General features: G+C 70.9%; 53 protein-coding genes and 2 tRNA genes (1 of these 55 cut by a window edge). 47 read left to right on the forward strand and 8 right to left on the reverse strand.

The genetic code is table 11. The features are described from left to right. Window positions 1-727, forward strand: partial view of a GNAT family N-acetyltransferase gene (locus ACZ62B_RS25840; RefSeq protein WP_344560594.1) — the 3' portion only. 98 nt of this gene lie to the left of the window's left edge; 727 of the gene's 825 nt are visible here — the last part of the coding sequence; its start codon lies off the left edge, out of view; it ends in the stop codon at window positions 725-727. A 133-nt stretch (window positions 728-860) separates the two neighbouring features. Here ACZ62B_RS25840 and ACZ62B_RS25845 read toward each other — a convergent pair whose 3' ends face one another. Beyond that, entirely contained in the window at window positions 861-1,385 is a 525-nt protein-coding gene (locus tag ACZ62B_RS25845; protein ID WP_344560595.1) for a DsbA family protein, read from the reverse strand. Between the two features lie 371 nt (window positions 1,386-1,756). Here ACZ62B_RS25845 and ACZ62B_RS25850 point away from each other — a divergent pair, with 371 nt between their 5' ends. Together ACZ62B_RS25850 and ACZ62B_RS25855 are read left to right on the forward strand one after the other, a co-directional pair. Continuing rightward, window positions 1,757-2,194 carry a hypothetical protein gene (locus ACZ62B_RS25850; RefSeq protein WP_344560723.1) on the forward strand — a complete coding sequence of 146 codons (438 nt, stop codon included), beginning with the start codon at window positions 1,757-1,759 and terminating at the stop codon, window positions 2,192-2,194. 171 nt (window positions 2,195-2,365) lie between these two features. Next, window positions 2,366-2,518 carry a hypothetical protein gene (locus ACZ62B_RS25855; RefSeq protein WP_344560596.1) on the forward strand — a complete coding sequence of 51 codons (153 nt, stop codon included), beginning with the start codon at window positions 2,366-2,368 and terminating at the stop codon, window positions 2,516-2,518. A 76-nt stretch (window positions 2,519-2,594) separates the two neighbouring features. Here ACZ62B_RS25855 and ACZ62B_RS25860 read toward each other — a convergent pair whose 3' ends face one another. Further along, window positions 2,595-3,155, reverse strand: coding sequence for a CGNR zinc finger domain-containing protein (locus ACZ62B_RS25860; RefSeq protein WP_073933740.1), 561 nt, complete (start codon window positions 3,153-3,155; stop codon window positions 2,595-2,597). A gap of 310 nt (window positions 3,156-3,465) precedes the next feature. Beyond that, window positions 3,466-3,879: an SsgA family sporulation/cell division regulator gene (locus ACZ62B_RS25865; RefSeq protein ID WP_004002642.1), complete on the reverse strand. Its 414-nt coding sequence runs from the start codon at window positions 3,877-3,879 to the stop codon at window positions 3,466-3,468. A gap of 191 nt (window positions 3,880-4,070) precedes the next feature. On the opposite strand from ACZ62B_RS25865, the gene ACZ62B_RS25870 reads away from it, so the two are divergent. From ACZ62B_RS25870 to ACZ62B_RS25910, 9 genes are all read left to right on the forward strand, one after another. Beyond that, on the forward strand, window positions 4,071-4,529 hold the full coding sequence (locus ACZ62B_RS25870) for a TIGR02611 family protein (protein WP_468720412.1): 459 nt from the start codon (window positions 4,071-4,073) through the stop codon (window positions 4,527-4,529). A 79-nt stretch (window positions 4,530-4,608) separates the two neighbouring features. After that, a tRNA-Val gene (locus ACZ62B_RS25875) sits at window positions 4,609-4,680 on the forward strand. Between the two features lie 400 nt (window positions 4,681-5,080). Further along, window positions 5,081-6,370 carry an ABC transporter substrate-binding protein gene (locus ACZ62B_RS25880; protein WP_344560598.1) on the forward strand — a complete coding sequence of 430 codons (1,290 nt, stop codon included), beginning with the start codon at window positions 5,081-5,083 and terminating at the stop codon, window positions 6,368-6,370. A gap of 14 nt (window positions 6,371-6,384) precedes the next feature. Then, window positions 6,385-7,341, forward strand: coding sequence for a carbohydrate ABC transporter permease (locus tag ACZ62B_RS25885; protein WP_468720416.1), 957 nt, complete (start codon window positions 6,385-6,387; stop codon window positions 7,339-7,341). Beyond that, entirely contained in the window at window positions 7,338-8,213 is an 876-nt protein-coding gene (locus ACZ62B_RS25890) for a carbohydrate ABC transporter permease (RefSeq protein WP_468883685.1), read from the forward strand. Before ACZ62B_RS25885 ends, ACZ62B_RS25890 begins: the two co-directional genes overlap by 4 nt. Before the next feature lie 10 nt (window positions 8,214-8,223). Further along, window positions 8,224-8,823, forward strand: a complete 600-nt coding sequence (locus ACZ62B_RS25895) for a hypothetical protein (RefSeq protein WP_344560601.1) — start codon at window positions 8,224-8,226, stop codon at window positions 8,821-8,823. Window positions 8,824-8,923: 100 nt separating this feature from the next. Beyond that, window positions 8,924-11,659, forward strand: a complete 2,736-nt coding sequence (locus ACZ62B_RS25900) for an exo-rhamnogalacturonan lyase family protein (protein WP_468720422.1) — start codon at window positions 8,924-8,926, stop codon at window positions 11,657-11,659. 36 nt (window positions 11,660-11,695) lie between these two features. Continuing rightward, entirely contained in the window at window positions 11,696-12,145 is a 450-nt protein-coding gene (locus ACZ62B_RS25905; protein WP_344560603.1) for an SRPBCC family protein, read from the forward strand. Between the two features lie 39 nt (window positions 12,146-12,184). Further along, window positions 12,185-12,256 (forward strand) — tRNA-Val (locus ACZ62B_RS25910). Window positions 12,257-12,331: 75 nt separating this feature from the next. On the opposite strand, the gene ACZ62B_RS25915 is transcribed toward ACZ62B_RS25910, so the two are convergent. After that, a complete protein-coding gene (locus ACZ62B_RS25915; protein ID WP_073933748.1) occupies window positions 12,332-13,057 on the reverse strand; it encodes a 3'-5' exonuclease in 726 nt (241 codons plus the stop codon). A 168-nt stretch (window positions 13,058-13,225) separates the two neighbouring features. On the opposite strand from ACZ62B_RS25915, the gene ACZ62B_RS25920 reads away from it, so the two are divergent. The 4 genes from ACZ62B_RS25920 (at window position 13,226) to ACZ62B_RS25935 (ending at window position 17,809) form a co-directional block, all read left to right on the forward strand. After that, on the forward strand, window positions 13,226-13,792 hold the full coding sequence (locus ACZ62B_RS25920) for a DUF4365 domain-containing protein (RefSeq protein ID WP_344560605.1): 567 nt from the start codon (window positions 13,226-13,228) through the stop codon (window positions 13,790-13,792). Beyond that, window positions 13,789-15,024 (forward strand): hypothetical protein, encoded by a 1,236-nt coding sequence (locus tag ACZ62B_RS25925; protein ID WP_344560606.1) that lies wholly within the window; start codon window positions 13,789-13,791, stop codon window positions 15,022-15,024. The genes ACZ62B_RS25920 and ACZ62B_RS25925 overlap by 4 nt, the downstream gene beginning before the upstream one ends. Before the next feature lie 174 nt (window positions 15,025-15,198). Continuing rightward, window positions 15,199-17,175, forward strand: coding sequence for a threonine--tRNA ligase (gene thrS / locus ACZ62B_RS25930; protein WP_469692240.1), 1,977 nt, complete (start codon window positions 15,199-15,201; stop codon window positions 17,173-17,175). 88 nt (window positions 17,176-17,263) lie between these two features. Further along, window positions 17,264-17,809 carry an HIT family protein gene (locus ACZ62B_RS25935; RefSeq protein ID WP_344560608.1) on the forward strand — a complete coding sequence of 182 codons (546 nt, stop codon included), beginning with the start codon at window positions 17,264-17,266 and terminating at the stop codon, window positions 17,807-17,809. Window positions 17,810-17,964: 155 nt separating this feature from the next. On the opposite strand, the gene ACZ62B_RS25940 is transcribed toward ACZ62B_RS25935, so the two are convergent. Both ACZ62B_RS25940 and ACZ62B_RS25945 read right to left on the reverse strand, forming a co-directional pair. Then, window positions 17,965-19,620, reverse strand: a complete 1,656-nt coding sequence (locus ACZ62B_RS25940) for a hypothetical protein (RefSeq protein ID WP_344560609.1) — start codon at window positions 19,618-19,620, stop codon at window positions 17,965-17,967. Between the two features lie 218 nt (window positions 19,621-19,838). Continuing rightward, entirely contained in the window at window positions 19,839-22,037 is a 2,199-nt protein-coding gene (locus tag ACZ62B_RS25945; RefSeq protein ID WP_469692242.1) for an elongation factor G-like protein EF-G2, read from the reverse strand. 835 nt (window positions 22,038-22,872) lie between these two features. On the opposite strand from ACZ62B_RS25945, the gene pgsA reads away from it, so the two are divergent. The 15 genes from pgsA to relA all read left to right on the forward strand — a co-directional run bounded on the left by pgsA (window position 22,873) and on the right by relA (window position 38,522). Continuing rightward, window positions 22,873-23,544 (forward strand): phosphatidylinositol phosphate synthase, encoded by a 672-nt coding sequence (pgsA, locus tag ACZ62B_RS25950; protein ID WP_344560724.1) that lies wholly within the window; start codon window positions 22,873-22,875, stop codon window positions 23,542-23,544. Next, complete coding sequence (locus ACZ62B_RS25955) at window positions 23,541-24,482, forward strand: phosphatidylinositol mannoside acyltransferase (RefSeq protein WP_469692244.1); 942 nt, start codon at window positions 23,541-23,543, stop codon at window positions 24,480-24,482. The genes pgsA and ACZ62B_RS25955 overlap by 4 nt, the downstream gene beginning before the upstream one ends. Further along, on the forward strand, window positions 24,479-25,642 hold the full coding sequence (locus ACZ62B_RS25960; protein ID WP_344560612.1) for a glycosyltransferase family 4 protein: 1,164 nt from the start codon (window positions 24,479-24,481) through the stop codon (window positions 25,640-25,642). Before ACZ62B_RS25955 ends, ACZ62B_RS25960 begins: the two co-directional genes overlap by 4 nt. Window positions 25,643-26,076: 434 nt before the next feature. Then, entirely contained in the window at window positions 26,077-26,619 is a 543-nt protein-coding gene (locus ACZ62B_RS25965; RefSeq protein WP_030867667.1) for a LemA family protein, read from the forward strand. Between the two features lie 141 nt (window positions 26,620-26,760). Further along, window positions 26,761-27,672, forward strand: a complete 912-nt coding sequence (gene pdxS / locus ACZ62B_RS25970) for a pyridoxal 5'-phosphate synthase lyase subunit PdxS (protein ID WP_073933758.1) — start codon at window positions 26,761-26,763, stop codon at window positions 27,670-27,672. Continuing rightward, complete coding sequence (gene pdxT, locus ACZ62B_RS25975) at window positions 27,666-28,271, forward strand: pyridoxal 5'-phosphate synthase glutaminase subunit PdxT (RefSeq protein ID WP_344560725.1); 606 nt, start codon at window positions 27,666-27,668, stop codon at window positions 28,269-28,271. The genes pdxS and pdxT overlap by 7 nt, the downstream gene beginning before the upstream one ends. 48 nt (window positions 28,272-28,319) lie before the next feature. Then, entirely contained in the window at window positions 28,320-29,072 is a 753-nt protein-coding gene (locus ACZ62B_RS25980) for a YebC/PmpR family DNA-binding transcriptional regulator (protein ID WP_217130012.1), read from the forward strand. A 108-nt stretch (window positions 29,073-29,180) separates the two neighbouring features. Then, a complete protein-coding gene (ruvC, locus tag ACZ62B_RS25985; RefSeq protein WP_383456577.1) occupies window positions 29,181-29,747 on the forward strand; it encodes a crossover junction endodeoxyribonuclease RuvC in 567 nt (188 codons plus the stop codon). Next, complete coding sequence (ruvA, locus tag ACZ62B_RS25990) at window positions 29,744-30,349, forward strand: Holliday junction branch migration protein RuvA (RefSeq protein ID WP_469692247.1); 606 nt, start codon at window positions 29,744-29,746, stop codon at window positions 30,347-30,349. Before ruvC ends, ruvA begins: the two co-directional genes overlap by 4 nt. 28 nt (window positions 30,350-30,377) lie before the next feature. After that, on the forward strand, window positions 30,378-31,451 hold the full coding sequence (ruvB, locus tag ACZ62B_RS25995; RefSeq protein WP_344560615.1) for a Holliday junction branch migration DNA helicase RuvB: 1,074 nt from the start codon (window positions 30,378-30,380) through the stop codon (window positions 31,449-31,451). 165 nt (window positions 31,452-31,616) lie between these two features. Continuing rightward, entirely contained in the window at window positions 31,617-32,108 is a 492-nt protein-coding gene (gene yajC / locus ACZ62B_RS26000) for a preprotein translocase subunit YajC (RefSeq protein WP_469692249.1), read from the forward strand. Between the two features lie 132 nt (window positions 32,109-32,240). Then, entirely contained in the window at window positions 32,241-34,025 is a 1,785-nt protein-coding gene (gene secD, locus ACZ62B_RS26005) for a protein translocase subunit SecD (protein ID WP_344560616.1), read from the forward strand. Window positions 34,026-34,028: 3 nt separating this feature from the next. Further along, window positions 34,029-35,147, forward strand: coding sequence for a protein translocase subunit SecF (gene secF, locus ACZ62B_RS26010; protein WP_344560617.1), 1,119 nt, complete (start codon window positions 34,029-34,031; stop codon window positions 35,145-35,147). Then, window positions 35,144-35,683 carry an adenine phosphoribosyltransferase gene (locus ACZ62B_RS26015; RefSeq protein WP_073933767.1) on the forward strand — a complete coding sequence of 180 codons (540 nt, stop codon included), beginning with the start codon at window positions 35,144-35,146 and terminating at the stop codon, window positions 35,681-35,683. The genes secF and ACZ62B_RS26015 overlap by 4 nt, the downstream gene beginning before the upstream one ends. A gap of 316 nt (window positions 35,684-35,999) precedes the next feature. Further along, entirely contained in the window at window positions 36,000-38,522 is a 2,523-nt protein-coding gene (gene relA, locus ACZ62B_RS26020; protein ID WP_344560619.1) for a GTP pyrophosphokinase, read from the forward strand. Between the two features lie 84 nt (window positions 38,523-38,606). On the opposite strand, the gene ACZ62B_RS26025 is transcribed toward relA, so the two are convergent. Both ACZ62B_RS26025 and ACZ62B_RS26030 read right to left on the reverse strand, forming a co-directional pair. Further along, window positions 38,607-39,836 carry a DUF349 domain-containing protein gene (locus ACZ62B_RS26025; RefSeq protein WP_469692252.1) on the reverse strand — a complete coding sequence of 410 codons (1,230 nt, stop codon included), beginning with the start codon at window positions 39,834-39,836 and terminating at the stop codon, window positions 38,607-38,609. Window positions 39,837-39,974: 138 nt separating this feature from the next. Continuing rightward, a complete protein-coding gene (locus tag ACZ62B_RS26030; RefSeq protein WP_344560621.1) occupies window positions 39,975-40,796 on the reverse strand; it encodes a peptidylprolyl isomerase in 822 nt (273 codons plus the stop codon). Window positions 40,797-40,979: 183 nt separating this feature from the next. Here ACZ62B_RS26030 and ACZ62B_RS26035 point away from each other — a divergent pair, with 183 nt between their 5' ends. The 16 genes from ACZ62B_RS26035 (at window position 40,980) to ACZ62B_RS26110 (ending at window position 57,523) form a co-directional block, all read left to right on the forward strand. Next, window positions 40,980-41,690, forward strand: coding sequence for an MBL fold metallo-hydrolase (locus ACZ62B_RS26035; protein WP_469692254.1), 711 nt, complete (start codon window positions 40,980-40,982; stop codon window positions 41,688-41,690). A gap of 12 nt (window positions 41,691-41,702) precedes the next feature. Then, a complete protein-coding gene (hisS, locus tag ACZ62B_RS26040) occupies window positions 41,703-42,965 on the forward strand; it encodes a histidine--tRNA ligase (protein ID WP_469692256.1) in 1,263 nt (420 codons plus the stop codon). Between the two features lie 265 nt (window positions 42,966-43,230). After that, complete coding sequence (locus ACZ62B_RS26045) at window positions 43,231-43,899, forward strand: vitamin K epoxide reductase family protein (protein ID WP_344560624.1); 669 nt, start codon at window positions 43,231-43,233, stop codon at window positions 43,897-43,899. A 43-nt stretch (window positions 43,900-43,942) separates the two neighbouring features. Further along, window positions 43,943-45,298, forward strand: coding sequence for a replication-associated recombination protein A (locus ACZ62B_RS26050; protein ID WP_468883670.1), 1,356 nt, complete (start codon window positions 43,943-43,945; stop codon window positions 45,296-45,298). Between the two features lie 303 nt (window positions 45,299-45,601). Next, on the forward strand, window positions 45,602-46,216 hold the full coding sequence (rpsD, locus tag ACZ62B_RS26055) for a 30S ribosomal protein S4 (RefSeq protein WP_344560626.1): 615 nt from the start codon (window positions 45,602-45,604) through the stop codon (window positions 46,214-46,216). A gap of 190 nt (window positions 46,217-46,406) precedes the next feature. After that, the gene (locus tag ACZ62B_RS26060) at window positions 46,407-46,859 is read left to right on the forward strand and encodes a DUF948 domain-containing protein (RefSeq protein WP_107425133.1); all 453 of its coding nucleotides are present in this window, start codon (window positions 46,407-46,409) and stop codon (window positions 46,857-46,859) included. Between the two features lie 7 nt (window positions 46,860-46,866). After that, window positions 46,867-47,256 carry a hypothetical protein gene (locus tag ACZ62B_RS26065; RefSeq protein WP_344560627.1) on the forward strand — a complete coding sequence of 130 codons (390 nt, stop codon included), beginning with the start codon at window positions 46,867-46,869 and terminating at the stop codon, window positions 47,254-47,256. Next, window positions 47,256-49,928: an alanine--tRNA ligase gene (alaS, locus tag ACZ62B_RS26070; protein WP_344560628.1), complete on the forward strand. Its 2,673-nt coding sequence runs from the start codon at window positions 47,256-47,258 to the stop codon at window positions 49,926-49,928. Before ACZ62B_RS26065 ends, alaS begins: the two co-directional genes overlap by 1 nt. 26 nt (window positions 49,929-49,954) lie before the next feature. After that, complete coding sequence (gene ruvX / locus ACZ62B_RS26075) at window positions 49,955-50,419, forward strand: Holliday junction resolvase RuvX (protein ID WP_344560726.1); 465 nt, start codon at window positions 49,955-49,957, stop codon at window positions 50,417-50,419. Between the two features lie 127 nt (window positions 50,420-50,546). Beyond that, window positions 50,547-52,268 (forward strand): endolytic transglycosylase MltG, encoded by a 1,722-nt coding sequence (gene mltG, locus ACZ62B_RS26080; RefSeq protein ID WP_469692258.1) that lies wholly within the window; start codon window positions 50,547-50,549, stop codon window positions 52,266-52,268. Next, window positions 52,258-53,094 carry a shikimate dehydrogenase gene (locus tag ACZ62B_RS26085; protein ID WP_344560630.1) on the forward strand — a complete coding sequence of 279 codons (837 nt, stop codon included), beginning with the start codon at window positions 52,258-52,260 and terminating at the stop codon, window positions 53,092-53,094. Before mltG ends, ACZ62B_RS26085 begins: the two co-directional genes overlap by 11 nt. A gap of 51 nt (window positions 53,095-53,145) precedes the next feature. Further along, window positions 53,146-53,559, forward strand: coding sequence for a hypothetical protein (locus ACZ62B_RS26090; RefSeq protein ID WP_344560631.1), 414 nt, complete (start codon window positions 53,146-53,148; stop codon window positions 53,557-53,559). A 183-nt stretch (window positions 53,560-53,742) separates the two neighbouring features. Then, window positions 53,743-54,927, forward strand: a complete 1,185-nt coding sequence (gene aroC, locus ACZ62B_RS26095) for a chorismate synthase (protein WP_344560632.1) — start codon at window positions 53,743-53,745, stop codon at window positions 54,925-54,927. Continuing rightward, a complete protein-coding gene (locus tag ACZ62B_RS26100; protein WP_344560633.1) occupies window positions 54,924-55,439 on the forward strand; it encodes a shikimate kinase in 516 nt (171 codons plus the stop codon). The genes aroC and ACZ62B_RS26100 overlap by 4 nt, the downstream gene beginning before the upstream one ends. Next, a complete protein-coding gene (gene aroB, locus ACZ62B_RS26105; RefSeq protein WP_344560634.1) occupies window positions 55,436-56,530 on the forward strand; it encodes a 3-dehydroquinate synthase in 1,095 nt (364 codons plus the stop codon). Before ACZ62B_RS26100 ends, aroB begins: the two co-directional genes overlap by 4 nt. 126 nt (window positions 56,531-56,656) lie before the next feature. Continuing rightward, the gene (locus tag ACZ62B_RS26110) at window positions 56,657-57,523 is read left to right on the forward strand and encodes a Pro-rich N-terminal domain-containing protein (RefSeq protein ID WP_468883661.1); all 867 of its coding nucleotides are present in this window, start codon (window positions 56,657-56,659) and stop codon (window positions 57,521-57,523) included. The last annotated feature ends 148 nt before the right edge of the window (window positions 57,524-57,671 follow it).

Consider the following 57,671-nt stretch of genomic DNA (forward strand, 5'->3'; position numbering starts at 1 on the left):
GACGGTCCATCTCGGCACGCATCCCGTCTTCGGCGATGCCGTCGCCCGGATCGCGAGCCTGCACGTCGAGGAGCCGGACCGCCGGCGCGGCCGGGGCACGGTGGCCGCGCTCGCCGCGGAGGAGGTGGCGCGCGGCTGGGGGTGCCGCCGTATCGAGGCGACGGTCCCCGCCGACGCCCGGGCCGCCCTCGGGCTCGCCACCGCGCTCGGCTACGTCGTGCGCAACCGGACCATGGAGAAGGCCCTCGCGGAGATTCCGCCCGCGCTTCCGGAGGGCAGCGTGGCCCGGCCCATGACCGAGGACGAGTTCGGGCCCTGGTCGGCCAAGGGCCAGGAGGACTACGCGGGGGACTGGATCCGGCGCGGGGTGCCGGAGGCCGAGGCGCGGGCGAAGGCGGCGAACGACCACGCCGCGCTGCTGCCCGACGGCCACGCCACCGAGGACATGCTCTTCAGCGTCCTCGAACACGAGGGCACGCCCGTGGGCACCCTGTGGCTGTCGGTGCGCGGGGAACGGGCCTACGTCTTCGACGTCGAGGCCGACGCCGCCCACCGCGGCCGGGGGCACGGACGCGCGCTCATGCTGCTCGCCGAGGCCCAGGCGGCCGCCGCGGGCAACCGGACCATCGGCCTCAACGTGTTCGCCGGCAACACCCCGGCCGAGCGGCTCTACGACTCGCTCGGCTACGGCACCACGCAGTACACGATGTACAAGCCGCTCCTGTGACGGTGGGCGGCATCCCCGGGGGCGGGGAGTGCCGCTCGGATCTTCCCGGGGGAGGGGCCCGGCACGCACTTCCCCGGAGGGGGCCGGTCCCTAGCCCCCTCGGGGCGGCTACGGCCCGGCCCGAACGGCGCCCCTAGCCCTCCTGCCCGGCCAGCAGCCGGTCCGCGATCTCCTCGACGCGCTCACGCAGACCCTCCTGGCTCTTGCCGCCGTCCAGGCGCTCACCGCCGATGACGTACGTCGGGGTGCCCGTCACCCCGATCGCCTTGCCCTCGGCCTGGTCCGCGTCCACGATCAGGATGTGCCGTCCGTCGATCAGCGCGGTGTCGAACTCATCGGCGTCCAGGCCGAGTTCCCGGGCGATCTCGACGAGGAAGTCCTCTCCTCGGCGGTCCAGCTCCTCGACCCGTCCCAGCACGGCCTCGACGTACGGCCATCCCCGCCCCTGCTCCAGCGCCTCCTCGGCGGCCTGGGCGGCGGCGAAGGAGTGCTTGTGCTTCTCCAGCGGGAAGTGCCGCAGCCGCAGCTCCAGGCGGTCGCCGTAGCGGGCCCGCAGGGCACGGAGGTCGTCGAGGGCGCTTCGGCAGTCCGGACACTGCAGCTCGCACCAGACGTCGAGGACGGGGGCGGCGGGGCGGGCGGGGGAGGAGTCACTCATGGTCACAGTCTCCCAGCCGGCCCCCGGACCACCCAATCGGACGTCCGAAGAGCCGTCCTTCGTCCGTCCGGTGCGTCTCTCCAGCCCGTTCGGCGGCCGCGTCCCAGCCCGTCCGGCGTTTGAGGACGAGGTCCGTTCAGGGCCGAAGCGGGGGTCCGGGGGCAGCAGCCCCTGGCGGGGGAGCGCCGACGCCGGGTGCCAGGAACACGCCGGTCACCGCACCCCCGGTCATACCGGTGCTCGCACCTACGGAGGATCACCGACCCGGAGATGTCCCTGATGTCCGGCCGGGGCATGGCCCGGCCGGGCCCCACAGGTGCAGGATGGAAGGGACGAAGCGCCACAGCGAGCCCACCTGCCTGGAGGACCGGATGATTGCCGAGACCGTCTGTTCCGCCGTCTCCGCGGCAGGCCTGGGCATCGCGGCGGTCACGGCCTACCGCAAACGCTTCCTCGCGGCCGCCCGCATCGCCGCCTACTCGCTCGTGCCCCTCGGCCTGGTGATGGCGGGTGTCGTCGACTGGCTGGCCGACACCGCCTTCAGCCCGACGGCCTGGGCCGGCTTCGGGGTGCTCGGCCTGTCCTGGGCGCTGTTCGCGACCACCCGCACCGTGGAGCGCCGACGCGGCGGCACCCGTAAGGAGCGCAAGGCCGCGCGGGCCGCGGCACAGCCCGAGGCGGTGGCACCCGAGGCCTCCGCGCCCTCCCTGGGGCGGGGATCCCGCCCGGCGGCCCGTCCCGCTCCCGCCTCCCGCGGCGAGGACGACTTCAGCGACATCGAGGCCATCCTCAAGAAGCACGGCATATGACCGTGGCGCGCCACAGGCGAACGCGCGCGACCGGCAGAAACGTCACAGTGGGTCCGCGAGCGCCCGGAAGTGATCACAACCCGAACCGTAGATCGCGGAATCGGCGATCAACACTCACTCCATGAGTGTTGATCGCGTCGGGCGCTCCCGATGCGTCATCATCGCCGCGAGATGCTGGACACGACACAGAGCGATGCCGCGCAGCAGCAGGACGAGCCGCGCGGATGCCTCTTCGCCCTTTCCCAGCCACCGCTGATGATCTTCCTGGCGGTGATCGGGTGTCTGCTGCTCATGGCCGCCCTGCACGACCTGCTGTGGCTGTGAGCCGTACCCGCGGTACCCGGCGTCACCCGTCGGGACCGCGTCGGCACGGCATCGAGCCGCTCCACCCGCGTGGGCGTCAGCCCGCCGCCTCCTTGCGCCGCGCCCGGTAGGCGGCGACGTGCAGACGGTTGCCGCAGGTGCGGCTGTCGCAGTAGCGGCGCGAACGGTTGCGGGAGAGATCGACGAAGGCGTGCCGGCAGTCCGGGGCCTCGCAGCGCCGCAGCCGCTCCTGCTCCCCGGCGACCACGAAGAACGCCAGCGCCATCCCGCAGTCGGCGGCCAGGTGGTCGGCCACGGAGGCGCCGGGCGCGAAGTAGTGCACGTGCCAGTCGTAGCCGTCGTGGTCGGTGAGCCGGGGCGTGGTGCCCGCGGCCGCGATCAGCTCGTTGATCAGCGTGGCGGCCGCGCGGGCGTCCGGAGCGGCGAAGACCGCCGCGAACCGGCCGCGGATCTTGCGCACCGCGGCCAGGTCGAACTCCGTGAGCACCCCGACCTCGCTGACCTCGTGCTGCCGTACGAACTCCTCGAGAGCCGCGACGTCGGGCAGCCCCTCCGGTGTCGTGTCGTCCTCCGGCGCGGAGTTCACCAGGTCCACCACGGTGTCGAGCGCGCACCGGGTGTCGTGGGTGATCAGCACAGTTCGCTCCCTGGCCTGGGGGTCGGGCGGGCGCCCGCCGATGCTGGCCGATGGTAGTGGCTCCGGCGCGCCCCGTACCTCCCCGCTCCGCACGTGGCTTCGAATGCAACGCGCGGAGACCGGCCGTCGTTCCCGATCACCCGTTCGGCCGGCACCGGCCCGGCGTGCGCACAGCACGACGGCGCCGCCCGCGGAACCCCGCGGTGTCGGCGCCGTCGTGCGTGAGCCGTGTCCGGCTGCCCGTATGCGGCTGTCCGGGCCCGAGCCGTCTCCCCGAGTCGACGGCGCCGGGCGGCTTCGCGAGCCTCGCCTAGCTTTCCGCCAGGATGTGCGAGAGCTCCTGGTCGAGATCGAAGTGCCGGTGTTCCGTGCCGGGCGGCACGGCGGCGTCGGTGCGCTTCAGGAAGGACTCCAGAGCCCTTGCCGGGGCCTCGAGCAGGGCCTCCCCCTCCGGCGAGCTCAGGGCGATGCAGACGACGCCCTGACCGTGACTGCGCGACGGCCAGACACGGACGTCGCCGGTGCCCGTGGGGCGGTGAAGTCCCTCGGCCAGGAGGTCGCGGGCGAACACCCACTCGACGGTTTCCTCGGCTCCGGTGTGGAAGGTGGCGTGCACGGCGTAGGGGTCGGCCGTGTCGTACCGCAGGCCTGCGGGGACAGGCAGGGAGGACTCGCTCGACACAACGAGGCGCAGGTGCAGCTCGCAGCTGACCGTGGTGTTCATAAGCGCCAGGGCCTTTCGCTCAGTGTGCGCTCGGGGATTCGCACGTCGGCCAAATCGACATGCCACCTACGGTGCCGTTGTAAACCCCTCTGAGTGTTTTGCGTGGGATTAGGTAACTCTTCCGGCCGAGAGATCGTTCGCGCCCTGCGGCCATTCCGGTGATGTGTTCGGCTCGGGTAGTGTTTGGATGTATGAACACGGGGAGTAACAAGTCTGGCGAGGCCGCGGTGGCGGCCCACGGGGTGACGGTGGACGAGAGCGAGAACCGGGACGAGCGAGCGCTCGGATCGCGCGCACCGGAGTTCGTCAAGGCGCGCCGGGCGCTGCACTTCAGCTGGCAGGTCGGCGTCTTCGTGGTCGGCCTCGCGGTCGTGGCGGCCGGCGCCGCGATGCTGGTCCTGCCGGGACCGGGCTGGGTCGTGATCTTCGGCGGCATGGCGATCTGGGCGACCGAGTTCGTCTGGGCCCAGCTGGTGCTGCGCTGGACCAAGCGCAAGGTCACCGAGGCGGCCCAGCGGGCCCTGGACCCCAAGGTGCGGCGCAGGAACATCATCCTGACCTCGGTCGGCCTGGTGCTCGTGGCCGCGCTGGCCGGTGTCTACCTGTGGAAGTTCGGTCTCGTGATGCCCTGGAAGATCGAGGAGCAGTGATGCGCGGCGGGGGGCGGGCGTATCGCTCCCCGCTGGTCACGGGCACCCCCTGACATGGGGTAATGTTCTTCCTGCGTCCGGGCGATTAGCTCAGTGGGAGAGCGCTTCGTTCACACCGAAGAGGTCACTGGTTCGAACCCAGTATCGCCCACCGGATCATCAGGCGGCCCGGCTCACGAATCGTGAGCCGGGCCGCCTCGTCGTGTGCGGCCGGCACGGTGCGCCCGTGGCGGGGTGCCGCCGGATGGGATCCCTTCCGGTGTCTCCGCGGCGTTCCGCTTCCGGTCGTCTTCATCCAACCGTGACCTTCCGCCGCGCCCGTCCAGGTAGGCTCCGACATGTTCGGCCGGTCGGCCGCAGGGCTGCCACCTGCGCGTTTGTGGCCGGATTGGGCCCTGCGGGCGAAGCGGCCGCCGCCGATGCCGGGTCGCGTCGCACATGAATTCCTGTCCGAATCATTGACGTGCCCGTAGGCCCTCCGTAACTTGTGCCAGCAAGCGCTTACTTGAAACGATTCATGAGGCGGACGCGAACGTCGCGGGGAGGCTCATATGCAGCAGAGTGGGAACGTGGAGAGGCGGACGATCCTCAAAGCGGCGGGGGCCTCGCTGGCCGTCGCGGGGATCGGCGCGACGGCCACCGCCTGTGGTGGCGGCAGTGGCTCGGGAGACGGAACGGTCACGATCCGTTACGCGTGGTGGGGCGGCGAGCCGCGCACCATCGCCATCAAGAAGACGATCGCGCTCTTCGAGAAGAAGTTCCCGAAGATCAAGATCAAGCCTGAATTCACCGACTACGAAGCGTTCTGGGAGAAGTTCCAGACCCAGGCCTCCGGCGGGAATCCGCCGGACGTTTTCCAGAATGCGGTCGGCTTCCTGCGCAAGTACGACAAGCGCGGCGTTCTGCTGGACCTCAAGTCGCAGGCGGACGCCGGAAACCTGAGCCTGGAGAACTTCCGCAACGGCGTCCTGGCGAACGGTCAGGTCGACGGCAAGCAGATCGCCGTCCCCGTCGGCGCCAACACCATGTCGCTCGTCATCGACCTCAAGGCCTTCGAGAAGGCCGGCGTGGAGGCGAAGTTCGGCTGGACCTGGGACGAGTACTTCGACGCGCTGCAGACGATCCAGGACAAGCTGAAGATCGCCGGCGACACCGGCTACTTCAGCATCATGTACCTCTACGACCTCTACCTGCGCCAGAACGGCAAGGCCTTCTTCACGGACACCGACCTCGGCTTCACCGAGGACGACCTGACGCAGTGGTGGGAGGACGGCTACAAGCGCGTGCGGTCCGGGCTCGTCGCCGACCCGAAGAAGGTCGAGCAGGTCAAGCCCAAGTCCGCGCTCTCGGCGGGCCTCGCGGCGTCCGAGTTCACCTGGGACAACTTCTCCATCCGCTACGAGGGCGAGGGCGAGTCGGACTACGGGCTCGCGCCGATCCCCACCACGGACGGCAAGGAGACCGGCCAGTACCTCGGCTCGCTGATGCTGAGCGCCTTCTCCGGGACCGAGCACCCCAAGGAGGTCGCCCAGTTCATCGACTTCATGGTCCACGACCCCGAGGTCGGCAAGATCATGGGCTACGACCGCGGCATCCTCGCCACCACCGAGCAGTACGAGGCGTTCACGCCCACCGACGCCAACAACAAGGGTGTCAAGGCGTACGAGGAAGAGGTGGCCGCGGCCGGCGTCCTCGGCAAGATCACCCCGCACCCGTCCGGCGCCGACGTCATCGAGGCCGCGTTCCTGCGCATCGGCGGCGAGGTCGCCCAGGGCAAGACCAAGCCGGCCGACGCCGCCAAGGCACTGTTCGGCGAGGCCAAGGCCGCGTTCGCCGGCTGAGGGGACGTACCACCATGACGCTCGTCAAGGAAGCGCCCGCGCGCCCGGCCGGGAAGCGGCCCGCCGCCCCCGCCGCCGGGCGGCGCGGGCGGCGCCGCGAGACTCTCGCCGGCTATCTGTTCATGTCGCCGTGGATCGCGGGGTTCCTGCTGCTCACGGCGGGGCCGATGATCGCGTCGCTGTACTACGCGTTCACCAGCTACAACCTGTTCGCGCCGCCCAAGTGGATCGGCCTGGACAACTTCACGACGATGTTCCAGGACCCGCGCTGGCAGAAGTCGGTCGAGGTCACGCTCAAGTACGTCGTCGTGGCGACCCCCCTGAAACTGCTGCTCGCGCTCGGCGTCGCGCTGCTGCTCGCGCAGAAGCGGCGTGGCCAGGGCCTGTACCGGGCCGCGTTCTACATGCCCTCGCTCGTCGGCGCCAGCGTCTCCGTCGGCTTCGTGTGGCGGGCGCTGTTCTCGGACGACGCGATCGTGGACCGCGGGCAGAAGATCTTCGGTTTCGACGTGGGCGGCTGGATCGGCAACCCCGACTACGTCATCTACGCCCTGGTGGCCCTGAGCATCTGGCAGTTCGGCGCGCCCATGGTCATCTTCCTGGCCGGCCTCAAGCAGGTCCCGCAGGAGCTGTACGAGGCCGCCGAGATGGACGGTGCCGGACCGCTGCGCAGGTTCTGGAACGTCACGCTGCCGATGATCTCCCCGGTGCTGTTCTTCAACGTGCTGCTGGAGTCCATCCACGCGTTCCAGGTGTTCGGCTCCGCCTACGTCGTCTCCGACACCCGGTGCGGTCCCGCCGACGCCACGCTCGTCTACACCTGTTACCTCTACCAGAAGGGCTTCAAGGAGGCCCAGATGGGCTTCGCCTCCGCGATGGCCTGGACGCTGGTGATCGCGGTGGCGCTCGTGACGGCGGTCCTGTTCTGGTCGCAGAAGAAGTGGGTGCACTACGAGGAGGCCGCCAAGTGACCAGTGCCACCAGCCCCGCCCTGTCCACCGCGAACGAGCGGCGGCGCTTCGGATCGATCGCCTGGCACGTGGGCGCGCTCGCCGTCCTCGCGGTCGTCCTCTACCCCGTGATCTGGGTGGTCGGCGCCTCGTTCAAGCCGAGCAAGGACATCATCGCCAGCCTCGACCTGCTGCCCACCGAGCCGGTCTGGGAGAACTTCTCCGGGCTCGCCGACGGCATCTCGGGCATTCCGATCAGCAGCTTCTTCTGGAACTCGCTGCTGTACGCGGTCCTCGCCGTGGCCGGTGTCGTCCTGTCCAGCTCGCTGACCGCGTACGCCTTCGCCAAGATCCGGTTCGCCGGCCGGAACCTGCTCTTCACGCTGATGATCGGCACGCTGTTGCTGCCGTACCACGTGCTGCTCATCCCGCAGTACGTGCTCTTCCGCAACCTGGAGCTCACCGACACCCTGGTGCCGCTCGTCGCGGGCAAGTTCCTGGCCACGGAAGCCTTCTTCGTGTTCCTGATGGTGCAGTTCATGCGCGGACTGCCCAGGGAACTGGACGAGGCCGCCAAGCTCGACGGCTGCGGGCACCTGCGCACCTACTGGTCGATCGTGCTGCCGCTGAGCCGGCCCGCGATCATCACCAGCGCGATCTTCACCTTCATCAACGCCTGGAACGACTTCATGGGACCGTTGATCTACCTCAACACCCCCGAGAAGTACACCGTCTCGCTCGGCCTGATGATGTTCCGCGACCAGGAGGGCATCTCCAACTACGGCAGCATGATCGCGATGTCGCTGGTGGCGCTGGTGCCGGTCATCGCCTTCTTCATGGCCTTCCAGCGCTACCTCATCGACGGTATGGCGACCTCCGGACTGAAGGGCTGAGGCGGTCACCATGGCGCAAGCACGCGTGAAGGCCCGTACCGCGCGCAAGGAGTCCGTGTTCGGCGAGCGCTTCGGGGTCTTCGCCGAGTGCATGCTCACCGGCGTGTGGATCGCCGTGGCCTGTCTCGGGATCGTCACCTACCCCGCGGCCTTCGCCGCCGGCGCGCGGCACCTGCGGCGCCGTACCACCCACCAGGGCGGCGGCCTGCGGGAGTTCGTCACGGACTTCCGTACGGCCGTGCGCGGCGGGTGGGTCGTCGGGCTCGCCGGGTGGGCGGTGGCCGCCGCGGTCTGGGTGGACGTCCTGGCGGCGCGGGCCGGACTCCCCGGCGGGCCGCTCGTCGGGGCCGTCGGCGTCCTCGCGCTGATCGGGGCCGCCGTGGCCCTGCTGCGGGCGACCGCCCTCTGGTCACCCGGCACCACCTGGCGGGCGCTGCTCGCGGACGCCGGGCGGCACACCGTGCTCGACCCCGCCGGATCCTTCCTGGTCGTCTGCGGACTGGCCGTCGTGGCCCTGTCCGCGGGGTTCGTCCCGCCGCTGGCGGTCCCCGTCCTGGGGGCCGTCGCGGCGGCGGCCGTCGCCGTGGAGACGCGGTACCGGCACCGCTGAGAGGCGTTGCCCCTCTTTCGAGGTCGGCGCTCCGGCGCCGCACCTCTGTCTGTCATGCCCTTGACACCACCTTGCACCGCCGCAATGGAAAGGAAAGGCCATGTCCCCCATCCCCCGCAGATCCCTGTTCAAGGCGGCCGCCGTCGCCGGAGCCGCCGCCCAGTTCAGCTGGGCCCTGGGAACGCAGAACGCCTCCGCCGCGCCCCGCGCGGAAGCCGCCGACGCCGACCCGGTGACCCTCGACTGGCTGGAGGACGGCGGCCTCGGCGCGGCACCCGGCTCCACCGTCGGCGTGCCCTGGCCCAAGGGCGCCCACCAGGAGGACCAGACCTTCGCGCTGACCGACGCCGACGGGAAGTCCGTCCCCGTCCAGTCCTGGCCGCTCGCCTACTGGCCCGACGGCTCCCTCAAGTGGACTGCCCACGCCGTGAGTTCGGGCTCCGGCAAGCTCACCCTGACCACCGGGGCGCCCGCGGCACCCGAGAAGAAGGTCACCGTCGACAAGCGCGGCGGCACCATCGACGTCTCCACCGGCGTCATCACCGCCAGGATCGGCAAGTCCGGCTCCACGATCGTCAGATCGGTCCGACGCGGCTCGACCGAGATCGCCCGCGACGGCCGCCTCGTCGTCCTGCGCCAGCCCGAGTACGAGGACGGCGACCAGACCACCGTCAGGACCGAACGCTTCGACGGCGCCATCTCCGACGTCACCGTCGAACAGGAGGGCCCCGTCCGCGCGGTCGTCCGCGTCGACGGCAAGCACCGCAAGGGCCACCGCGACCTGCTGCCCTTCTCCATCCGCCTCTACTTCTACGCCGGCGCCGACTCCTTCCGCATGGTGCACACCATCACCTACGACGGACAGCAGGAGCCCGGCAAGGCGAGCGGCGACTTCATCCGCGGCCTCGGCGTCCGCTTCACCGTCCCCATGCGCGACGAGTCCTACGACCGCCACATCCGCCTCGGCGGCGAGGGCACCGGCCTGCTCCGCGAGGCCGTCAAGGGCATCACCGGACTGCGCCGCGACCCCGGAGCCGCCGTCCAGGCCGCCCAGTTCGCCGGCGAGAAGCTCCCCGACCCCGCCACCTGGGACCAGCGGGTCACCACCCGCCTCCAGTACATCCCCGAATGGGGCGACTACACCCTCTCCCAGCTCTCCGCCGACGGCTTCACCCTGCGCAAGCGCACCAAGAAGGGCCACGGCTGGATCGGCGCGGGCGGCGGCCGGCGCGCCTCCGGCTTCGGCTACGTCGGCGGCGTCACCGGCGGCCTCTCCTTCGGACTGCGCGACTTCTGGGAGAAGCACCCCGCCCAGCTCGACATCCGCGACGCCCAGACCGACGAGGCCGAGGTCACCCTCTGGCTCTGGTCACCCGAGGCCCAGCCCATGGACCTGCGCTTCTACCACGACGGCATGGGCCAGGACACCTTCCCCGAACAGCTCGAGGGCCTCAACATCACCTACGAGGACTACGAGCCCGGGTTCGGCACCCCGTACGGCATCGCCCGCACCTCCGAACTCCTCTTCTGGGCCAACGAATCCACCCCGAGCGCCGAAAAGCTCGCCGAACAGGTCGAGGCGGTCCGCGTCCTCCCGCAGCTCGCCGCCCCGCCCAGGCAGCTCATCGCCGCGGGCGTCTTCGGCAAGGGCCTGTTCGCCGAACCGGACCGCTCCACCCCCGCCAAGGCCAAGATCGAGGACCACCTCGACTTCCTCTTCACCTACTACAAGGACCAGGTGGAGCAGCGCCGCTGGTACGGCTTCTGGGACTACGGCGACATCATGCACACCTACGACACCGTCCGGCACCAGTGGCGGTACGACGTCGGCGGCTACGCCTGGGACAACTCCGAGCTCTCACCCGACCTGTGGCTCTGGTACGCCTACCTGCGCTCCGGCCGCGCCGACATCTTCCGCTTCGCCGAGGCGATGACCCGCCACACCGGCGAGGTCGACGTCTACCACATCGGCAAGTGGGCCGGCCTCGGCACCCGCCACGGCGTCCAGCACTTCGCCGACAGCGCCAAGCAGCAGCGCATCGCCAACACCACCTACCGGCGCTACTACTACTTCCTCACCGCCGACGAACGCGTCGGCGACCTCATGCACGCCAACGTCGACTCCGACGAGACCTTCCTCGCCCTCGACCCCCTGCGCAAGATCCGCACCGAGCCGTACACACCCGACCGCAACGCCCTGTCCGTCGGCTTCGGCACCGACTGGAGCGGACTGGTCTCCGCCTGGCTCACCGAGTGGGAACGCAAGGGCCCCAAGTGGGAGAAGGCCAAGGCCCGCGTCCTGTCCACCATGGAGACCATCGCCGCCCAGCCCAACGGCTTCGTCCAGGGCAGCGGCCTGTACGACCTCGACACCGGCGAGTTCGCCGTCGCCGACACCCCGAAGGTCGAGGTCTCCCACCTGTCGGCCGTCTTCGGCCTGAACGAACTCTGCGCCGAACTCATCGACCTCGTCGACATGCCGAAGTTCAACGAGGCGTACTACGACTACTGCCGCTACTTCAACGCGAGCAAGACGGAACAGGCCGCCCGCTACGGCTCCCACTTCGGCAGCCTGATCCTCTTCCAGGGCCACTCCCGCCTCGACGCCTACGCCGCCGTACGGACCGGCGACCGCAAGCTGGCCGACAGGGCCTGGCAGAAGTTCTACAACTCCGACGGCTACAAGGAGTCGGCACCCTGGAAGACCGAGAAGGTCAGCGGCCCGACGGCCCTGGTCGCCGGCAGTGAGGCCACCTGGGTGTCCACCAACGACACCGCGCTCTACGGCCTCGCCGCCATCGAGCTGCTGTCGCTGCTCGGGGACCGGATGCCGTAGACGCACACAACGGGCGCGGACGGGAACACTGCGTCCATGGACTGGAACCATCACCGCTTCCGCAGTCTGTGGACCCTGTCCGCGCCCGCCCCGGTGGTCTACCGCGTCCTGGAACGGATCGAGGACTACCCCCTGTGGTGGCCCCAGGTACGGGACGTCACCCGGCTCGACGACACCAGCGGGATCATCACGATCCGCTCCCTCCTGCCGTACGACCTCACCTCGACCGTGCGGGCCGGCCGGCGCGACCCGGAGACCGGGATCCTGGAGGCCGGCCTCTCCGGCGACATCGACGGATGGGCCCGCTGGACCGTCACCCGCCTGGGACCCCACGGCTGCCTCGCCCACTACGAGCAGGAGGTCGACGTCCGCAAACCACTGCTGCGCCTGCTCGCCGTGCCCGGACGGCCCGTCTTCCGCGCCAACCACGCGCTGATGATGCGGGCCGGCCGGCGCGGCCTGGCCGCCCACCTGGAAGCGGTTTGAAGGAACCGTCCCCGGACCTGTATTGTTCAGTGCGTTCCCGGGCGATTAGCTCAGTGGGAGAGCGCTTCGTTCACACCGAAGAGGTCACTGGTTCGAACCCAGTATCGCCCACCGGGAAAGCCGGTCCGTCCCCGACGGACCGGCTTTTTGTGTGCCCACGGGCTCTTCGCGCGCCCACGTGACGCCTCACGCCGCCGCCGACAGATCCGGACGCAGCGGCCACGCCGGGTCCACCACCTCGTCCGTGCCCGTGCGCGCGAACCACGCCTGCAGCCCCCGCGCCTGCGCCGCGTGCCACACCGCCTGCAAGGGGTGCAGCTCGGCGGGGGACAGCCGCTCCAGCCGGGACGCGAAACGCCGCCCCACCGCCCGGGTCACCTCCAGCGCCGCCGCCGCGTCCGCCGCCGCGTCGTGCGCCCCCTCCAGCTCGACCCCGTAGTGCGCGCACAGATCGGTCAGCGTGCGTCGGCCCTTGCGATAGCGGTCCAGATGCTTGTCCAGCACCCACGGGTCCAGCACCAGCAGCGGCGTCCGCTCGAACCAGCGGCCCAGCGACGACGCGCGGTGCCGGCGCAACTCCCGGTCCAGCAGCGTCAGATCGAACGGCGCGTTCATCACCACCAGCGGCCGGCCCACCCTGGCCTGCTCGGCCAGCGCCTGAGCCATCTCGTACATCACCGGCGCCGGCCAGCGGCCGTTGCGCTGCAGGTGATCGTCCGTCAGTCCGTGCACCTCCGTCGCCGCGGCCGGCACCGGCACCCCCGGATTCACCAGCCAACGGGTCACCCGCGGCCGGGCGCCCGGCGCGTCCTGCACGACGAGGGCGGCCGACACGATCCGGTCGGTCTCGACGTCCACACCCGTCGTCTCCGTGTCGAAAGCGGCCAACGGCCCTTCGTACCAGCACGCCATACCCAACAACCCCTCGTTCACCGTCGGCAGTCGACGCACCGTCCGCTGCCCGATCCGGTGATACCCGGCCTGTTTGCGCCGTACGCCGGAAGGAGACAACAGGAGTACGGGTCTTTGCAGTTCAACAACCCGCAGCGGGGAAACACTTGTTCTGGAAGGCTGTTGGTCATGGCCATCGCGCAGCCCGAACGGGGCGGGCTGCTGCCCGAGCGCACGCCACCCACTCGCGGCACTCTCGCCACCACCGCCTGCATGGAGACACTGCAGGTCGGCTATCTGCACGCCGTCGCCGCCGCCGCGGGCTGCTCACTGTCCCAGCCGTTCCCGGACAACGGCATCGACTGGCACGTCAGCCACAGCGCCGCCGGGCACGTCGTCGACGACGAGGTCACCATCAAGGTGCAGCTCAAGGCGACCTACCAGCTCCGCCCCCACCCGCCCGGCCGCTCCTTCTCCTTCACGCTGGACAACGCGCACCTGGAGAAGCTCGCCCGCACCCCGGTCTCGGTGCACAAGATCCTGGTCGTGATGATCGTGCCGCGCTCCCAGGACGACTGGCTGCGCGCCGGCCACGACCGGCTCGACCTGAGGCACTGCTGCTACTGGACCAACCTCGCCGGACACCCGGTCACCGGCCGGCGCCGCACCACCGTACGGATCCCCACCTCACGCATCTTCGACGACCGGGCGCTGTGCGAGATCATGACGCGGGTCGGGACGGGAGGAAAACCGTGACGCACCGCCCGACCGGGGAACCCTTGAGGCCCGTACGCCCGCATCCCGCCGACACCGCCCACGACGGCCGGCCGCCCGAGCCCGCCGACATCGACCCCGCCGTGCTCACCGCCCTCCTGCACCGGCACGGCTGGCAGCGCCGCGGCGGCGCCCCCGGACGCTACGGCCGCTGGACCCCGCCCGGACCCGGCACCGGCACCAGCCTGCTGGTACCGGCCGGCCGCGCCTTCCCCGACAGCGAGGACCTGCTCGCCGAGGCACTGCAGGCACTGTCCCGCAGCGCCGCCCCCTCCGCCCGCGAGATCCTGCTCGCCCTCGCCGTACCCGGCGACGAGATCCACTGGTGGCGCGACATACCGGCGGGACCCGGCGGCGCCACCGCCTGGACCGCGGAGGAACAGCTGCGCTCCGCCGCCCGCCGGACCCTCCTCGCCGCCGCACTCGCCACCCGCGCGCGAGCCGGCTTCCACGGCGCCCGGCACCGCCGCCAGGCCGCCGCCGCACTGGACACCGTCCTCGTCGGACCCGCAGCCGGCGGACGCCGGCTGACCGCGTTCGCCCCCGTCACCGCCGGCCGCTCCCTCGCCGTACGCCTCCACCACGCCCTGTACGCCACCCGCGAGGCCATCGACTACCGCCGCGCCACCGGCGGCATGGACGCCTTCGACACGGCCGTCACGGCCGGCGTCAGCCATGAGCTCACCGAGGCCCTCGTCGCCCTGGTCCGGGGCACGGAGGGCGCCCGGATCGCCGTGGCCTGGGCACCGGCGGCCGGTGTGCCCGAGGGCTGCGCCGCCGCCGCGGAACCCGTCGAGTTCTCACCCGGCGACCTGCCCGTGCTGCTCGAGGCCGGCCTGCGCTACCGGCGCGCGGAACCGTCGATGACGGTGCGGATCACTGGCACGGTGGTCCGGATGCACAGGTCGGGGCACCGCGGCGAGGGCACGGTCCGGCTGCGCGTGCTCGCCGGGGCCGAGGTCGGCCACGTCCGGATCGTGCTCGGCGAGGAGGACTACCGCGTCGCCGGACACGCCCACCTCGTCGGACTGCCGGTGCGGGTGCGCGGGCGGCTGGAGAGCCGGGGCGGCTTCCGGCGGCTCACCGACGTCGGCGAGCTGGCACCGGTGCAGGTCGACGAAGCCGAACGGGACCGGCTGATGAAGGCGCTCCAGGCGAACGCCGAGACCGCCGCCTTCTTCGGCGAGGCCTGCGGACCGGACTGCGAGGACTGACACCGGACCGTGGGGACTGACACCGGACGGCGGGAACCGGTACCGGACCGCGGGAACCGGTACCGGACCGCGGGGGACTGATTTCGCGGTCGGCGGGCCCGGGTCGGTACGATCGCACCCATGCGTGCGCTCCGGTATGGCGCCGCGACCACAGCCTTCAGTCAGGAGAGACCGGTGTCAGACGTCCGTGTGATCATCCAACGCGATTCCGAGCGGGAAGAACGCGTGGTGACGACGGGCACTACGGCCGCCGAGCTCTTCGCCGGCGAGCGCTCGGTCATCGCCGCGCGCGTGGCCGGTGAGCTCAAGGACCTCTCCTACGAGGTCGAGGACGGCGAGACCGTCGAGGGAGTGGAGATCTCCTCCGAGGACGGTCTGAACATCCTGCGCCACTCCACCGCGCACGTCATGGCCCAGGCCGTGCAGGAGCTGTTCCCCGAGGCCAAGCTGGGCATCGGCCCGCCGGTCAAGGACGGCTTCTACTACGACTTCGACGTCGAGAAGCCCTTCCACCCCGATGACCTCAAGGCCATCGAGAAGAAGATGCAGGAGATCCAGAAGCGGGGGCAGAGGTTCTCCCGCCGTGTGGTCACCGACGAGGCCGCCCGTGAGGAGCTCGCCGACGAGCCGTACAAGCTGGAGCTGATCGGCCTCAAGGGCTCCGCCTCGCACGACGACGGCGCGGACGTCGAGGTCGGCGCCGGCGAGCTGACGATCTACGACAACCTGGACGCCAAGACCGGCGAACTGTGCTGGCGGGATCTTTGCCGAGGCCCGCACCTGCCGACGACCCGGAACATCCCGGCCTTCAAGCTCATGCGCAACGCCTCGGCGTACTGGCGCGGCAGCGAGAAGAACAAGCAGCTCCAGCGCATCTACGGCACCGCCTGGCCCACCAAGGACGAGCTGAAGGCGCACCTGGAGTTCCTCGCCGAGGCCGAGAAGCGCGACCACCGCAAGCTCGGCTCCGAGCTCGACCTGTTCTCCATCCCGGAGCAGATCGGCTCCGGTCTCGCCGTCTTCCACCCCAAGGGCGGCATCATCCGCCGGGTCATGGAGGACTACTCGCGGCGCCGCCACGAGGAGGAGGGCTACGAGTTCGTCTACACCCCGCACGCGACGAAGGGGCGGCTTTTCGAGACCTCGGGCCACCTGGACTGGTACGCCGACGGCATGTACCCGCCCATGCAGCTCGACGAGGGCGTGGACTACTACCTCAAGCCCATGAACTGCCCGATGCACAACCTGATCTTCGACGCGCGCGGGCGGTCCTACCGTGAACTGCCGCTGCGCCTGTTCGAGTTCGGCACCGTGTACCGGTACGAGAAGTCGGGCGTGGTGCACGGTCTGACCCGGGCCCGTGGCTTCACCCAGGACGACGCGCACATCTACTGCACCCGCGAGCAGATGTCGGAGGAGCTCGACAAGACGCTCACCTTCGTCCTCAACCTGCTGCGCGACTACGGTCTGACCGACTTCTACCTGGAGCTGTCCACCAAGGACGAGACGAAGTTCGTCGGAACCGACGAGGCGTGGGAAGAGGCCACCGAGACGCTGCGCCAAGTCGCCGAGAAGCAGAACCTGGAGCTCGTGGCGGACCCGGGTGGCGCCGCCTTCTACGGTCCGAAGATCTCCGTCCAGGCCAAGGACGCCATCGGCCGCACCTGGCAGATGTCGACCATCCAGCTCGACTTCAACCTGCCGGAGCGCTTCGACCTGGAGTACACCGGCGCGGACGGCTCCAAGACCCGCCCGGTCATGATCCACCGCGCGCTCTTCGGCTCCATCGAGCGCTTCTTCGCGGTGCTCCTGGAGCACTACGCGGGCGCGTTCCCGGCGTGGCTGGCGCCGGTCCAGGCGGTGGGCATCCCGGTGGGTGACGCCCACGTGCAGTACCTGGAGGAGTTCGCGGGCGAGGCCCGGCGGAAGGGGCTGCGCGTCGAGGTGGATTCCTCCTCGGACCGGATGCAGAAGAAGATCCGCACGCAGCAGAAGCAGAAGGTCCCGTTCATGATCATCGTCGGTGACGAGGACATGCACGCGGGCACGGTGTCGTTCCGCTACCGCGACGGTTCGCAGGAGAACGGCATTCCGCGTGACCAGGCGCTGGCGAAGCTCGTCGATGTGGTGGAGCGCCGGATCCAGGTGTGACCTGCCCCCCGCGTGAGCGGGGTTCGGCCCCCGGGAGCGATCCCGGGGGCCTTTTCGTGGTCCTCCGGTGACGCCATATGCTGCACGCATGACGAGTGAGCCGGAGCAGCAGTTGGGAGTGGGCACGCAGGACGCGTTCCAGCGTCTGTGGACGCCCCACCGGATGGCGTACATCCAGGGCGAGAACAAGCCCAGCGGCCCGGGCGCCGACGACGGCTGCCCCTTCTGCTCCCTCCCGGCCAAGTCCGACGAGGACGGGCTGATCCTGCGGCGCGGCGAGCGGGTCTACGCGGTGCTCAACCTCTACCCGTACACGGGCGGTCATCTGATGACCGTGCCGTACCGGCATGTCGCCGACTACACGGACCTCACCGTGGAGGAGACGGCGGAGCTCGCCGAGCTGACCAAGCAGGCGATGACGGCACTGCGTACGGCGTCGGGCGCCCACGGCTTCAACATCGGCATGAACCAGGGCACGGTCGCGGGCGCGGGCATCGCCGCCCACCTCCACCAGCACGTCGTGCCCCGCTGGGGCGGCGACACGAACTTCATGCCCGTGATCGGCCACACGAAGGTCCTGCCGCAGCTCCTGGCCGACACGAGGAAGATGCTCGCGGAGGCCTGGCCGGCCTAGCTGCGGGCAGTCGTGCCTCCCCCAGTGCCTGAAGGGTCTGGGAGGTGCCCCCAGCGGCACGGGTGGGCGGTGGGGGCACCTCCCGCGCGAGCGGAGCCGAGCGTGGGGGAGGCACCCCGCAAGCGCGGGTGAGCAGACCCACCCCCGCCCAGCCCCTACGCGTCGTACACGTCCGCCTTCCGAGGCGAAGCATCCTGCACAGCCGTGCTGAGGAACGACGACCGCGACCCGAACTTCTCCGTGTCCACCCCGTTCTCCTCCAGCACCTTGATCGCAGCGGAGTGCACCACCCGCAGCACCGGCGCGGCCGCCCGCAACGCGTCGTCCGCCATGAACCGGTGCCGCCACGGCTTGTCCGCCCACGCGTGCCGCAGACCGAACGGCTCCGGCAGGCTCAGCTTGCCGCCCAGCCAGTACAGCAGCGGCGGGTACCAGGTCAGCGGCGCCCGGGCGGCCAGGCGCACCACCTCGTCCGAGTCGACCAGCGGGAGCTTCACCTTCCGGGTCTCCCAGAACCTGATCGACTTCTGGACCTCCTTCTCCTTGGCCGCCGGCTTGCTGGTGAACAGCGAGTGCACCGGTCCCAGCGCGTGCCCGGTGACCTCGATGCGCAGCGTCTCGTGCAGCACGGTCACGGTGATCAGCATGGTGATCACCAGCTGGCCGTCCCACAGCGTCCACTGCACGCCCAGATAGTGCCGGTCGCCCGCGCCGAACTGCTGCTTGTTGCAGATGTCCTGTATGGCGTGCGGCTTGACCTGGTACGCCTCGACGTCCGTGCCCTCGGGCCGGGAGACCGAGTCGGCGTTCTCGCCGATGGGTGTGACGATCCAGTGCCGTACCGACGGCTTGGGGAAGCCGCCGGTGTGCAGCGGCCCGCGCTCCAGCATCCGCAGCCGGTCGTAGATGGACCTGATGACGTCCCAGCTGCGGAACGGGTTGATCTCCCGGTCCGGGTCGACGGGCACCAGGTCCTCGGCGAGCTGCCAGCTGCCCCAGCGCGTGCCCATGCCGAGTATGCCCTTGGGCCCGGCGTAGAAGACGGAGTTGGACTGCTGTTCGGCGCTGAGCCGGGCCAGGGACTGGCGCAGTTGCTCGGCGGCCGTCTCGCCGGGGCTGCTCGGCACCGCCTCGGGCACCTTGGCGCCGACGCTGCTGCCGGAGAGCAGGCCGGCCCAGCGCTCGCGCAGGTCCCTCGCCGTGCGCTCGCAGATCTGCTTGGCCCAGAACCAGCCCAGCACCGGGGCGACGACCGCCGCGCGGGCGTACCAGCCCCAGAAGCCGTCGAAGGGCATGCGGATCAGGAACAGCACGGCGAGGGCGCCCACCGCGACCAGCAGGGTGGTGGCCAGCGCGCCCGCCCGTTTGTCCTCGCGCCTGGACATCGTCGTACGGATCTGGAAGACCAGCAGCCACACCAGCAGGCCCGGCAGGAAGAGCAGTCCGCACAGGACCATGACGGCGCTCAACCAGTTGTCCCGCTCGCGGCGGATGCGGTGCGCCGCCAGCGAGTGCTCGACCACCACCTGCGGCTGGGTGCCGAAGGACTGGATGAGCGGCGCGCGGCCGGAGCCGAGCATCCGGTCGATGATCGCCCTGGAGTACGCCTCGCCCAGGTTGGGCCGGAACAGCTTCAGCCTGGGTGCGCTCACGGCTGACTTGTGCCACTCGTTGTTGGCTTTGAGTATCTCCTCGGCCTCGTTGTCCCGGTAGGCCGCCGAGGCCAGCGCGAACGTCGGGGTCTGCCCCTCGTCGCCCGTGCGCGGCACCTGCGGACCGAAGAACTCCGCGTAACCGCTCTCAACGGTCATTCCCGCCCCCGATCGCCGCGACTGTCGTCTTGCGGCCTTCCCGACTTCCTTGTTGCGCACACCTGTTGATCAGGTCTTCAGCGTATCCGTACCCACTGTCGTCCGTCGGCGGACGGCCGAAGCCGTCCGTCGCCACGGAGTGAAGCATTCCGAAGTCGTCCTGGCGAGAGGGGCGTACGCGGGCGCCCGCCGGGTCTCCCGGGGGCGCCCGTCGCCGGTTACGAGGCGGTACGCGCCTCTTCCTTGACCCGTTCCGCCACGTTCGACGGCATGGGTTCGTGCCGCGCGTACCGGCGGCTGAACCGGGCGGTGCCGTGCGAGAGGGAGCGCAGGTCGACGGCGTACCGGCCGATCTCGATCTCCGGGACCTCGGCCTTGATGAGGGTGCGCCCGCCGGGTGACTGCTCGGTGCCGAGCACCCGGCCGCGCCGGCCGGACAGGTCGCTCATCACGGGGCCGACGTAGTCGTCGCCGACCAGGACGCTCACCTCGGCCACCGGCTCCAGCAGATGGATCTTCGCGTCCGCGGCCGCCTCCCGCAGGGCCAGCGCGCCGGCCGTCTGGAACGCCGCGTCGGAGGAGTCCACGGAGTGCGCCTTGCCGTCGAGGAGTGTCACACGGACGTCGATCAGCGGGTGTCCCGCGGCGACTCCCTTGAGGGCCTGGGCCCGTACGCCCTTCTCGACGGAGGGGATGAACTGGCGCGGCACCGCGCCGCCGACCACCTTGTCGACGAACTCGATGCCCGAGCCGTTCGGCAGCGGTTCCACCTCGATCTCGCAGATGGCGAACTGCCCGTGTCCGCCGGACTGTTTGACGTGCCGGCCACGTCCGGCCGCCTTGCCGCCGAAGGTCTCCCTGAGCGACACCCGGTGCGGTACGACGTCGACCTGGACGCCGTAGCGGCTGCGCAGCCGTTCCAGGGCCACGTCCGCGTGCGCCTCGCCCAGGCACCACAGCACCACCTGGTGGGTGTCCTGGTTCTGTTCCAGCCGCATCGTCGGGTCCTCGGCCACCAGCCGGGACAGCCCCTGCGAGAGCTTGTCCTCGTCGGGTTTGCTGTGCGCCTGGATGGCCAGCGGCAGCAGCGGATCCGGCATCTCCCACGGCTCCATGAGCAGCGGGTCGTCCTTGGCGGACAGGGTGTCGCCGGTCTCCGCGCGGCTGAGTTTCGCCACGCACGCGAGGTCGCCCGCGATGACGTGGGAGACGGGCCGCTGCTGTTTGCCGAACGGTGTGGACAGGGCGCCGATCCGCTCGTCGACGTCGTGGTCCTCGTGGCCGCGGTCGGCGAGCCCGTGCCCGGAGACGTGCACGGTCTGGTCGGCGCGCAGGGTGCCGGAGAAGAGCCGGATCAGGGAGAGCCGGCCGACGTACGGGTCGGAGGAGGTCTTCACGACCTCCGCGACCAGCGGGGCGTCGGGGTCGCACGGTTTCAGCTCGCGCGGCCTGCCGTCGAGGGTGGTCACGCTCGGGGTGCCGTGCTCCAGCGGGGTCGGGAAGCCGCCGGTGACCAGCTCGAGGAGTTCGACCGTGCCGAGTCCCTGGCGGGCGCCGTCGGCGGCGGGCGCGGCGGCCAGGACGGGGAAGAACACCCCGCGCGCGACCGCCCGTTCCAGGTCCTCGATCAGCGTCTTGACGTCGACCTGCTCGCCGCCGAGGTAGCGGTCCATGAGGGTCTCGTCCTCGCTCTCGGCGATGATCCCCTCGATGAGCCGGCCGCGGGCCTCCTCGATCAGCGGGAGCTGGTCCTCGCCGGGCTCGGACTCCTTGCGCTCGCCGGTGGAGTAGTCGAACAGCTTCTGCGACAGCAGTCCGGTCAGGCCCGTCACGGGCGCGTGCCCGTCGGGTCCCTCCGGGCCGTGCAGCGGCAGATACAGCGGCAGTACGGCGTCGGGGTCGTCGCCGCCGAACGTCTCCGCGCAGACGCGGGTCATCTCCTCGAAGTCCGCGCGGGCCGCCTCCAGGTGCGTGACGACGATGGCGCGCGGCATGCCGACCGCCGCGCACTCGTCCCACACCATGCGGGTCGAGCCGTCCACGCCGTCCGAGGCCGAGACGACGAAGAGGGCCGCGTCCGCCGCCCGCAGACCGGCCCTGAGTTCCCCGACGAAGTCGGCGTATCCGGGGGTGTCCAGAAGGTTGACCTTGATGCCGTCCCATTCGAGGGGCACCAGGGAGAGCTGTACGGAGCGCTGCTGCCGGTGCTCGATGTCGTCGTAGTCGGAGACGGTGCCGCCGTCCTCCACGCGGCCCGCCCGGTTCACCGCCCCCGCGGTCAGCGCGAGGGCCTCCACCAGGGTCGTCTTGCCCGATCCGGAGTGGCCGACCAGCACCACATTCCGTACGGACGTGGGGTGGTCGGCCGCCTGTGCCCTGCCGGCGGCTCCGGGGTGTGTGTGCGCCTTGTCGCCCATGATCCTGCCTCCCGTGCACGGTGAGGTCACTGTGGGCGCGGACCCGCGGAATCCGCGTGCGGTGCGGCTCCGGCGACGCCCGCGGTCCTTCGAGCTTTCCACTCCCGTCACGGCGCGTCCATACGAACGACGCGATCCCGACGTCCGTCCCTGCTCAGGACGGTGCGAACCGCGCCGCCGGCCGGGGCCTGTCCGGCGGTCGGGGCGGGGGAAACCGGCGGTGCCCCGTGGCCCGGATGCGCGGGGGCGACGGGAGTGCCCCCGCGCGAAGCCGGGAGCGGGGGAGCGCGCAACCGCAAGGCGGCGGAGGGAGCCGACGGGGCGGGGATCCCTCCCGCGCGGCGGAGATCTCCCCGCTCGAGCGAAACCGGGCGTGGGGGAGCCGGCGAGGGCGACGACAACGCGGCTCGGGGTGTCCCACACCCTTCGGACAGTGAGGGAGCGCGTACCGGGGCCCGCGTCCGCGGAGTGGTCCGCCGGGCAGTCCCTGTCCCGCCCCCTGCGCGGGCGTAGGGGTGGCCATCGACACCGACTCCAGCGAGTCCCGCTCCCGCGCGGGGGCGTAGCGGGCGGTGCGCGCAGGCCGGAGGGCATCGCGGCCCTGCTCCCGCGCGGGTGTACGAGTGGACGGCGGCACCGGCCGGCGCCGACTCCAGCGAGTCCCGCTCCCGCGCGGGACGTACGGGCGGTGCGCGCCGGAGTGAAGGGCGTCGGGGCCCCGCCCCCGCGTGGGTGTACGGGTGCCCCGCCGTCGCCCGCGCGTGTGCGTGGCTACGATTGGGCCCGCCGGGTGGCCAGCAAGGGCCACGCGGCCCCACCGACCGTCGGGAAGGCCATGCTGAACAAGTACGCGCGTGCATTCTTCACGCGTGTCCTCACACCGTTCGCCGCGTTTCTCATCCGACGGGGGGTCAGCCCCGACACGGTCACGCTCATCGGCACCGCGGGAGTGGTCGCGGGCGCGCTGGTCTTCTACCCCATGGGGGAGTTCTTCTGGGGCACGGTCGTGATCACGCTGTTCGTGTTCTCCGACCTCGTCGACGGCAACATGGCCCGCCAGCTGGGCCGCTCCAGCCGCTGGGGAGCCTTCCTGGACTCCACCCTGGACCGGGTCGCCGACGGCGCGATCTTCGGCGGCTTCGCCCTCTGGTACGCCGGGGGCGGCGACGACATCGCCCTGTGCGCGGTGTCGATCTTCTGTCTGGCCAGCGGCCAGGTGGTGTCGTACACCAAGGCGCGCGGCGAGTCGATCGGTCTGCCGGTCGCCGTCAACGGGCTGGTCGAGCGGGCCGAACGGCTGGTGGTCTCGCTGGTCGCGGCCGGTTTCGCGGGCCTGCACGCGTTCGGTGTGCCCGGCATCCAGTACCTGCTGCCGGTCGCCCTGTGGATCGTCGCCGTCGGCAGCCTGGTCACGCTGATCCAGCGGGTGGTCACCGTGCGCCGCGAGTCCGCCGAGGCGGAGGCCGCGGAGCGGCAGGAGGCCCAGGGGAGCGAGGCCGCGAAGTGAGCGCCCAGGAGCGGCTGGCCGACGCCCTGTACGGCGCCGGCTGGGGCACCGTCAAGAAACTCCCCGAGCCGGTCGCCGTGCGCCTCGGGAGGACCATCGCCGACCTCGCGTGGAAGCGGCGCGGCAAGGGCGTGCTCCGGCTGGAGGGCAACTACGCGCGTGTCGTGCCGGACGCGGGCCCGGAGCGGCTGGCCGAACTCTCCCGCGCGGGGATGCGGTCGTATCTGCGCTACTGGATGGAGTCCTTCCGGCTGCCCGCCTGGAGCCCCGAGCGCATCGCCTCCGGCTTCGACCCCAAGGACCTCCACCACCTGACCGACGGCATGGCGGCCGGCAAGGGAGTCGTCCTGGCGCTGCCGCACCTCGCCAACTGGGACCTCGCCGGCGCCTGGGTCACCACCAAGCTCGGCATACCGTTCACCACCGTCGCCGAGCGGCTGAAGCCGGAGACGCTGTACGACCGTTTCGTCGCCTACCGCGAGGGCCTCGGCATGGAGGTGCTGCCGCACAGCGGCGGCTCCGCCTTCGGCACCCTGGCCCGGCGGCTGCGCGACGGCGGACTGGTCTGCCTGGTCGCCGACCGCGACCTGTCCGCCTCCGGTGTCGAGGTCGGCTTCTTCGGCGAGAGGGCCCGGATGCCTGCCGGACCCGCCCTGCTCGCCCAGCAGACCGGGGCCCGGCTGCTGCCGGTGACCCTCTGGTACGACGACTCGCCGGTGATGCGGGGCCGGGTCCACCCGCCGGTCGAGGTCCCCGGGTCAGGTACGCGCGCCGAAAAGACGTCTGTCATGACACAGGCGCTGGCCGACGCCTTCGCCACGGGGATCGCCGACCATCCGGAGGACTGGCACATGCTGCAGCGCTTGTGGCTGAGGGACCTCGACCCCGCGCGGGATCCCGCGGGCGCCTCCGGGCAGGACCGGGAGGGGACCCCGTGAGGATCGGCATCGTCTGCCCGTACTCCTGGGACGTGCCGGGTGGCGTCCAGTTCCACATCCGTGATCTGGCCGAGTACTTCATCCGGCTCGGTCACGAGGTGTCCGTCCTCGCCCCGGCCGACGACGACACCCCGCTGCCGCCGTACGTCGTCTCGGCGGGCCGCGCGGTGCCGGTGCCGTACAACGGGTCGGTGGCCCGGCTCAACTTCGGCTTCCTGTCCGCCGCGCGGGTACGGCGCTGGCTGCACGAGGGCGCCTTCGACGTCGTCCACATCCACGAGCCGACCTCGCCCTCGCTCGGCCTGCTGACCTGCTGGGCGGCCGAGGGGCCGATCGTCGCCACCTTCCACACCTCCAACCCGCGCTCCCGCGCGATGATCGCCGCGTACGCGATCCTCCAGGCCGCCCTGGAGAAGATCAGCGCGCGGATCGCGGTGAGCGAGTACGCCCGCCGCACCCTCGTCGAGCACCTGGGCGGCGACGCGGTGGTCATCCCGAACGGCGTCGACGTCGACTTCTTCGCCGAGGCCGAGCCCAAGCCGGAGTGGCAGGGGGACACCATCGGTTTCATCGGCCGGATCGACGAGCCCCGCAAGGGCCTGCCGGTGCTGATGAAGGCCCTGCCGAAGATCCTCGCCGCCCGGCCGCGGACGCGGCTGCTGGTCGCCGGGCGCGGCGACGAGGAGGAGGCGGTCGAGTCGCTGCCCCGGGAGCTGCGTCCGCGCGTGGAGTTCCTCGGCATGATCAGCGACGAGGACAAGGCCCGCTTCCTGCGCAGCGTCGACCTGTACGTGGCGCCCAACACCGGCGGGGAGAGCTTCGGCATCATCCTGGTCGAGGCGATGTCGGCGGGAGCGCCGGTGCTCGCCTCCGACCTGGACGCGTTCGCACAGGTCCTCGACCGGGGGGCGGCGGGCGAGCTGTTCGCCAACGAGGACGCGGACGCGCTCGCCGAGGCGGCCGTACGGCTCCTGGGGGATCCGGAGCGCCGCGCGGAGCTCCGCGACCGCGGCAGCGCCCACGTCCGCCGCTTCGACTGGTCGACGGTCGGCGCGGACATCCTGTCGGTCTACGAGACGGTGACGGCGGGCGCGGCGGCGGTGGCGACGGACGACCGCGCGACGGGCCTGCGGGCACGGTTCGGCCTGGCACGGGACTAGGGGGCGTTCGGATCAGGCAGGCCTCGGGCGACCGCGCCTTGTGGCCGGCCTGAGCGGGGGCGAGGGGTCTCTCCCTCGCGAGCGCAGCCGGGCGTGGGGGAGCGCGCAGCCGCAAGGCGGAGGAGGGCGCGCCAGGGCGGAGCCCTGGCAACCGACGACAACGCGGCTGAGGTTCCCCTCTGGGGGAGTGCGTGCCTGGACCCGCGACCTCCGCAAGATCCGAACGACGCCCCCTGGGGCCCGTCCGGACCGTTCCCTTCTGCCGCGCGGCGCCCGGCAGGTTCTCCGGCAGCTCGACCAGAGGGGGATCCCGGGCGCGTGGCCCGCCTTCCGGGGGACGACGGGAAGGGGGACGGGCCTGGGAGCGGGCCGTCCAGCCCGAAGGAGGTCCGGGGCGCAGCCCCCGGAGAGCGCCCCCGGTAGCCTTGCCGCCCGTGACCGCAACCCTCATCTGGATCCTCGTCGCCCTCGTCGTCATCGGCCTCTACCTGAGCTGGACGGCGGGACGCCTGGACCGGCTGCACGCCCGGATCGACGCCGCCCGGGCCGCGCTCGACGCCCAACTGCTGCGCCGTGCCTCCGTGGCGCAGGAACTGGCCACCTCGGGCGTGCTCGACCCCGCCGCGTCGATCGTGCTCTACGAGGCCGCGCACGCCGCGCGGCAGTCGGTCGAGGAGCAGCGAGAGGTCGCGGAGAGCGAGCTCAGCCAGGCGCTGCGCGCGGTGTTCGGCGACGCGCAGCAGGTGGACGCGGTCCGGGAGGCCCCTGGGGGCGAGGAGGCGGCCCTGGAGCTCGCCGAGGCGGTGCGCAGGGTGCCGATGGCCCGCCGCTTCCACAACGACGCCGTACGGGCGGCACGGGCGCTGCGCCGGCACCGCAAGGTGCGCTGGTTCCGGCTGGCCGGGCACGCGCCCTTCCCGATGGCCTTCGAGATGGACGACGAGCCTCCGGCCGCCCTGGTCGAGCGGGCCGCGTAACGGCGGGATCCGGCCACCCGGCCGGGCCGCCGCCGACCGAAAAGGATCCACCGGCTTCCCATTGGCCCTTGCTGTGGCCTGGTCCGTTCACGTTTCCTCGGTGCTGCAGAAACCCCCTCCTTCCCCTCAGCGAGGTCATTCGTGTCCAGCACGCTCTCCGAAAACCAGGGTCCCGAGACCGGCACCGCCCGTGTGAAGCGCGGCATGGCCGAGCAGCTCAAGGGCGGCGTGATCATGGACGTCGTCACGCCGGAGCAGGCCAAGATCGCCGAGGACGCCGGCGCCGTCGCCGTCATGGCCCTGGAGCGGGTCCCCGCCGACATCCGCAAGGACGGCGGCGTGGCCCGGATGTCCGACCCGGACATGATCGAGGGCATCATCGGCGCGGTCTCCATCCCCGTGATGGCCAAGTCCCGCATCGGCCACTTCGTCGAGGCCCAGGTGCTGCAGTCCCTCGGCGTCGACTACATCGACGAGTCCGAGGTCCTCACCCCGGCCGACGAGGTCAACCACAGCGACAAGTTCGCCTTCACCACCCCCTTCGTCTGCGGCGCCACCAACCTCGGTGAGGCCCTGCGCCGCATCGCCGAGGGCGCCGCGATGATCCGCTCCAAGGGCGAGGCCGGCACCGGCAACGTCGTCGAGGCCGTACGCCACCTGCGCCAGATCAAGAACGAGATCGCCCGCCTGCGCGGCTACGACAACAACGAGCTGTACGCCGCCGCCAAGGAGCTGCGCGCCCCGTACGAGCTGGTCAAGGAGGTCGCCGAGCTGGGCAAGCTCCCGGTGGTCCTCTTCTCCGCCGGTGGCGTGGCCACCCCGGCCGACGCCGCGCTGATGCGCCAGCTCGGCGCCGAGGGCGTCTTCGTCGGCTCCGGCATCTTCAAGTCCGGCGACCCGGCGAAGCGTGCCGCCGCCATCGTCAAGGCGACCACCTTCTACGACGACCCGAAGATCATCGCGGACGCGTCCCGCAACCTCGGCGAGGCCATGGTCGGCATCAACTGCGACACCCTCCCCGAGACCGAGCGCTACGCCAACCGCGGCTGGTGACCGTGATCATCGGTGTCCTGGCCCTCCAGGGCGACGTACGGGAGCACCTCGTCGCCCTGGCCGCGGCCGACGCCGTGGCCAGGCCGGTCAGGCGTCCCGGGGAACTCGCCGAGGTCGACGGACTGGTCATCCCCGGCGGGGAGTCCACCACGATCTCCAAGCTGGCGGTCCTCTTCGGCCTGATGGAGCCCCTCCGCGCGCGCGTGCGCGAGGGCATGCCCGTCTACGGCACCTGCGCCGGCATGATCATGCTGGCCGACAAGATCCTCGACCCGCGCTCGGGCCAGGAGACCCTCGGCGGCATCGACATGATCGTGCGCCGCAACGCCTTCGGCCGGCAGAACGAGTCCTTCGAGGCCGCGGTCGACGTCAAGGGCGTCGAGGGCGATCCCGTGGAGGGCGTCTTCATCCGCGCCCCCTGGGTGGAGTCCGTCGGTGCCGGGGCCGAGGTGCTCGCCGAGCACGGCGGCCACATCGTCGCCGTCCGCCAGGGCAACGCGCTGGCCACGTCGTTCCATCCGGAACTGACCGGCGACCACCGCGTGCACGGCCTCTTCGTCGACATGGTGCGCGCGTGCCGGGCGGCCGAGTCCTTGTAGGATTCCTGCGTTCGTTGCAGAGATGGGTTACGCGAAGGAGACAGGCAGATGTCCGGCCACTCTAAATGGGCCACGACGAAGCACAAGAAGGCCGTGATCGATGCCAAGCGCGGCAAACTCTTCGCGAAGCTGATCAAGAACATCGAGGTCGCCGCGCGGATGGGCGGCGTCGACCTGGACGGCAATCCCACGCTCTACGATGCCGTCCAGAAGGCCAAGAAGCAGTCGGTGCCGAACAAGAACATCGACTCCGCCATCAAGCGCGGTGGCGGTCTCGAGGCCGGTGGCGCCGACTACGAGACGATCATGTACGAGGGCTACGGTCCGAACGGTGTCGCGGTGCTCATCGAGTGCCTCACCGACAACCGCAACCGTGCCGCCTCGGACGTGCGTGTCGCGATGACCCGCAACGGCGGTTCCATGGCCGACCCGGGCTCGGTGTCGTACCTGTTCAACCGCAAGGGCGTGGTGATCGTCCCCAAGGGCGAGCTGACCGAGGACGACGTCCTCACCGCCGTCCTGGACGCGGGCGCCGAGGAGGTCAACGACCTCGGCGAGAACTTCGAGGTGCTCAGCGAGGCCACCGACCTGGTCGCCGTGCGCACCGCTCTGCAGGACGCCGGGATCGACTACGACTCCGCCGAGGCCAACTTCGTCCCGACCATGCAGGTCGAACTGGACGAGGAGGGCGCCAAGAAGATCTTCAAGCTCATCGACGCGCTGGAGGACAGCGACGACGTGCAGAACGTCTTCGCCAACTTCGACGTGAGCGACGAGATCATGGAGAAGGTCGACGCGTAACGCGTCCACTGCTCAGCGGGCCGGCGGGACACTTCCGTCGGCCCGTCGCTCTGTCAGTGGCACCCGATAGCCTGCACAAACAGGTGATCGAGGGAAAAGGGGCGGCACGTGCGCGTACTGGGGGTGGACCCGGGGCTGACCCGGTGCGGTGTCGGTGTCGTGGAGGGCGTCGCCGGGCGGCCGCTCACCATGCTCGGCGTGGGCGTCGTCCGCACGCCGGCCGACGCCGACCTCGGCCACCGCCTCGTCGCCGTCGAGCAGGGCCTCGAACAGTGGCTGGACGAGCACCGGCCCGAGGTCGTCGCCGTGGAGCGCGTCTTCAGCCAGCACAACGTGCGTACGGTGATGGGCACCGCCCAGGCCAGCGCCGTCGCCATCCTGTGCGCCTCCCGCCGCGGCATCCCCGTCGTCCTGCACACGCCCAGCGAGGTCAAGGCCGCCGTCACCGGCTCGGGCCGCGCCGACAAGGCCCAGGTCGGCGCCATGGTCACCCGCCTGCTGCGGCTGGACGCGCCGCCGAAGCCCGCCGACGCCGCCGACGCCCTCGCGCTCGCCATCTGCCACATCTGGCGCGCCCCCGCGCAGAACCGGCTCCAGCGGGCCGCCGCCCTGCACGCCTCCAGAACCCCCCGCGCACCACAAGCCCCGCGCGCATCGAAAGGCCGTACGACATGATCGCCTTCGTCAGCGGCACGGTCGCCGCCCTCGCTCCCGACACCGCGGTGGTCGAGGTCGGCGGGGTCGGCATGGCCGTCCAGTGCACGCCGAACACGCTCTCCGCGCTCCGCGTCGGACAGCCCGCGAAACTCGCCACCTCCCTCGTCGTCCGCGAGGACTCGCTGACCCTCTACGGCTTCGCCGACGACGACGAGCGCCAGGTCTTCGTACTGCTCCAGACCGCCAGCGGCGTGGGCCCCCGGCTGGCCCAGGCGATGCTCGCCGTGCACACCCCCGACGCCCTGCGCAGAGCCGTGGCCACCGGGGACGAGAAGGCGCTGACCGCCGTCCCCGGCATCGGCAAGAAGGGCGCTCAGAAGCTGCTCCTGGAGCTCAAGGACCGCCTCGGCGAGCCGCTCGGCGCCCCCGCCGTCGGCGCACCGGTCACCAGCGGCTGGCGCGACCAGCTGCACGCCGCCCTGATCGGCCTCGGGTACGCGACCCGCGAGGCCGACGAGGCCGTGTCCGCCGTGACACCCCAGGCGGAGGCCGCCGAGGGCACCCCGCAGGTGGGGCAGCTGCTGAAGGCGGCCCTGCAGACGCTGAACCGCGCCCGATAGCCCGTACGGAGAGCTGAGGCATACGCACATGAACTGGGACGACGCCACCGACACCGACGCCACCGGCGAGCGGCTGGTGGGCTCTGTCGCCGACCGCGAGGACCAGGCCGTCGAGGCCGCCCTGCGTCCCAAGGACCTGGGCGAGTTCATCGGCCAGGAGAAGGTCCGCGAGCAGCTCGACCTCGTACTGCGCGCCGCCCGTGCGCGGGGCGCCACCGCCGACCACGTGCTGCTCTCCGGCGCCCCCGGCCTCGGCAAGACCACCCTCTCGATGATCATCGCCGCCGAGATGGAAGCCCCCATCCGCATCACCTCGGGCCCCGCCATCCAGCACGCCGGCGACCTCGCGGCGATCCTCTCCTCCCTCCAGGAGGGCGAGGTGCTCTTCCTCGACGAGATCCACCGCATGTCCCGGCCCGCCGAGGAGATGCTCTACATGGCGATGGAGGACTTCCGCGTCGACGTGATCGTCGGCAAGGGCCCCGGCGCCACCGCCATCCCCCTCGAACTGCCCCCCTTCACCCTGGTCGGCGCCACCACCCGGGCCGGCCTGCTGCCGCCCCCGCTGCGCGACCGCTTCGGCTTCACCGCGCACATGGAGTTCTACGAACCCGCCGAGCTGGAGCGGGTCGTCCACCGCTCGGCGAGCCTCCTCGACGTGGAGATCGACCCGGCCGGCGCCGCGGAGATCGCCGGCCGCTCCCGCGGCACACCCCGTATCGCCAACCGCCTCCTGCGCCGCGTCCGGGACTACGCGCAGGTCAAGGCCGACGGGATGATCACCAAGGACATCGCCGCGGCGGCCCTCGCCGTCTACGAGGTCGACGCCCGGGGCCTCGACCGGCTGGACCGGGCCGTCCTCGAGGCCCTGCTGAAGCTGTTCGGCGGCGGACCGGTCGGCCTGTCCACGCTCTCCGTCGCGGTCGGGGAGGAACGTGAGACCGTGGAGGAGGTGGCCGAACCCTTCCTCGTACGGGAGGGTCTGCTCGCCCGCACCCCACGCGGGAGGGTCGCCACCCCGGCGGCATGGGCGCATCTCGGCCTCACGCCGCCCCGCTCACAGGGCCCCGGAAACGGACAAGGGGACCTGTTCGGGGCGTGACGGCGAGGACGATGGCCCAGGCTGGAACCCCGGTGCCATGCTGAGCGTTGTTCCCTGCGCGCGGACTCGCTTAGACTCCGCCGATGCCACCCTTGTCGGCGGCAGTACATACCCCCAACCATCAGGCCGTTCACCATCGCGGTCGTGTGAAGGAAGTTCCGACCCGTGAGTCTCCTGACCCTCCTCCCGTTCATCGTGCTCATCGGGGCCATGTTCCTGATGACCCGGTCGGCCAAGAAGAAGCAGCAGCAGGCCATCGACATGCGGAACCAGATGCAGCCCGGTTCCGGCGTCCGCACCATCGGGGGCATGTACGCCACGGTCAAGGAGGTCAGTGAGGACACGGTCCTCCTCGACGCCGGCCCGGGTGTGGAGCTGCTGTTCGCCAAGAACTCGATCGGTGCCGTCCTGACCGACGAGGAGTACAACCGCATCGTCCACGGCATCGAGCACGACCTGAAGTCCGACGCCGACGTCGTCCCCGACGACGCCTCCTCCCTCACCGAGACCGACGACTCCTCCGACGCTGCCGCCGCCTCCGACGACACGCCTGTCGACCTCGGCAAGAAGGACGCGGCCGACGAGCCGGCCGACGCCGACGAGGTGAAGGCGGACGTGCAGTCGAAGAAGTCCGACGGCGACTCCGACGCGAAGTAGTCGTGGCCCGGGGCGCGCGGGTGCTGCCCGCGCGCCCCGGGACATGCCCGACTCGCACGGAGTCCCGACACCATGTCATGGCCGCCCGCCCACCGATCCGGCGCGAGGCGGCCCGAGAGGGAGTACGAGAAGGTGGCAGCACTCAAAAAGGGACGGAACGCGAGCGCCACAAGCAAGCCGTGGCGCTCGCTCGCTCTGATCCTGATCGCCATCGTGGCGCTCACCGGCGGCATGTTCGCATCCGGGCACACCACTCCGCGTCTCGGCATCGACCTGGCCGGTGGTACGAGCATCACACTGGCGGCGGTCCCCGAGGCCGGCCAGGAGTCCGCGATCAACAAGACCAACATGAACACCGCGGTCTCCATCATGGAGCGGCGTGTCAACGGTCTTGGCGTCTCGGAGGCCGAGGTCCAGACGCAGGGTGACCGCAACATCATCGTCAACATTCCCAAGGGCACGAACTCCAAGCAGGCCCGGGAACAGGTCGGCACCACCGCCAAGCTCTACTTCCGTCCCGTGATCGCCACCGAACTCGCCGGTGGCGGCGCCGCTCCGACGCCCAGCGCGACCAGCGACGGCTCGGAGCAGGACTCCGACAAGGACAAGGCGACCGAGAAGGCGACCGACAAGGCCACGGAGAAGGCGACCGACGGTTCCTCCCCGTCGGCGAGCGCCACCACCCAGGGCCGCGCCGTCACCGACGCCCTGAAGGCCGACGAGACGCCGGCCGCCTCCCCGAGCGGCACGGCCGAGGACGGGGCCAGCCCCTCCGCGTCCGCGACCGGCGGCACCTCCGGCGACGCCGACAGCAAGCTCCAGGCCCAGTACGCCGCGCTCGACTGCACCAAGGAGAGCGTCCGCGCCAAGGCCGGTGACGGTTCCAAGTCCAGCGACTCGACCGTCGCCTGCGGCCAGAACTCCCAGGGCCAGTGGCAGAAGTACATCCTCGGCCCCGCCGCGGTCGACGGCACGGACGTCGACGAGGCCGACGCCGTCCTGAACACCCAGTCCGGCGCCGGCTGGGTCGTCACCATGGACTTCACGGACAAGGGCGCCAAGAAGTTCGCCGACATCACCGGCCAGCTCGCCCAGAACCAGTCCCCGCAGAACCAGTTCGCGATCGTCCTGGACAACGAGGTCGTCTCCGACCCGTACGTCAGCCAGGCCCTGACCGGCGGCAACGCCGAGATCTCCGGCAACTTCAACCAGCAGTCGGCGCAGGACCTGGCCAACATGCTGTCCTACGGCGCCCTGCCGCTGACCTTCCGCGAGGACAGCGTCACCACCGTCACCGCCGCGCTCGGCGGTGAGCAGCTGAAGGCCGGTCTGATCGCCGGTGCCATCGGCCTCGCCCTGGTCGTCATCTACCTGCTGGTCTACTACCGCGGCCTGTCCTTCATCGCGATCCTGTCGCTGCTGGTGTCCGCCGCCCTCACCTACGTGATCATGTCGCTGCTCGGCCCGGCCATCGGCTTCGCGCTGAACCTGCCGGCCGTGTGCGGTGCCATCGTCGCGATCGGCATCACGGCGGACTCGTTCATCGTGTTCTTCGAACGGGTCCGGGACGAGATCCGCGAGGGCCGCACCCTGCGTCCCTCCGTGGAGCGGGCCTGGCCGCGCGCCCGGCGCACCATCCTGGTCTCCGACTTCGTGTCGTTCCTCGCCGCCGCGGTGCTCTTCGTCGTCACCGTCGGCAAGGTCCAGGGCTTCGCGTTCACGCTCGGCCTGACCACCGTGCTCGACGTCGTGGTGGTGTTCCTCTTCACCAAGCCCCTGCTCACGCTGATGGCCCGCCGCAAGTTCTTCGCGAGCGGCCACAAGTGGTCCGGTCTCGACCCGAAGGCGCTGGGGGCGAAGCCGCCACTGCGCCGTACCCGCCGTCCCTCCGCCCCTGCCCAGACGAAGGAGGCGTGAGAGATGTCGAAACTCGGCACCCTCGGGGCCCGACTGCACCACGGCGAGGTCGGCTACGACTTCGTCAAGAACCGCAAGATCTGGTACGGCGTCTCCATCCTGATCACCATCACGGCCATCCTCGGCCTGGCGGTGCGCGGCCTGCACATGGGCATCGAGTTCCAGGGCGGAGCGGTCTTCACCACCCCGAAGAACATGAGCGTCTCGGTCTCCCAGGCCGAGGAGTACGCGGAGGACGCCTCCGGTCACGACGCGATCGTCCAGCAGCTCGGTGACGGCAGCATGCGCATCCAGGTCGCGGGCATCGACACCAAGACCTCGGACAGCATCAAGGACAAGCTCGCCGAGGACCTCAAGGTCGACGGTGAGCGGATCAACGCCGAGCTGGTCGGCCCGAGCTGGGGCGAGCAGATCGCCAACAAGGCCTGGCAGGGCCTCGGCATCTTCATGTTCCTCGTCGTGATCTACCTGGCGATCGCCTTCGAGTGGCGCATGGCGCTCGCCGCGTTCGTCGCCCTGATCCACGACATCACCATCACCGTCGGCATCTACGCCCTCGTCGGCTTCGAGGTCACGCCGGGCACGGTGATCGGTCTGCTGACCATCCTCGGTTACTCGCTGTACGACACGGTCGTCGTCTTCGACAGCCTCAAGGAACAGACCAGGGACATCACCAAGCAGACCCGCTGGACCTACGGCGAGATCGCCAACCGTTCCATCAACAGCACCCTGGTCCGCTCCATCAACACCACGGTGGTCGCGCTGCTGCCGGTGGCGGGCCTGCTGTTCATCGGTGGCGGTGTCCTCGGCGCCGGCATGCTGAACGACATCTCGCTGTCGCTGTTCGTCGGCCTCGCCGCCGGCGCGTACTCCTCGATCTTCATCGCCACCCCGCTCGTCGCCGACCTCAAGGAGCGCGAGCCGGCGATGAAGTCGCTGAAGAAGCGCGTCCTGGCCAAGCGCGCCCAGGGCGCGACCGCGGGCGGGCCGCAGGAGGCCCCGGTCACCGGCGAGGACCACGACGACGAGCCCGAGGACGCCGCGCCCGCGGTCGTCGGTCCGCGCGACCAGTCGGCCACCCGCACCCGCGGCCGGGGCCGTCCCTCCGGGAAGCGCCGATGACCGAGATCAGAGAGCTGCTGCTCAGCCGCATCCGGGACGTGGCGGACTACCCGGAGCCGGGCGTGATGTTCAAGGACATCACCCCGCTCCTGGCGGACCCCGCGGCGTTCTCCGCGCTCAGCGACGCCCTCGCCGACATCGCCCGCGCCACCGGCGCCACCAAGGTCGTCGGCCTGGAGGCCCGCGGGTTCATCCTCGGCGCCCCGGTCGCCATCCGCGCGGGCCTCGGCTTCATCCCCGTACGCAAGGCGGGCAAGCTCCCCGGAGCCACCCTCAGCCAGGCGTACGACCTGGAGTACGGCTCCGCCGAGATCGAGGTGCACGCCGAGGACCTGAGCGCCGCCGACCGCGTCCTGGTGGTCGACGACGTCCTCGCCACCGGCGGCACCGCCGAGGCGTCGGTCCAGCTCATCCGCAGGGCGGGCGCCGAGGTCGCGGGCCTGGCCGTACTGATGGAGCTCGGCTTCCTCGGCGGCCGCGCCCGACTGGAACCGGCTCTGGCGGGCGCCCCGCTGGAGGCACTCCTCACGGTCTGACCAGCGGCGCCACACACGAACCGCACACAGGAAGAACCGCTCGGGCGGGCCCGGAGGGATCCGGTGCCCGCCTTGGGTGTGTCCGGGGCAGGCTGTCCTCTGGAGCGTTGTTCATGGTCTGGCCTGCGGTAACGCGCGCGGATCGCGCATGGGGAGCATCGTTCGGGCGGGCCCGGAGGAATCCGGTGCCCGTCCCGGGTGTTCCGGGGGTAGACCGTCCTCACATCCGCCCGCAGGCGATCCGCGGGCGTGGGATCGCTACCATGGGGTTTCCGGAGCCTGACCGGGGGACCCGGATCGCGCACGAGGAGTCCTCTTGCCAGACGAGGCCCAGCACCTGACCGCCGCCAAGCCCGAGTCCGCCTCGGCGGCCGCGGCCAAGCCCGCGCCCAGCGCGCCCCACGCGAAGAACGACACGCGCGGGCCGGTCCAGCACGCCCAGTCCGCGCCGGTCGACAAGCCCGAGCAGCCGCGCCCCAAGCCGTCTCCTCCCGAGCGCTCAGCGCCCCTGGCCCGCCCGAACACCGGCCAGCCGCGCTCCGGCTCCTCCAACCGCGTCCGCGCCCGCCTCGCCCGGCTCGGCGTCCAGCGCGCCAACCCGTACAACCCGGTCCTCGAACCGCTGCTGCGGATCGTCCGCAGCAACGACCCCAAGATCGAGAACGCCACGCTCCGCCAGATCGAGCGCGCCTACCAGGTCGCCGAGCGCTGGCACCGCGGCCAGAAGCGCAAGAGCGGCGACCCGTACATCACGCACCCGCTCGCCGTCACCACCATCCTCGCCGAGCTCGGCATGGACCCGGCCACCCTGATGGCCGGACTGCTGCACGACACCGTCGAGGACACCGAGTACGGCCTGGAGGACCTGCGCCGCGACTTCGGCGACGTGGTCACGCTCCTCGTCGACGGCGTCACCAAGCTCGACAAGGTCAAGTTCGGCGAGGCCGCGCAGGCCGAGACCGTGCGCAAGATGGTCGTCGCCATGGCCAAGGACCCCCGCGTCCTGGTCATCAAGCTCGCCGACCGCCTGCACAACATGCGCACCATGCGCTACCTCAAGCGCGAGAAGCAGGAGAAGAAGGCGCGCGAGACCCTGGAGATCTACGCGCCGCTCGCCCACCGCCTGGGCATGAACACCATCAAGTGGGAGCTGGAGGACCTCGCCTTCGCGATCCTCTACCCCAAGATGTACGACGAGATCGTCCGCCTGGTCGCCGAGCGCGCACCCAAGCGCGACGAGTACCTCGCCATAGTCACCGACGAGGTGCAGCAGGACCTGCGCGCCGCCCGCATCAAGGCCACCGTCACCGGCCGCCCCAAGCACTACTACAGCGTCTACCAGAAGATGATCGTCCGCGGCCGTGACTTCGCGGAGATCTACGACCTGGTGGGCATCCGCGTCCTCGTGGACACCGTCCGCGACTGCTACGCGGCCCTCGGCACCGTGCACGCGCGATGGAACCCGGTCCCCGGCCGGTTCAAGGACTACATCGCGATGCCCAAGTTCAACATGTACCAGTCGCTGCACACGACGGTCATCGGCCCCGGCGGCAAACCCGTCGAGCTGCAGATCCGCACCTTCGACATGCACCGCCGCGCCGAGTACGGCATCGCCGCGCACTGGAAGTACAAGCAGGAGGCCGTCGCCGGCGCCTCCAAGGTCCGTTCCGACGCGCCCAGGTCGTCCGGCAAGGGCAAGGACGACCACCTCAACGACATGGCCTGGCTGCGGCAGCTCCTGGACTGGCAGAAGGAGACCGAGGACCCCGGCGAGTTCCTGGAGTCCCTGCGCTTCGACCTGTCCCGCAACGAGGTCTTCGTCTTCACCCCCAAGGGCGACGTCATAGCGCTGCCCGCGAGTGCCACCCCCGTGGACTTCGCCTACGCCGTCCACACCGAGGTCGGCCACCGCACCATCGGGGCGCGGGTCAACGGCCGCCTCGTACCGCTGGAGTCGACCCTCGACAACGGCGACTTGGTGGAGGTCTTCACCTCCAAGGCGGCCGGCGCCGGCCCCTCCCGCGACTGGCTCGGCTTCGTCAAGTCGCCGCGGGCCCGCAACAAGATCCGCGCCTGGTTCTCCAAGGAGCGCCGCGACGAGGCCATCGAGCACGGCAAGGACTCCATCGTCCGCGCGATGCGCAAGCAGAACCTGCCGATCCAGCGCATCCTCACCGGCGACTCGCTGGTCACGCTGGCGCACGAGATGCGCTACTCGGACATCTCCGCGCTGTACGCGGCGATCGGCGAGGGCCATGTCTCCGCGCAGAACATCGTGCAGAAGCTCGTCCAGGCCCTCGGCGGCGAGGAGGCCGCCACCGAGGAGATCGACGAGTCGGTCCCGCCGGCCCGCAGCCGCAAGCGCCGCTCCAGCGCCGACCCCGGTGTCGTCGTCAAGGGCGTCGAGGACGTCTGGGTGAAGCTGGCCCGCTGCTGTACGCCGGTGCCCGGCGACCCGATCATCGGATTCGTGACCCGGGGCAGCGGCGTATCGGTGCACCGCAGCGACTGCGTCAACGTCGACTCGCTGTCCCGGGAGCCCGAGCGGATCCTCGACGTCGAGTGGGCGCCCACCCAGTCCTCGGTCTTCCTGGTCGCCATCCAGGTCGAGGCCCTCGACCGGTCCCGGCTGCTGTCGGACGTCACACGCGTGCTGTCCGACCAGCACGTCAACATCCTCTCCGCGGCCGTCCAGACCTCCCGCGACCGTGTCGCCACCTCCCGCTTCACCTTCGAGATGGGCGACCCCAAGCACCTCGGTCACGTCCTGAAGGCCGTACGCGGCGTGGAGGGCGTCTACGACGTCTACCGGGTGACCTCGGCCCGCAACCGCACGTAGCGGACGACGGACACACGAAAGGGGGGCTCCCGTACCCGAGGTACGGGAGCCCCCCTTTCGTGTGCGGTGTGCTCGTGCGAGAGCTCAGCCGCCGAACTCGTGCAGACCCTTCAGCGCCTGGTCCAGCAGGGCCTGGCGGCCCTCAAGCTCCCGCTCCAGCTTCTCCGCCTTGGCGGTGTTGCCCTGCGTCCTGGCCTGCTCGATCTGGCCCTTCAGCTTGTCCACGGCGGCCTGGAGCTGACCGGTCAGACCCGCGGCACGCGCGCGTGCCTCCGGGTTCGTCCGGCGCCACTCGGCCTCCTCGGCCTCCTGCAGGGCCCGCTCCACGGTGTGCATCCGGCCCTCGACCTTCGGGCGGGCGTCCCGCGGCACGTGGCCGATGGCCTCCCAGCGCTCGTTGATCCCGCGGAACGCGGCCCGCGCGGCCTTCAGTTCCGTGATCGGCAGGAGCTTCTCGGCCTCCTCGGCCAGCTCCTCCTTGAGCTTGAGGTTCTCGGCCTGCTCCGCGTCCCGCTCGGCGAAGACCGAGCTGCGGGCGGCGAAGAAGACGTCCTGGGCGCCGCGGAAGCGGTTCCACAGATCGTCCTCGTGCTCGCGCTGGGCTCGGCCCGCGGCCTTCCACTCCGCCATCAGGTCGCGGTAGCGGGCGGCCGTCGGCCCCCAGTCCGTCGAGCCCGACAGCGACTCTGCCTCCGCGACCAGCCGCTCCTTGGCCTGGCGGGCCTCCTCGCGCTGCGCGTCCAGCTGCGCGAAGTGCTGCTTGCGCCGCTTGGAGAACGCCGACCGCGCGTGCGAGAACCGGTGCCACAGCTCGTCGTCCGACTTGCGGTCCAGCCGCGGCAGGCCCTTCCAGGTGTCCACCAGCGCCCGCAGCCGCTCACCGGCGGCCCGCCACTGGTCGGACTGCGCCAGCTCCTCCGCCTCGACGACCAGCGCCTCCTTGGCGTGCCGCGCCTCGTCGGACTGCTTGGCCCGCTGTGCCTTGCGCTCCTCGCGGCGCGCCTCCACCAGCTCCACGAGCTTGTCCAGCCGGGCCCTGAGGGCGTCCAGGTCGCCGACCGCGTGGTGCGCGTCCACCTGCTCGCGCAGGTGCCCGATCGCGGTCTGGGCGTCCTTGGACGACAGGTCGGTGGTCTTCACTCGCTTCTCGAGGAGGCCGATCTCGACAACCAGGCCCTCGTACTTGCGCTCGAAGTAGGCCAGCGCCTCCTCGGGGGAGCCGGCCTGCCAGGAACCGACGACCTGCTCGCCGTCGGCCGTACGCACGTACACGGTCCCCGTCTCGTCGACGCGGCCCCACGGGTCGCTGCTCACAGCGCCTCCTCCACATGATGCCGTCGAGGGGGCCTCGAAGCTCCCCCGGGCATCGTCCACAGTTTCGTCACGGCCAACATAGGCGACCGACGGGATGCCTGTCCGCATCCCGCGCGACCGAAATTTCGCAGTTGGGGGTCAGGATTTGGTGACGGTCGCCTTGTCGATCACGACCGTCGCGTTGGGCGCCCCGTCACCCGCTCCGGTGTTCTCCCCGGCGTCGGCGATCTTCTTCAGCACCTTCATGCCCGCGTCCGAGACGGTCCCGAACGGGGTGTAGCTGGGCGGAAGCTGGCTGTCCTGGTAGACCAGGAAGAACTGGCTGCCGCCACTGTCCGGCTGTCCGGTGTTGGCCATCGCGACCGTGCCCGCCGGGTAGATGTTGTCCTTCAGGCTTTTGTCCTTCAGGTTCTCGTCCGGGATCGTGTACCCGGGACCGCCGGTGCCGGTGCCCGTCGGGTCACCGCACTGCAGCACGTAGATGCCGTTCGTGGTGAGCCGGTGGCACTTGCTGTGGTCGAAGTAGCCCTTCTTCGCCAGGAAGTCGAACGAGTTGACCGTGTGCGGGGCCGCCGACGCCTTCAGCGCCACGTCTATCCCGCCACAGGTCGTGTCCAGCTTCAGGGTGTACTTCGCCGACTTGTCGATGGCGACCGCCGGCTCCTTCTTCCAGGTCTCCGTCTTGACCTTGCCCTCGGCGGGCTTGTCGCACGGGTCCGGAGCCTTGCTGGTCGGTGCGGCGCTCGGCGTGACCTCCGCGTTCGCGTTGGTCTTGTCGTCGTCCTGCTCCAGCGCCCCGGTCGCGTACAGCGCGCCGCTGCCCACGAGGACCACACCGAGCACGGACGCGATCACCGAGTTGCGCACCCGCGACTTGCGCCGCGCTTCGGTGCGCCGCTGCTGCTGCCGCAAGAACTTCTCCCGGGCGAGCTGACGCCGCCGCTGCTCCTGGCTGACCACCGGATTCTCTCCTCATGCGTCTCGTGTGCCGGCCGGTACGCGTGCGTGCGTGCGGTGAGCCGACCGCCTGCGTGTGCCCCGTACCGTATATGGGTTCGCTGAGGAATCGGCAGCGCCGGTAGGCTCTGACGACGGGCGCAGCCCCGTCGCAAGCCTCCCGTATCGACACAACGAAGGACGATCGTGCTCATTGCCGGGTTCCCCGCCGGGGCCTGGGGGACGAACTGTTATCTCGTCGCCCCCGCCGCCGGTGAGGAGTGCGTGATCATCGACCCCGGCCACCAGGCCGCCGACGGCGTCGCGGAGGCGGTCCGCAAGCACCGGCTCAAGCCCGTCGCCGTCGTCCTCACCCACGGCCACATCGACCACGTCGCCTCGGTCGTCCCGGTGTGCGGAGCGCACGACGTACCGGCCTGGATCCACTCCGGGGACCGGTACATGATGAGCGACCCCGAGAAGGGCATCGGCCGCGCCATCGGCATGCCGCTGATGGGCGAGCTGACGGTGGGGGAGCCGGACGACGTCAGGGAACTCACCGACGGCACGCGGCTGGACCTCGCGGGCCTCACGTTCTCCGTCGCGCACGCGCCGGGCCATACCAAGGGGTCGGTGACCTTCGGCCTGCCCGAGACGGCGGACGTCCCGCCGGTCGTGTTCTCGGGCGACCTGCTGTTCGCCGGCTCCATCGGACGCACCGACCTGCCGGGTGGCTCCATGGACGACATGCTCGAGTCCCTGGCCCGCGTGTGCCTGCCGCTCGACGACGCGACCGTGGTGCTGTCCGGCCACGGCCCCCAGACGACCATCGGCCAGGAGCGCGCCACCAACCCGTATCTGCGGCAGGTGGCCGCCGGCCAGGGAGCCCCCACCGAGGCTCCCCGACGAGGAATGTGACGAGAGACTTCCGTGAGCACCTTCAAGGCCCCCAAGGGCACGTACGACCTGATCCCGCCGGACAGCGCCAAGTACCTCGCCGTCCGCGAGGCCATCGCCGCCCCGCTGCGGGGCTCCGGCTACGGCTACATCGAGACGCCCGGCTTCGAGAACGTCGAACTGTTCGCGCGCGGCGTCGGTGAGTCCACCGACATCGTCACCAAGGAGATGTACGCCTTCGAGACCAAGGGCGGCGACCGGCTCGCCCTGCGCCCCGAGGGCACCGCCTCCGTGCTGCGCGCCGCCCTGGAGGCCAACCTGCACAAGGCGGGCAACCTCCCGGTCAAGCTCTGGTACTCCGGTTCGTACTACCGCTACGAGCGCCCCCAGAAGGGCCGTTACCGCCACTTCTCCCAGGTCGGCGCCGAGGCGATCGGCGCGGAGGACCCGGCGCTCGACGCCGAGCTGATCATCCTCGCCGACCAGGCGTACCGCTCGCTGGGCCTGCAGGACTTCCGCATCCTGCTCAACAGCCTCGGCGACAAGGAGTGCCGCCCGGTGTACCGGGCCGCGCTGCAGGACTTCCTGCGCGGCCTCGACCTGGACGAGGACACGCTGCGCCGCGCGGAGATCAACCCGCTGCGCGTCCTGGACGACAAGCGCGAGTCGGTGCAGAAGCAGCTCACCGGCGCGCCCCTGCTGCGCGACTACCTCTGCGACGCCTGCAAGGCGTACCACGAGGAGGTCCGCGAACTGATCACGGCGGCGGGCGTGGCCTTCGAGGACGACCCCAAGCTGGTCCGCGGCCTGGACTACTACACCCGTACGACCTTCGAGTTCGTCCACGACGGTCTGGGCTCCCAGTCCGCGGTGGGCGGCGGCGGCCGCTACGACGGTCTGTCCGAGATGATCGGCGGCCCCGCCCTGCCGTCCGTCGGCTGGGCCCTGGGCGTCGACCGCACGGTGCTGGCCCTGGAGGCGGAGGGCGTGGAGCTCGAACTCCCCGCCATCACCAGCGTGTTCGCCGTCCCGCTCGGCGAGGAGGCCCGCCGGGTGCTGTTCGCCAAGGTCACCGAGCTGCGCAAGAACGGCGTGGCGGCGGACTTCTCCTACGGGAACAAGGGCCTGAAGGCCGCGATGAAGGCCGCCAACCGCTCGGGCGCCCGCTACGCCCTGGTGCTGGGCGAACGCGACCTCGCCGAAGGCGTCGTCCAGCTCAAGGACATGGAGTCCGGCGAGCAGACGGCGGTCGGCGTCAACGAGATCGTGGCGGAGCTGGAGTCACGGCTCGGCTGACCCCCCCCGTACCGACGGAGGCGCCGGATGCCCGCGCGGGGCACCGGCGCCTCCGTCGTCAACGCGTACGGGCCGCTTCACCCGGCCGGATGATCCTGGACGGAGCGTACGTGCGACCGTCCCCCGGACACAGGCCGAAACCGCACGCTCACGGGCGAACGCCGGTACGCACTTATGTCCGCACAACGGCGAACCCACGGCCCCGTACGGCACAATGGCCCCTGCCCGAAGCAGGTCCACACTCCCCAGTGACGGAATCGGCGTGATGAGCAAGACGACAGTCAGGGACGTCGACATGGATCCCGAACCCTCGGCCGCACCGCAGCGCGCCGCCTCCGCGCCGCGCACGGAGGGCGCGAGCCGGGCCTTCGCCCTGCTCCTGGTGATCACCGGCGCCGCTGGCGTGCTCGCCGCGTGGGTGATCACGCTCGACAAGTTCAAGCTGCTCGAGGCCAAGGTCAAGGGCGAGACGTTCGTCCCCGGGTGCAGTCTCAACCCCGTCGTCTCCTGCGGCAGCGTCATGGAGAGCGACCAGGCCTCCGTCTTCGGCTTCCCCAACCCGATGCTCGGCCTCGTCACCTACGGCATCGTCGTCTGCGTCGGCATGAGCCTGCTCGCCCGGGCCCGCTTCCCGCGCTGGTACTGGCTCACCTTCAACGCCGGCTGCCTGTTCGGCGTCGGATTCGTGACCTGGCTGATGTTCCAGTCCCTGTACCGGATCAACGCCCTGTGCCTGTGGTGCTGCCTGGCCTGGGTCGCCACGATCATCATGTTCTGGTACGTGACGTCGTTCAACATCCGCCAGGGCTTCCTGCCCGCCCCCGGCTGGCTGAAGGGCTTCTTCGGCGAGTTCACCTGGGTCATGCCGGTCCTGCACATCGGCATCATCGGCATGCTGATCCTGACCCGCTGGTGGGACTTCTGGACCAGCTGACCGCCCACCCCGGGCTGTCGGTGCGGTGCTTTAGGGTTTCAGCGTGGAGCCCGACCTGTTCACCGCCGCAGCAGAAGAACGCCAGGAGAAGGACCCGACCGGCAGCCCCCTGGCGGTCCGGATGCGCCCGCGCACCCTCGACGAGGTGGTGGGCCAGCAGCACCTGCTGAAGCCGGGCTCCCCCCTGCGCAGACTGGTCGGCGAGGGCGCCTCGGGCCCCGCGGGCCCCTCCTCGGTGATCCTCTGGGGCCCGCCCGGCACCGGCAAGACGACCCTGGCCTACGTCGTCTCCAAGGCCACCAACAAGCGCTTCGTCGAACTGTCGGCGATCACCGCGGGCGTCAAGGAGGTCCGCGCGGTCATCGACGGCGCCCGCCGCGCCTCCGGCGGGTACGGCCAGGAGACCGTCCTCTTCCTCGACGAGATCCACCGCTTCAGCAAGGCCCAGCAGGACTCCCTGCTCCCGGCCGTGGAGAACCGCTGGGTCACCCTGATCGCCGCGACCACCGAGAACCCCTACTTCTCGGTCATCTCCCCGCTGCTCTCCCGCTCCCTCCTCCTCACCCTCGAACCGCTCACCGACGACGACGTCCGGGACCTGCTGAAGCGCGCCCTCACCGACGAGCGGGGCCTGAAGGGCGCCGTCACCCTCCCCGAGGACACCGAGAACCACTTCCTGCGCATCGCGGGCGGCGACGCCCGCCGCGCGCTCACCGCCCTGGAGGCCGCCGCAGGGGCCGCGCTCGACAAGGGCGAGGCGGCGATCACCCTGGCCACGCTGGAGGAGACGGTCGACCGGGCCGCGGTGAAGTACGACCGCGACGGCGACCAGCACTACGACGTCGCCAGCGCGCTGATCAAGTCCATCCGCGGCTCCGACGTGGACGCCGCCCTGCACTACCTGGCCCGCATGATCGAGGCCGGCGAGGACCCCCGCTTCATCGCCCGCCGCCTGATGATCTCCGCCAGCGAGGACATCGGCCTCGCCGACCCGAACGCGCTGCCGATCGCGGTCGCCGCCGCCCAGGCCGTCGCCATGATCGGCTTCCCCGAGGCCGCCCTCACCCTCAGCCACGCCACCATCGCCCTCGCCCTCGCCCCCAAGTCCAACGCCGCCACCACCGCGATCGGCGCCGCCCTGGACGACGTGCGCAAGGGACTGGCCGGCCCCGTGCCGTCCCACCTGAGGGACAGCCACTACAAGGGCGCGACCAAGCTCGGGCACGGCAAGGGCTACACCTACCCGCACGACCTGCCCGAGGGCATCGCCGCACAGCAGTACGCGCCGGACGCCCTGAAGGACCGCGCGTACTACGAGCCCACCCGGCACGGCGCGGAGGCGCGGTACGCGGACGCGGTGGAGTGGACCAGGAAGCACCTCGGTCGGAAGCGGTCCTGACCACCCTGTAGACTCTGCCGGAGTGCTGAGTCCCGTGTCCGGCCCCGGTCGGCGCCTCAGGCGGGACACCCAGCCGGATCCTTCGATCCAGGAGCGTCGCGCACCGTCGTAGGTGTCGCGGGCAGCCCACCACCCCCCCGCAAGTCCCGGGACCGGTCGGTGGGCCGTTCGTGTGCTGCACGTATGTGCCCAGACCAGGGGAGCGGCTGCCCGTCAGGTCCTCACGGACCCGATGGGAATTCCCCGGCTGCGGATGCGACCTCCCGTAACCCTGAGGCAGCCGACAGGAGACAAGGAAAACAAGTGGCGAATCAGTCCCGCCCCAAGGTCAAGAAGTCGCGTGCCCTCGGCATCGCGCTGACCCCGAAGGCCGTCAAGTACTTCGAGGCCCGCCCCTACCCGCCGGGCGAGCACGGCCGCGGCCGCAAGCAGAACTCGGACTACAAGGTCCGTCTGCTGGAGAAGCAGCGTCTGCGCGCGCAGTACGACCTCTCCGAGCGCCAGCTGGTGCGCGCCTACGAGCGTGCCTCCAAGGTGCAGGGCAAGACCGGTGAGGCCCTGATCGTGGAGCTGGAGCGGCGCCTCGACGCGCTGGTCCTGCGTTCGGGCATCGCCCGCACGATCTACCAGGCCCGCCAGATGGTCACCCACGGCCACATCCAGGTCAACGGCAAGAAGGTCGACAAGCCCTCCTTCCGTGTCCGCCCGGACGACGTCGTGCAGGTCCGCGACCGCAGCAAGGAGAAGACCCTCTTCACGATCGCCCGTGAAGGCGGCTTCGCCCCCGACGGTGAGACCCCGCGCTACCTCCAGGTGAACCTCAAGGCCCTGGCGTTCCGCCTGGACCGTGAGCCGAACCGCAAGGAGATCCCGGTGATCTGCGACGAGCAGCTCGTCGTCGAGTACTACGCCCGCTGACCCCAGCAGGCGCGCGGTATCCCGAACCCGCCGTCTCCCCGCCCCTCCGGGCGGGCGAGGCGGCGGGTTCGTCGTCGCTTCCCGCGACTCCACCGGTGGCGGACGGTAATCCGGTACGGAGTCCCGTCACCGGCGCGATAGGCTCGACCCCACGACTTTCTCGATGTTCAGGCGCGTTTCAAGGGAGCGGGTGCACACAGTGTCCGGTGGCGAGGTGGCCGGAATCCTGGTGGCCGTGTTCTGGGCGATCCTGGTCTCCTTCCTCGCCGTCGCGCTGGCGAGGCTGGCCCAGACGCTCCGGGCGACCACCAGGCTCGTGGCGGACGTGACCGACCAGGCCGTCCCCCTGCTGGCGGACGCCTCGGCGGCGGTGCGTTCCGCGCAGACCCAGATCGAACGGGTCGACGCGATCGCCTCCGACGTCCAGGAGGTCACCTCCAACGCCTCCGCGCTGTCGACCACCGTGGCCTCCACCTTCGGCGGCCCCCTGGTCAAGGTCGCCGCCTTCGGCTACGGCGTGCGCCGCGCCGTCAGCGGCCGCAAGGACGACGCCCCGGCCAAGGAGCCGAGGCGCAACGTGATCGTGGGCCGCACCGTCCCGGGCGCGCGGCGGGAAAAGCGGACCCGGGGAAAGAGGGACTGACCCAGCGATGTTCCGCCGAACGTTCTGGTTCACCACCGGCGTCGCCGCCGGCGTGTGGGCCACCACCAAGGTCAACCGCAAGATCAGGCAGCTGACGCCCGAGCACCTCGCCGTCACCGCGGCGAACAAGGCGATCGAGACCGGCGGCCGGCTCAAGGACCGCGCGGTGGACTTCGCGCTCGAGGTCCGCGACAACATGGCCCGGCGGGAGGCCGAACTGGGCGACGCGCTCGGGCTCAACGCCCCCGTCGACCGCGAACTCCCCGCACCCCGCGGCTACGCCGTCATCGAGAACCGCAACACCCCCAAGTACGTCGAGGGCCCGGAGCGGAAGTCGACGCACCGGACGCACCAGACGTACCCGACGTACCCGTACAACCGGAATGAGGACCACTGATGGAGTCGGCCGAGATCCGCCGCCGCTGGCTGAGCTTCTTCGAGGAGCGCGGGCACACCGTCGTCCCGTCGGCGTCGCTCATCGCGGACGACCCGACTCTGCTGCTCGTCCCGGCCGGCATGGTGCCCTTCAAGCCCTACTTCCTGGGTGAGGTCAAGCCGCCCTTCGACCGCGCCACCAGCGTGCAGAAGTGCGTGCGCACACCCGACATCGAAGAGGTCGGCAAGACCACCCGCCACGGCACGTTCTTCCAGATGTGCGGCAACTTCTCCTTCGGCGACTACTTCAAGGAAGGCGCCATCAAGCTCGCCTGGGAGCTGCTCACCAGCACCCGGGACCAGGGCGGTTACGGCCTCGACCCCGAGCGCCTGTGGATCACCGTCTACCAGGACGACGACGAGGCCGAGCAGATCTGGCGCGACGTCGTCGGCGTGCCCGCCGAGCGCATCCAGCGCCTGGGCAAGAAGGACAACTTCTGGTCCATGGGCGTCCCCGGCCCCTGCGGCCCCTGCTCCGAGATCAACTACGACCGCGGCCCCGAGTTCGGCGTCGAGGGCGGCCCCGCCGTCAACGACGAGCGGTACGTGGAGATCTGGAACCTCGTCTTCATGCAGTACGAGCGGGGCGAGGGCACCGGCAAGGACGACTTCGAGATCCTCGGTGACCTGCCGAGCAAGAACATCGACACGGGCCTGGGCTTCGAGCGGCTCGCCATGATTCTGCAGGGCGTGCAGAACATGTACGAGATCGACACCTCCATGGCCGTGATCGACAAGGCCACCGAGCTCACCGGCGTGGCCTACGGCGACGCCCAGGCCTCCGACGTCTCCCTGCGCGTGGTCACCGACCACATGCGCACCTCCGTCATGCTCATCGGCGACGGCGTCACCCCCGGCAACGAGGGCCGCGGCTACGTGCTGCGCCGCATCATGCGCCGCGCCATCCGCAACATGCGCCTGCTCGGCGCCACGGGGCCGGTCGTCAAGGACCTGATCGACGTCGTCATCGGCATGATGGGCCAGCAGTACCCGGAGCTGATCACCGACCGCGAGCGCATCGAGAAGGTCGCCCTCGCCGAGGAGAACGCCTTCCTCAAGACGCTGAAGGCCGGCACCAACATCCTCGACACCGCCGTCAGCGACACCAAGGCCGCCGGCGGCACCGTCCTCGCCGGCGACAAGGCCTTCCTGCTCCACGACACCTGGGGTTTCCCGATCGACCTCACCCTGGAGATGGCCGCCGAGCAGGGGCTCTCCGTGGACGAGGACGGCTTCCGCCGTCTGATGAAGGAGCAGCGGGAGCGCGCCAAGGCCGACGCCCAGGCCAAGAAGACCGGCCACGCCGGCGCCGGCGCCTACCGGGAGATCGCCGACAAGGCCGGCGCCACCGACTTCGTCGGCTACACCGACACCGAGAGCGAGTCCACGATCGTCGGCATCCTCGTCGACGGCGCCTCCTCCCCGGCCGCCACCGAGGGCGACGAGGTCGAGATCGTCCTCGACCGCACCCCGTTCTACGCCGAGGGCGGCGGCCAGATCGGCGACACCGGCCGCATCAGGGTCGACACCGGCGCCGTCATCGAGATCCGCGACTGCCAGAAGCCGGTCCCGGGCGTGTACGTCCACAAGGGCGTCGTCCAGGTCGGCGAGGTCACCGTCGGCGCCAAGGCCCACGCCTCCATCGACGGCCGCCGCCGTACGGCCATCGCCCGTGCCCACTCGGCCACCCACCTCACCCACCAGGCGCTGCGCGACGCCCTCGGCCCGACGGCCGCCCAGGCCGGTTCCGAGAACCAGCCCGGCCGCTTCCGCTTCGACTTCGGCTCCCCGTCCGCCGTGCCGACGGCCGTGATGACCGACGTCGAGCAGAAGATCAACGAGGTGCTCGCCCGCGACCTCGACGTGCGTGCCGACGTCATGGGCATCGACGAGGCCAAGAAGCAGGGCGCCATCGCCGAGTTCGGCGAGAAGTACGGCGAGCGCGTGCGCGTCGTCACCATCGGTGACTTCTCCAAGGAGCTGTGCGGCGGCACCCACGTGCACAACACCGCCCAGCTCGGTCTGGTGAAGCTGCTCGGCGAGTCCTCCATCGGCTCCGGTGTGCGCCGCATCGAGGCCCTGGTCGGCGTGGACGCCTACAACTTCCTCGCCCGTGAGCACACGGTCGTCGCCCAGCTCCAGGAGCTGATCAAGGGCCGCCCGGAGGAGCTTCCGGAGAAGGTCTCCGCCATGCTCGGCAAGCTGAAGGACGCCGAGAAGGAGATCGAGAAGTTCCGCGCCGAGAAGGTCCTCCAGGCCGCCGCCGGTCTCGCCGAGTCCGCCAAGGACGTCAGGGGCATCGCCCTTGTCACCGGCCAGGTCCCCGACGGCACCACGCCGGACGACCTGCGCAAGCTGGTCCTCGACGTGCGGGGCCGCATCCAGGGCGGCCGGGCCGCCGTCGTCGCCCTGTTCACCGTGAACAACGGCAAGCCGCTGACGGTCATCGCCACCAACGACGCCGCCCGCGAGCGCGGCCTCAAGGCCGGTGAGCTGGTCCGCACGGCCGCCAAGACCCTCGGCGGCGGCGGTGGCGGCAAGCCGGACGTCGCCCAGGGTGGCGGCCAGAACCCGGCCGCCGTCGGCGAGGCCGTCGACGCCGTCGAGCGGCTCGTGGCGGACACCGCCAAGTGAGCGAGAACCAGCGGGACACCCCGGCGATGCGCCGGGGCCGCCGTCTCGCGATCGACGTCGGGGACGCCCGCATCGGGGTCGCCTCGTGCGACCCCGACGGGATCCTCGCCACGCCGGTCGAGACCGTCCCCGGCCGGGACGTCCCCGCCGCCCACCGCAGGCTGCGGCAGCTCGTCGAGGAGTACGAGCCGATCGAGGTCGTCGTCGGTCTCCCCCGCTCCCTCAAGGGGGGCGAGGGCCCGGCCGCGGCCAAGGTCAGGGGTTTCGCGCAGGAGCTGGCCCGTATGATCACTCCCGTTCCGGTGCGGCTCGTCGACGAACGCATGACGACGGTGACGGCGAGTCAGGGACTGCGCGCCTCGGGCGTGAAGTCCAAGAAGGGACGTTCCGTCATCGACCAGGCGGCCGCTGTGATCATCCTTCAGCAGGCACTGGAATCCGAACGGGTGTCAGGCAGGCCACCCGGTGAGGGCGTCGAAGTGGTCATCTGATCGCGATACGGTAACGTTCCGCGCGATGCGGACGGTGTTCGAACAGCCGCCGCACAGAGAGAGGCGGGACGGGAGCCGTGGTCTTCAGGTGGCCGCGCGCCCGCTGCCTCGCGGCTCTAGGGGATCGATGACTGAGTATGGCCGGGGCCAAGGCTCCGAACCGTGGCATCCGGACGACCCGTTGTACGGGGACGGCGGATGGGGCGGACAGCAGACCCAGCAGGGTCAGCAGTCCCCCTACGGCGGCCAGCCACAGCACTATCCGCAGCAGCCGCAGGCGCAGCAGCAGTACGGCGACTGGGGCACCGGCGAGCAGCACGGGTACGGCGGGCAGCAGTACCCGCAGTACGACCAGCAGCAACAGCCGCAGTACGACCAGCAACAGCCGCAGTACGACCAGCAACAGCCGCAGTACGACCAGCAGCAGTACGCCCCTCAGCAGCAACAGCAACAGCCGCAGTACGACCAGAACGGGTGGCCCACGGGCTCCTACCCGCAGGACCCCTACGCGGCCGGCCCGACGGACCCGTACGCGCAGCAGGCCGGGACGTACGGCGGGGAGCAGCCCGACCACTACGGCACCCCCGACGCCTACCCGCCGCCCGAACCGCCCAGCCGCCGCCGCGCCGAACCCGAGCCGGAAACCGACTGGGACCCGGGCCCCGACGAGGGCGAACACGCGTTCTTCGCGGGCGGCGACAAGGAGGACGCCGCCGACGACGAGCCGGACGACCGGAGCGGGCGCGGCGAGCGCCGGGGCCGGGGCGGCAAGGAGAAGAAACGACGCAGCGGCCTGGCCTGTCTCGTCGTGGTCGTGGTCTTCGGCGGCGGCCTCGCCGGTGTCGGCTACTTCGGCTACCAGTTCTACCAGGATCGTTTCGGCAGCGCCCCGGACTTCGCGGGGGCCGGCAACGGCGAGCAGGTGACCGTCACGATCCCCAAGGGCGCCGGCGGTTACGCCATCGGCCAGGAGCTCAAGAAGATGGGCGTGGTCAAGAGCGTCGACGCCTTCGTCGCGGCCCAGGCGGCCAACCCGCAGGGCAAGAACATCCAGGACGGCGTGTACACGCTGGAGAAGGAGATGTCGGCCGCGAGCGCGGTCGAGCTGATGCTCAGCCCCAAGAGCCGCGACAACCTGATCATCGCCGAGGGCAAGCGCAACGCCGCCGTCTACGAACTGATCGACAAGCGCCTCAAGGTGGACGAGGGCACCACGGCCAAGGTCGCCGAGACCAAGTGGAAGACCCTCGGCCTGCCCGACTGGGCCGTGAACCACGAGGACGTCAAGGATCCGCTGGAGGGCTTCCTCTACCCGTCGAGCTACGCCGTCGCCAAGGGCCAGAAGCCCGAGGACGTGCTGAAGCAGATGGTGGCTCGCGCCACCGAGAAGTACGAGGAGCTGGACTTCGAGGGGAAGGCCGAGAGCCTCGGTCTCGAAGGGCCGTGGGAGCTGGTGACGGTCGCGAGCCTGGTCCAGGCGGAGGGCAAGACCCACGAGGACTTCCGCAAGATGTCCGAGGTCATCTACAACCGGCTCAAGCCCACCAACACCGAGACGAACCAGGAGCTGCAGTTCGACTCGACCTTCAACTACCTCCTGGGCCAGAGCGAGATCGACATCTCCGAGTCGGAGATCAACAGCAACCCGGACCCGTACAACACGTACACCAACAAGGGCCTGCCGCCCGGCCCGATCGGCAATCCGGGCGAGGAGGCGCTGAGGGCCGCGCTGGACCCGACGAGCGATGGCTGGATGTACTTCGTGGCCACGGACGGCGTGAACAAGACCGAGTTCGCCGAGACACACGACGAGTTCCTGAAGCTGAAGGACAAGTTCAATGCCAGCTAGGGCCGGGGTCCGCAGGGCCGCCGTACTCGGCTCCCCGATCGCCCACTCCCTCTCCCCGGTGCTGCACCGCACCGCCTACGCCGAGCTGGGCCTGGAAGGCTGGACGTACGACCGTTTCGAGGTCGACGAGAAGTCCCTGCCCGGCTTCTTCGACACGCTCGGCACCGAGTGGGCGGGACTGTCGCTGACCATGCCGCTGAAGCGGGCGGTGATCCCGCTGCTCGACTCGGTCAGCGAGACCGCGACGTCCGTCGAGGCGGTCAACACGGTCGTCTTCACGCCGGACGGTCGCCGGACCGGCGACAACACCGACATCCCCGGAATGGTCGCCGCCCTGCGCGAGCACGGCATCGACAAGGTGGAGTCCGCCGCCATCATCGGCGCGGGCGCCACCGCCTCCTCGGCCCTCGCCGCGCTGGCCCGTATCTGCTCGGGCGAAATCACGGTCCATGTCCGCAGCGAGACTCGCGCGACGGAGATGCGGGAGTGGGCCGAGCGGCTCGACGTCACGGTCCGCATCGCCGCCTGGGACGACGTCGAGCAGGCCCTGCACGCCCCGCTGGTCGTCAGCACCACACCGGCCGGTGTCACGGACACCCTCGCCAGGGCCGTCCCGGAGCGTCCGACGGCCCTCTTCGACGTGCTCTACGACCCGTGGCCGACCGTTCTCGCCGCCCGCTGGTCGGCGTACGGGGGTGCCGTGGTCAGCGGGCTGGACCTGCTGGTGCACCAGGCGGTGCTCCAGGTGGAGCAGATGACGGGGCGTTCACCGGCCCCGCTGGACGCCATGCGAAAAGCGGGCGAGCGGGCTCTCGCGGCCCGCTAGGATCCACCCTCGGTTCCGCAGGGGGCGGAACAGGGGAGGGGAACGCGTTCCATGTCCGCAAGCATGCCGCTGGCGTCGGTGAAGTCCCAGATATTCGAGTCCGTGCTGGGCTTCCTGCCCGACTGGGTGCAGATCACGGTGCTGGCCCTGATCGTGCTCGCCGTCGTCGCGTCCTGGGTCGTCAAGATCAAGCGCAAGATCGCGCACCGCCGCGCCGTCCGCGACGGACAGCCGGCCCACGCGGCGGCTCAGTACGGCCAGGGCAGCGGCGCGGACCATCTGGGCCAGTACGCGCCGCAGGCCGTCCAGCAGCCGAGCGGGGCGGATCACCTGGGCCGGTACGCGCCGCAGCGGCAGGGCAGCGGCGCCGGCCACCCGGGTGCCCATGCCCCGCAGCCGAGCGGGGCCGACTTCCTCGGCGCCTACGCACCCCAGCCCCGTCAGGGCGAGGGCGGCCCGGCCTGATCCCTCCACCGCCCGGCCCGTGATCCCGCCCGTCCGCCTGATGGACCGGCGGCCGGACACCCGGCCCGGACGTGGGAGGATCGGAGGTGGCGGACCGGGGCCGCGCACCCCGTCACGCCACAGCCGTACACGAGGACACGTGTACGCAGGGCAGTACCGGGGCGCGAGCATTGAGGAGCACCGTTGAGCAGGTTGCGCTGGCTGACCGCGGGGGAGTCGCACGGTCCCGCACTCGTGGCGACGCTGGAGGGCCTTCCCGCCGGCGTACCGATCACCACGGACATGGTGGCGGACCACCTCGCGAGGCGGCGGCTGGGCTACGGTCGCGGCGCCCGGATGAAGTTCGAGCGTGACGAGGTCACCTTCCTCGGTGGCGTCCGGCACGGTCTGACCCTCGGTTCCCCGGTCGCGATCATGGTGGGCAACACCGAGTGGCCGAAGTGGGAGCAGGTCATGGCGGCCGACCCGGTCGACCCGGAGGTGCTGGCCGGCCTGGCGCGCAACGCCCCGCTGACCCGCCCCCGCCCCGGCCACGCCGACCTGGCCGGCATGCAGAAGTACGGCTTCGACGAGGCCCGGCCGATCCTGGAGCGCGCCTCCGCCCGTGAGACCGCCGCCCGCGTGGCGCTGGGCGCGGTGGCGCGGTCGTACCTGAAGGAGACGGCCGGCATCGAGATCGTCAGCCACGTCGTCGAGCTGGCCGCGGCCAAGGCGCCGTACGGCGTCCACCCGACCCCCGCCGACGTGCAGCGGCTGGACGAGGACCCGGTGCGCTGCCTGGACGCGGACGCCTCGAAGGCGATGGTCGCGGAGATCGACCAGGCCCACAAGGACGGCGACACCCTCGGCGGCGTGGTCGAGGTGCTGGCGTACGGCGTCCCGGTCGGCCTCGGCTCCCACGTCCACTGGGACCGCCGCCTGGACGCCCGCCTGGCCGCCGCCCTCATGGGCATCCAGGCGATCAAGGGCGTCGAGGTCGGCGACGGCTTCGACCTCGCCCGCGTCCCCGGCTCCAAGGCGCACGACGAGATCCTCGCCACCCCCGACGGCATCAAGCGCGCCTCGGGCCGCTCCGGCGGCACCGAGGGCGGACTGACCACCGGTGAGCTGCTGCGCGTACGCGCGGCGATGAAGCCCATCGCGACCGTGCCGCGGGCGCTGAAGACCGTGGACGTCGTCACCGGCGAGGAGACCGCCGCCCACCACCAGCGTTCCGACGTCTGCGCCGTGCCGGCCGCCGGCATCGTCGCCGAGGCCATGGTCGCCCTGGTCCTCGCGGACGCGGTCGCGGAGAAGTTCGGCGGCGACAGCGTCACCGAGACCCGCCGCAACGTGACGTCGTACCTCGAGAACCTGGCCATCCGATGAGCTCACCGGTCATCGTGCTGGTCGGCCCGATGGGCGTGGGCAAGTCCACCGTGGGGCAGCTGCTCGCCGAGCGGCTGGGCGTCGCCTACCGCGACACCGACGACGACATCGTCACCGCCGAGGGCCGCACCATCGCCGACATCTTCGTCGACGAGGGCGAGCCCGCCTTCCGCGCCATCGAGAAGCGCGCGGTACGCGCGGCACTCACCGAGCACGAGGGCGTCCTGGCCCTCGGCGGCGGCGCGGTCCTCGACCCCGACACACGCGCACTGCTCGCCGGACAGCGGGTCGTGTACCTCTCGATGGACGTCGAGGAGGCCGTCAAGCGCACCGGCCTCAATGCCGCCCGCCCGCTCCTCGCGGTCAACCCGCGCAAGCAGTGGCGCGAGCTGATGGAGGCCCGCCGGCACCTGTACGAGGAGGCCGCCACGGCCGTCGTACCGACCGACGGCCGCACGCCCGAGGAAGTCACCGAAGCGGCCCTGAACGCACTGGAGTTGAAGGACGCATGAGCAGCGAGGCAGTGACACGGATCGCCATCGGCGGCACGGCGGGCACCGACCCGTACGAGGTCCTGGTGGGCCGTCAGCTCCTCGGCGAGCTGGGCGGACTGATCGGCACCCGGGCCAAGCGAGTCGCGATCGTGCACCCCGAAGCCCTCGCCGAGACGGGCGACGCGCTCCGCGCCGACCTGGCCGAGCAGGGCTACGAGGCGGTCGCCATCCAGGTGCCCAACGCGGAGGAGGCCAAGACCGCCGAGGTCGCCGCCTACTGCTGGAAGGCGCTGGGCCAGTCCGGCTTCACCCGCACCGACGTCATCGTCGGCGTGGGCGGCGGCGCCACGACGGACCTGGCCGGCTTCGTGGCCGCGACCTGGCTGCGCGGGGTCCGCTGGATCGCCGTCCCGACCACCGTCCTGGCCATGGTGGACGCGGCCGTGGGCGGCAAGACCGGCATCAACACCGCCGAGGGCAAGAACCTCGTCGGAGCCTTCCACCCGCCCGCCGGGGTCCTGTGCGACCTGGCCGCCCTGGACTCCCTCCCGGTCAACGACTACGTCTCCGGACTCGCCGAGGTCATCAAGGCCGGCTTCATCGCCGACCCGGTGATCCTGGACCTCATCGAGTCCGACCCCCAGGCCGCCCGCACCCCGTCCGGCCCGCACACCGCGGAACTGATCGAGCGCTCGATCCGGGTCAAGGCGGAGGTCGTCTCGTCCGACCTGAAGGAATCGGGTCTGCGCGAGATCCTGAACTACGGCCACACCCTCGGCCACGCCATCGAGAAGAACGAGCGCTACAAGTGGCGCCACGGCGCGGCGGTCGCCGTCGGCATGCACTTCGCCGCCGAACTGGGCCGCCTCGCGGGCCGCTTGGACGACGCCACCGCGGACCGCCACCGCACGGTCCTCGAATCGGTCGGGCTCCCCCTGCACTACCGCTACGACCAGTGGCCCAAGCTGCTGGAGAACATGAAGGTCGACAAGAAGTCCCGCGGCGACCTGCTGCGCTTCATCGTCCTCGACGGCCTCGCCAAGCCCACGGTGTTCGAAGGCCCGGACCCGGCCGTCCTCCTCGCCGCGTACGGCGAGGTCGGGGAGTAGCCCCGGGCACTCATCACCGCCCCCGGCCGTTCACACAACGACGGCAGGGGGCGGTACCGTTCGGTAGCACGCGGGTCATCCCCGCTGTCAGCGCCCCATCGCCTGTACGAGACGGAGTGGCACCGGATGCAGCACGCAGTGGGTTCTCCGCTGCCGCCGCCCCATCAGCCGGGGCACGGACCGGCCGTCGGCTGGTCACCGGCCGCACACCACCCGGGCCAGCACCCGGGAGCGCACCAGGGCCCCGCCCCCGTGCCTCCTCCGGCACCGGGCTACCCCGCGCCCCCGCCCGGCGGCCCCACCCCGCCCCCCGCGGGCCCGCGGCACGCCTCGATGCCCCCGCCGCCGGACACCACCGGCCACGTCCCGCTGCCGCCCGGTGCCCCGGTCGCCATGCCCAGCCCGCCGCAGACCACCGCCGCCCCCGACCCGGCCGGCACGATCATCGCCGTGCTGCTCATAGGCCCCGCGGGCGCCGGCAAGACGAGCGTGGCCAAGTACTGGGCGGACCACCGCCGGGTGCCGACCGCGCACATCAGCCTCGACGACGTACGCGAGTGGGTCCGCTCCGGGTTCGCCGACCCGCAGTCCGGGTGGAACGACCACTCGGAGGCGCAGTACCGGCTGGCGCGACGCACCTGCGGGTTCGCGGCGCGCAACTTCCTCGCCAACGGGATCTCGTGCATCCTCGACGACGCGGTCTTCCCCGACCGGCCGGTCGTCGGCCTCGGCGGCTGGAAGCGGCACGTGGGCCCCGGCCTGCTCCCGGTGGTCCTCCTCCCCGGCCTGGACATCGTCCTCGAGCGCAACGCGGAACGCTCCGGCAACCGCCGGCTCACCGACGAGGAGGTGGCCCGTATCCACGGCCGCATGGCCGGCTGGTACGGCTCGGGTCTCCCCATCATCGACAACTCCCAGCTGGACATACCGGAAACGGCCCGCATCCTGGACGACGTCCTGGCCCGCGCGATAGCGAGCCCTCCGCAGTGGTGAACGCGGGGCCCCTCGCCGCAGCAGCCGATCGGTACGCCGCCGCGCCCACCCTCCCCCACCCCCACTCTCGGCTTCGTCCGAGCGGGAGGTGCCCCCATCGCCCCAGCGGCACGACTGCCCGCCAGTCGGTGGTGTCCGGGGCGGGGTG

It is taken from the genome of Streptomyces sp. NPDC053426, assembly GCF_055585405.1.

Excerpts from the sequence above, each read along its gene's own strand:
- ruvB (WP_344560615.1), top strand. The coding sequence starts at position 30,378 with ATGAACTGGGACGACGCCACCGACACCGACGCCACCGGCGAGCGGCTG.
- ACZ62B_RS26085 (WP_344560630.1), top strand. The coding sequence starts at position 52,258 with ATGCCAGCTAGGGCCGGGGTCCGCAGGGCCGCCGTACTCGGCTCCCCG.
- aroB (WP_344560634.1), top strand. The coding sequence starts at position 55,436 with ATGAGCAGCGAGGCAGTGACACGGATCGCCATCGGCGGCACGGCGGGC.
- alaS (WP_344560628.1), top strand. The coding sequence starts at position 47,256 with ATGGAGTCGGCCGAGATCCGCCGCCGCTGGCTGAGCTTCTTCGAGGAG.
- ACZ62B_RS25855 (WP_344560596.1), top strand. The coding sequence starts at position 2,366 with ATGCTGGACACGACACAGAGCGATGCCGCGCAGCAGCAGGACGAGCCG.
- ACZ62B_RS25900 (WP_468720422.1), top strand. The coding sequence starts at position 8,924 with ATGTCCCCCATCCCCCGCAGATCCCTGTTCAAGGCGGCCGCCGTCGCC.
- ACZ62B_RS26065 (WP_344560627.1), top strand. The coding sequence starts at position 46,867 with ATGTTCCGCCGAACGTTCTGGTTCACCACCGGCGTCGCCGCCGGCGTG.
- ACZ62B_RS25935 (WP_344560608.1), top strand. The coding sequence starts at position 17,264 with ATGACGAGTGAGCCGGAGCAGCAGTTGGGAGTGGGCACGCAGGACGCG.
- ACZ62B_RS25940 (WP_344560609.1), bottom strand. The coding sequence starts at position 19,620 with ATGACCGTTGAGAGCGGTTACGCGGAGTTCTTCGGTCCGCAGGTGCCG.
- ACZ62B_RS26015 (WP_073933767.1), top strand. The coding sequence starts at position 35,144 with ATGACCGAGATCAGAGAGCTGCTGCTCAGCCGCATCCGGGACGTGGCG.
- ruvA (WP_469692247.1), top strand. The coding sequence starts at position 29,744 with ATGATCGCCTTCGTCAGCGGCACGGTCGCCGCCCTCGCTCCCGACACC.
- ACZ62B_RS25905 (WP_344560603.1), top strand. The coding sequence starts at position 11,696 with ATGGACTGGAACCATCACCGCTTCCGCAGTCTGTGGACCCTGTCCGCG.
- ACZ62B_RS26045 (WP_344560624.1), top strand. The coding sequence starts at position 43,231 with ATGAGCAAGACGACAGTCAGGGACGTCGACATGGATCCCGAACCCTCG.
- ACZ62B_RS25870 (WP_468720412.1), top strand. The coding sequence starts at position 4,071 with ATGAACACGGGGAGTAACAAGTCTGGCGAGGCCGCGGTGGCGGCCCAC.
- ACZ62B_RS25845 (WP_344560595.1), bottom strand. The coding sequence starts at position 1,385 with ATGAGTGACTCCTCCCCCGCCCGCCCCGCCGCCCCCGTCCTCGACGTC.
- ACZ62B_RS25880 (WP_344560598.1), top strand. The coding sequence starts at position 5,081 with ATGCAGCAGAGTGGGAACGTGGAGAGGCGGACGATCCTCAAAGCGGCG.
- ACZ62B_RS25980 (WP_217130012.1), top strand. The coding sequence starts at position 28,320 with ATGTCCGGCCACTCTAAATGGGCCACGACGAAGCACAAGAAGGCCGTG.
- secF (WP_344560617.1), top strand. The coding sequence starts at position 34,029 with ATGTCGAAACTCGGCACCCTCGGGGCCCGACTGCACCACGGCGAGGTC.
- ACZ62B_RS25945 (WP_469692242.1), bottom strand. The coding sequence starts at position 22,037 with ATGGGCGACAAGGCGCACACACACCCCGGAGCCGCCGGCAGGGCACAG.
- ACZ62B_RS25895 (WP_344560601.1), top strand. The coding sequence starts at position 8,224 with ATGGCGCAAGCACGCGTGAAGGCCCGTACCGCGCGCAAGGAGTCCGTG.
- ACZ62B_RS25865 (WP_004002642.1), bottom strand. The coding sequence starts at position 3,879 with ATGAACACCACGGTCAGCTGCGAGCTGCACCTGCGCCTCGTTGTGTCG.
- ACZ62B_RS25915 (WP_073933748.1), bottom strand. The coding sequence starts at position 13,057 with ATGGCGTGCTGGTACGAAGGGCCGTTGGCCGCTTTCGACACGGAGACG.
- ruvX (WP_344560726.1), top strand. The coding sequence starts at position 49,955 with ATGCGCCGGGGCCGCCGTCTCGCGATCGACGTCGGGGACGCCCGCATC.
- pgsA (WP_344560724.1), top strand. The coding sequence starts at position 22,873 with ATGCTGAACAAGTACGCGCGTGCATTCTTCACGCGTGTCCTCACACCG.
- ACZ62B_RS25850 (WP_344560723.1), top strand. The coding sequence starts at position 1,757 with ATGATTGCCGAGACCGTCTGTTCCGCCGTCTCCGCGGCAGGCCTGGGC.
- ACZ62B_RS25885 (WP_468720416.1), top strand. The coding sequence starts at position 6,385 with ATGACGCTCGTCAAGGAAGCGCCCGCGCGCCCGGCCGGGAAGCGGCCC.
- mltG (WP_469692258.1), top strand. The coding sequence starts at position 50,547 with ATGACTGAGTATGGCCGGGGCCAAGGCTCCGAACCGTGGCATCCGGAC.
- ACZ62B_RS25920 (WP_344560605.1), top strand. The coding sequence starts at position 13,226 with ATGGCCATCGCGCAGCCCGAACGGGGCGGGCTGCTGCCCGAGCGCACG.
- ACZ62B_RS26100 (WP_344560633.1), top strand. The coding sequence starts at position 54,924 with ATGAGCTCACCGGTCATCGTGCTGGTCGGCCCGATGGGCGTGGGCAAG.
- ACZ62B_RS26110 (WP_468883661.1), top strand. The coding sequence starts at position 56,657 with ATGCAGCACGCAGTGGGTTCTCCGCTGCCGCCGCCCCATCAGCCGGGG.
- ACZ62B_RS26090 (WP_344560631.1), top strand. The coding sequence starts at position 53,146 with ATGTCCGCAAGCATGCCGCTGGCGTCGGTGAAGTCCCAGATATTCGAG.